The sequence below is a fragment of the Tractidigestivibacter sp. genome, from assembly GCF_050946515.1.
In the GTDB taxonomy this organism is placed as follows: Bacteria; Actinomycetota; Coriobacteriia; order Coriobacteriales; family Atopobiaceae; genus Tractidigestivibacter.
In genome coordinates, this window is the sequence record NZ_JBMNUX010000016.1 from 1 (window position 1) to 56,245 (window position 56,245).

Annotated in this window: 51 protein-coding genes, 1 tRNA gene and 1 pseudogene; 42 read left to right on the forward strand and 11 right to left on the reverse strand. The window is 59.2% G+C overall.

The window, feature by feature from the left end; all coding sequences use genetic code 11:
- Positions 1-179: 179 nt before the first annotated feature.
- Entirely contained in the window at positions 180-2,513 is a 2,334-nt protein-coding gene (locus ACOYJL_RS08995; RefSeq protein ID WP_433569894.1) for a formate C-acetyltransferase/glycerol dehydratase family glycyl radical enzyme, read from the reverse strand.
- A gap of 155 nt (positions 2,514-2,668) precedes the next feature.
- On the opposite strand from ACOYJL_RS08995, the gene ACOYJL_RS09000 reads away from it, so the two are divergent.
- Together ACOYJL_RS09000 and ACOYJL_RS09005 are read left to right on the forward strand one after the other, a co-directional pair.
- Positions 2,669-3,382, forward strand: a complete 714-nt coding sequence (locus tag ACOYJL_RS09000) for a ribulose phosphate epimerase (RefSeq protein ID WP_433569895.1) — start codon at positions 2,669-2,671, stop codon at positions 3,380-3,382.
- Positions 3,383-3,530: 148 nt separating this feature from the next.
- A complete protein-coding gene (locus ACOYJL_RS09005; protein WP_433569896.1) occupies positions 3,531-4,286 on the forward strand; it encodes a DeoR/GlpR family DNA-binding transcription regulator in 756 nt (251 codons plus the stop codon).
- A 103-nt stretch (positions 4,287-4,389) separates the two neighbouring features.
- Here the strand turns inward: ACOYJL_RS09005 and ACOYJL_RS09010 are convergent, their stop codons facing one another.
- Both ACOYJL_RS09010 and ACOYJL_RS09015 read right to left on the reverse strand, forming a co-directional pair.
- Positions 4,390-5,493: a PTS fructose transporter subunit IIC gene (locus ACOYJL_RS09010; RefSeq protein ID WP_433569897.1), complete on the reverse strand. Its 1,104-nt coding sequence runs from the start codon at positions 5,491-5,493 to the stop codon at positions 4,390-4,392.
- A gap of 14 nt (positions 5,494-5,507) precedes the next feature.
- Positions 5,508-5,816, reverse strand: a complete 309-nt coding sequence (locus tag ACOYJL_RS09015) for a PTS fructose-like transporter subunit IIB (RefSeq protein WP_433569898.1) — start codon at positions 5,814-5,816, stop codon at positions 5,508-5,510.
- A gap of 307 nt (positions 5,817-6,123) precedes the next feature.
- Between ACOYJL_RS09015 and ACOYJL_RS09020 the strand changes: the two genes are divergently transcribed.
- Positions 6,124-8,040 (forward strand): PASTA domain-containing protein, encoded by a 1,917-nt coding sequence (locus tag ACOYJL_RS09020; protein ID WP_433569899.1) that lies wholly within the window; start codon positions 6,124-6,126, stop codon positions 8,038-8,040.
- Positions 8,030-8,281: a hypothetical protein gene (locus tag ACOYJL_RS09025; protein ID WP_433569900.1), complete on the forward strand. Its 252-nt coding sequence runs from the start codon at positions 8,030-8,032 to the stop codon at positions 8,279-8,281. The genes ACOYJL_RS09020 and ACOYJL_RS09025 overlap by 11 nt, the downstream gene beginning before the upstream one ends.
- 30 nt (positions 8,282-8,311) lie before the next feature.
- On the opposite strand, the gene ACOYJL_RS09030 is transcribed toward ACOYJL_RS09025, so the two are convergent.
- The gene (locus ACOYJL_RS09030; protein ID WP_433569901.1) at positions 8,312-8,956 is read right to left on the reverse strand and encodes a hypothetical protein; all 645 of its coding nucleotides are present in this window, start codon (positions 8,954-8,956) and stop codon (positions 8,312-8,314) included.
- A 281-nt stretch (positions 8,957-9,237) separates the two neighbouring features.
- Here ACOYJL_RS09030 and ACOYJL_RS09035 point away from each other — a divergent pair, with 281 nt between their 5' ends.
- A complete protein-coding gene (locus ACOYJL_RS09035; protein WP_433569902.1) occupies positions 9,238-9,657 on the forward strand; it encodes an Hsp20/alpha crystallin family protein in 420 nt (139 codons plus the stop codon).
- Between the two features lie 97 nt (positions 9,658-9,754).
- On the opposite strand, the gene ACOYJL_RS09040 is transcribed toward ACOYJL_RS09035, so the two are convergent.
- The gene (locus ACOYJL_RS09040; RefSeq protein ID WP_433569903.1) at positions 9,755-10,579 is read right to left on the reverse strand and encodes an MBL fold metallo-hydrolase; all 825 of its coding nucleotides are present in this window, start codon (positions 10,577-10,579) and stop codon (positions 9,755-9,757) included.
- A 121-nt stretch (positions 10,580-10,700) separates the two neighbouring features.
- Between ACOYJL_RS09040 and tilS the strand changes: the two genes are divergently transcribed.
- From tilS to ACOYJL_RS09065, 5 genes are all read left to right on the forward strand, one after another.
- Positions 10,701-12,206, forward strand: a complete 1,506-nt coding sequence (tilS, locus tag ACOYJL_RS09045; protein ID WP_433569904.1) for a tRNA lysidine(34) synthetase TilS — start codon at positions 10,701-10,703, stop codon at positions 12,204-12,206.
- Between the two features lie 26 nt (positions 12,207-12,232).
- Entirely contained in the window at positions 12,233-12,784 is a 552-nt protein-coding gene (gene hpt / locus ACOYJL_RS09050) for a hypoxanthine phosphoribosyltransferase (protein ID WP_433569905.1), read from the forward strand.
- Positions 12,785-12,805: 21 nt separating this feature from the next.
- On the forward strand, positions 12,806-14,770 hold the full coding sequence (ftsH, locus tag ACOYJL_RS09055; protein WP_433569906.1) for an ATP-dependent zinc metalloprotease FtsH: 1,965 nt from the start codon (positions 12,806-12,808) through the stop codon (positions 14,768-14,770).
- A 157-nt stretch (positions 14,771-14,927) separates the two neighbouring features.
- The gene (locus ACOYJL_RS09060; protein ID WP_433569907.1) at positions 14,928-16,100 is read left to right on the forward strand and encodes a pyridoxal phosphate-dependent aminotransferase; all 1,173 of its coding nucleotides are present in this window, start codon (positions 14,928-14,930) and stop codon (positions 16,098-16,100) included.
- Between the two features lies 1 nt (position 16,101).
- Positions 16,102-16,923 carry a phosphatase gene (locus ACOYJL_RS09065; RefSeq protein ID WP_433569908.1) on the forward strand — a complete coding sequence of 274 codons (822 nt, stop codon included), beginning with the start codon at positions 16,102-16,104 and terminating at the stop codon, positions 16,921-16,923.
- Positions 16,924-17,018: 95 nt separating this feature from the next.
- On the opposite strand, the gene ACOYJL_RS09070 is transcribed toward ACOYJL_RS09065, so the two are convergent.
- Positions 17,019-17,819: a DeoR/GlpR family DNA-binding transcription regulator gene (locus ACOYJL_RS09070; protein WP_433569909.1), complete on the reverse strand. Its 801-nt coding sequence runs from the start codon at positions 17,817-17,819 to the stop codon at positions 17,019-17,021.
- Positions 17,820-18,032: 213 nt separating this feature from the next.
- Here ACOYJL_RS09070 and ACOYJL_RS09075 point away from each other — a divergent pair, with 213 nt between their 5' ends.
- The 6 genes from ACOYJL_RS09075 (at position 18,033) to feoB (ending at position 24,279) form a co-directional block, all read left to right on the forward strand.
- Positions 18,033-18,920, forward strand: a complete 888-nt coding sequence (locus tag ACOYJL_RS09075) for a class II fructose-bisphosphate aldolase (RefSeq protein WP_433569910.1) — start codon at positions 18,033-18,035, stop codon at positions 18,918-18,920.
- A gap of 12 nt (positions 18,921-18,932) precedes the next feature.
- A complete protein-coding gene (locus ACOYJL_RS09080) occupies positions 18,933-19,361 on the forward strand; it encodes a PTS sugar transporter subunit IIA (RefSeq protein ID WP_433569911.1) in 429 nt (142 codons plus the stop codon).
- 102 nt (positions 19,362-19,463) lie between these two features.
- Entirely contained in the window at positions 19,464-19,967 is a 504-nt protein-coding gene (locus ACOYJL_RS09085) for a PTS system mannose/fructose/N-acetylgalactosamine-transporter subunit IIB (protein ID WP_433569912.1), read from the forward strand.
- A gap of 66 nt (positions 19,968-20,033) precedes the next feature.
- Positions 20,034-20,861, forward strand: a complete 828-nt coding sequence (locus ACOYJL_RS09090; RefSeq protein WP_433569913.1) for a PTS mannose/fructose/sorbose/N-acetylgalactosamine transporter subunit IIC — start codon at positions 20,034-20,036, stop codon at positions 20,859-20,861.
- Positions 20,858-21,742 carry a PTS system mannose/fructose/sorbose family transporter subunit IID gene (locus ACOYJL_RS09095; protein WP_433569914.1) on the forward strand — a complete coding sequence of 295 codons (885 nt, stop codon included), beginning with the start codon at positions 20,858-20,860 and terminating at the stop codon, positions 21,740-21,742. Before ACOYJL_RS09090 ends, ACOYJL_RS09095 begins: the two co-directional genes overlap by 4 nt.
- A 167-nt stretch (positions 21,743-21,909) precedes the next feature.
- Positions 21,910-24,279, forward strand: coding sequence for a ferrous iron transport protein B (gene feoB / locus ACOYJL_RS09100; RefSeq protein ID WP_433569915.1), 2,370 nt, complete (start codon positions 21,910-21,912; stop codon positions 24,277-24,279).
- Positions 24,280-24,365: 86 nt separating this feature from the next.
- Here the strand turns inward: feoB and ACOYJL_RS09105 are convergent, their stop codons facing one another.
- Genes ACOYJL_RS09105 through ACOYJL_RS09115 form a run of 3 tightly spaced genes read right to left on the reverse strand, consistent with a single transcriptional unit; the run spans position 24,366 to position 27,025 of the window.
- Positions 24,366-25,133: an exodeoxyribonuclease III gene (locus ACOYJL_RS09105; RefSeq protein WP_433569916.1), complete on the reverse strand. Its 768-nt coding sequence runs from the start codon at positions 25,131-25,133 to the stop codon at positions 24,366-24,368.
- A 57-nt stretch (positions 25,134-25,190) separates the two neighbouring features.
- A complete protein-coding gene (locus tag ACOYJL_RS09110) occupies positions 25,191-26,093 on the reverse strand; it encodes a patatin-like phospholipase family protein (protein ID WP_433569917.1) in 903 nt (300 codons plus the stop codon).
- On the reverse strand, positions 26,093-27,025 hold the full coding sequence (locus ACOYJL_RS09115) for a patatin-like phospholipase family protein (RefSeq protein WP_433569918.1): 933 nt from the start codon (positions 27,023-27,025) through the stop codon (positions 26,093-26,095). The genes ACOYJL_RS09110 and ACOYJL_RS09115 overlap by 1 nt, the downstream gene beginning before the upstream one ends.
- 63 nt (positions 27,026-27,088) lie before the next feature.
- Between ACOYJL_RS09115 and ACOYJL_RS09120 the strand changes: the two genes are divergently transcribed.
- From ACOYJL_RS09120 to ACOYJL_RS09130, 3 genes are all read left to right on the forward strand, one after another.
- Positions 27,089-27,832: an NAD-dependent protein deacylase gene (locus ACOYJL_RS09120; protein WP_433569919.1), complete on the forward strand. Its 744-nt coding sequence runs from the start codon at positions 27,089-27,091 to the stop codon at positions 27,830-27,832.
- 87 nt (positions 27,833-27,919) lie between these two features.
- A complete protein-coding gene (gene folK, locus ACOYJL_RS09125) occupies positions 27,920-29,356 on the forward strand; it encodes a 2-amino-4-hydroxy-6-hydroxymethyldihydropteridine diphosphokinase (RefSeq protein ID WP_433569943.1) in 1,437 nt (478 codons plus the stop codon).
- The gene (locus ACOYJL_RS09130; protein WP_433569920.1) at positions 29,347-29,988 is read left to right on the forward strand and encodes a hypothetical protein; all 642 of its coding nucleotides are present in this window, start codon (positions 29,347-29,349) and stop codon (positions 29,986-29,988) included. The genes folK and ACOYJL_RS09130 overlap by 10 nt, the downstream gene beginning before the upstream one ends.
- On the opposite strand, the gene ACOYJL_RS09135 is transcribed toward ACOYJL_RS09130, so the two are convergent.
- The gene (locus tag ACOYJL_RS09135) at positions 29,985-30,770 is read right to left on the reverse strand and encodes a type III pantothenate kinase (RefSeq protein WP_433569921.1); all 786 of its coding nucleotides are present in this window, start codon (positions 30,768-30,770) and stop codon (positions 29,985-29,987) included. The genes ACOYJL_RS09130 and ACOYJL_RS09135 overlap by 4 nt on opposite strands.
- Before the next feature lie 197 nt (positions 30,771-30,967).
- On the opposite strand from ACOYJL_RS09135, the gene rpmE reads away from it, so the two are divergent.
- The gene (gene rpmE / locus ACOYJL_RS09140) at positions 30,968-31,432 is read left to right on the forward strand and encodes a 50S ribosomal protein L31 (RefSeq protein ID WP_433569922.1); all 465 of its coding nucleotides are present in this window, start codon (positions 30,968-30,970) and stop codon (positions 31,430-31,432) included.
- A gap of 89 nt (positions 31,433-31,521) precedes the next feature.
- On the opposite strand, the gene ACOYJL_RS09145 is transcribed toward rpmE, so the two are convergent.
- Complete coding sequence (locus tag ACOYJL_RS09145; protein ID WP_433569923.1) at positions 31,522-32,433, reverse strand: hypothetical protein; 912 nt, start codon at positions 32,431-32,433, stop codon at positions 31,522-31,524.
- Positions 32,434-32,747: 314 nt separating this feature from the next.
- On the opposite strand from ACOYJL_RS09145, the gene ACOYJL_RS09150 reads away from it, so the two are divergent.
- From ACOYJL_RS09150 to ACOYJL_RS09255, 22 genes and pseudogenes are all read left to right on the forward strand, one after another.
- Complete coding sequence (locus tag ACOYJL_RS09150; RefSeq protein ID WP_433569924.1) at positions 32,748-34,160, forward strand: NAD(P)/FAD-dependent oxidoreductase; 1,413 nt, start codon at positions 32,748-32,750, stop codon at positions 34,158-34,160.
- Between the two features lie 264 nt (positions 34,161-34,424).
- Positions 34,425-37,772: an RICIN domain-containing protein gene (locus ACOYJL_RS09155; RefSeq protein WP_433569925.1), complete on the forward strand. Its 3,348-nt coding sequence runs from the start codon at positions 34,425-34,427 to the stop codon at positions 37,770-37,772.
- 195 nt (positions 37,773-37,967) lie between these two features.
- Positions 37,968-39,035 carry a peptide chain release factor 1 gene (prfA, locus tag ACOYJL_RS09160; RefSeq protein WP_433569926.1) on the forward strand — a complete coding sequence of 356 codons (1,068 nt, stop codon included), beginning with the start codon at positions 37,968-37,970 and terminating at the stop codon, positions 39,033-39,035.
- Positions 39,036-39,041: 6 nt separating this feature from the next.
- A complete protein-coding gene (locus tag ACOYJL_RS09165; protein ID WP_433569927.1) occupies positions 39,042-40,106 on the forward strand; it encodes a N5-glutamine methyltransferase family protein in 1,065 nt (354 codons plus the stop codon).
- Positions 40,107-40,119: 13 nt separating this feature from the next.
- Positions 40,120-40,752: an L-threonylcarbamoyladenylate synthase gene (locus ACOYJL_RS09170; RefSeq protein ID WP_433569928.1), complete on the forward strand. Its 633-nt coding sequence runs from the start codon at positions 40,120-40,122 to the stop codon at positions 40,750-40,752.
- Between the two features lie 300 nt (positions 40,753-41,052).
- Positions 41,053-42,306: a serine hydroxymethyltransferase gene (glyA, locus tag ACOYJL_RS09175; RefSeq protein WP_433569929.1), complete on the forward strand. Its 1,254-nt coding sequence runs from the start codon at positions 41,053-41,055 to the stop codon at positions 42,304-42,306.
- Positions 42,307-42,359: 53 nt separating this feature from the next.
- Entirely contained in the window at positions 42,360-43,004 is a 645-nt protein-coding gene (gene upp / locus ACOYJL_RS09180; protein WP_433569930.1) for a uracil phosphoribosyltransferase, read from the forward strand.
- A 92-nt stretch (positions 43,005-43,096) separates the two neighbouring features.
- Positions 43,097-43,372, forward strand: coding sequence for a hypothetical protein (locus tag ACOYJL_RS09185; RefSeq protein WP_433569931.1), 276 nt, complete (start codon positions 43,097-43,099; stop codon positions 43,370-43,372).
- 305 nt (positions 43,373-43,677) lie between these two features.
- Positions 43,678-44,478, forward strand: a complete 801-nt coding sequence (gene atpB, locus ACOYJL_RS09190; RefSeq protein WP_433569932.1) for a F0F1 ATP synthase subunit A — start codon at positions 43,678-43,680, stop codon at positions 44,476-44,478.
- A gap of 102 nt (positions 44,479-44,580) precedes the next feature.
- Positions 44,581-44,772, forward strand: a complete 192-nt coding sequence (gene atpE / locus ACOYJL_RS09195) for an ATP synthase F0 subunit C (protein ID WP_433569933.1) — start codon at positions 44,581-44,583, stop codon at positions 44,770-44,772.
- Positions 44,773-44,814: 42 nt separating this feature from the next.
- On the forward strand, positions 44,815-45,423 hold the full coding sequence (atpF, locus tag ACOYJL_RS09200) for a F0F1 ATP synthase subunit B (RefSeq protein WP_433569934.1): 609 nt from the start codon (positions 44,815-44,817) through the stop codon (positions 45,421-45,423).
- The gene (locus ACOYJL_RS09205; RefSeq protein WP_433569935.1) at positions 45,413-45,883 is read left to right on the forward strand and encodes a F0F1 ATP synthase subunit delta; all 471 of its coding nucleotides are present in this window, start codon (positions 45,413-45,415) and stop codon (positions 45,881-45,883) included. Before atpF ends, ACOYJL_RS09205 begins: the two co-directional genes overlap by 11 nt.
- Positions 45,883-47,568: a F0F1 ATP synthase subunit alpha gene (atpA, locus tag ACOYJL_RS09210; protein ID WP_433569936.1), complete on the forward strand. Its 1,686-nt coding sequence runs from the start codon at positions 45,883-45,885 to the stop codon at positions 47,566-47,568. The genes ACOYJL_RS09205 and atpA overlap by 1 nt, the downstream gene beginning before the upstream one ends.
- Positions 47,569-47,571: 3 nt before the next feature.
- The gene (gene atpG / locus ACOYJL_RS09215; protein ID WP_433569937.1) at positions 47,572-48,483 is read left to right on the forward strand and encodes an ATP synthase F1 subunit gamma; all 912 of its coding nucleotides are present in this window, start codon (positions 47,572-47,574) and stop codon (positions 48,481-48,483) included.
- Positions 48,483-49,973, forward strand: coding sequence for a F0F1 ATP synthase subunit beta (atpD, locus tag ACOYJL_RS09220; RefSeq protein WP_433569938.1), 1,491 nt, complete (start codon positions 48,483-48,485; stop codon positions 49,971-49,973). Before atpG ends, atpD begins: the two co-directional genes overlap by 1 nt.
- A 10-nt stretch (positions 49,974-49,983) precedes the next feature.
- Positions 49,984-50,385, forward strand: a pseudogene (gene atpC, locus ACOYJL_RS09225) (ATP synthase F1 subunit epsilon); the annotation flags it as partial.
- Positions 50,349-50,426: transfer RNA gene (locus ACOYJL_RS09230), tRNA-OTHER, on the forward strand. The pseudogene atpC and the gene ACOYJL_RS09230, both read left to right, overlap by 37 nt.
- Positions 50,427-50,437: 11 nt before the next feature.
- On the forward strand, positions 50,438-51,727 hold the full coding sequence (gene murA / locus ACOYJL_RS09235; RefSeq protein ID WP_433569939.1) for a UDP-N-acetylglucosamine 1-carboxyvinyltransferase: 1,290 nt from the start codon (positions 50,438-50,440) through the stop codon (positions 51,725-51,727).
- 26 nt (positions 51,728-51,753) lie between these two features.
- Positions 51,754-53,118 carry an LCP family protein gene (locus ACOYJL_RS09240; protein ID WP_433569940.1) on the forward strand — a complete coding sequence of 455 codons (1,365 nt, stop codon included), beginning with the start codon at positions 51,754-51,756 and terminating at the stop codon, positions 53,116-53,118.
- A 105-nt stretch (positions 53,119-53,223) separates the two neighbouring features.
- Complete coding sequence (locus ACOYJL_RS09245) at positions 53,224-53,655, forward strand: metal-dependent transcriptional regulator (RefSeq protein WP_433569941.1); 432 nt, start codon at positions 53,224-53,226, stop codon at positions 53,653-53,655.
- A gap of 113 nt (positions 53,656-53,768) precedes the next feature.
- On the forward strand, positions 53,769-54,674 hold the full coding sequence (locus ACOYJL_RS09250; RefSeq protein WP_433569942.1) for a UTP--glucose-1-phosphate uridylyltransferase: 906 nt from the start codon (positions 53,769-53,771) through the stop codon (positions 54,672-54,674).
- Positions 54,589-56,070, forward strand: a complete 1,482-nt coding sequence (locus ACOYJL_RS09255) for a phosphoglucomutase (protein WP_433569944.1) — start codon at positions 54,589-54,591, stop codon at positions 56,068-56,070. Before ACOYJL_RS09250 ends, ACOYJL_RS09255 begins: the two co-directional genes overlap by 86 nt.
- The last annotated feature ends 175 nt before the right edge of the window (positions 56,071-56,245 follow it).

Consider the following 56,245-nt stretch of genomic DNA (forward strand, 5'->3'; position numbering starts at 1 on the left):
GGGGTTGCAGCACCACGGGCAGCGAAAGGGGCAGCCCTTGAGAAACGCCACCGTGCGGATGCCGCCCCCGTCATGGAGCGAGAAGCGCTGGATGTTGGCGACAAGCCCGGTGGGCTCGGCGCCGTCTGCGGCCCCCGTGAGCTGCCCTTCGTTTGCCATGTGACGCCTTTCTCGCCGCGTTAAAGCACGTGCTCCGTCCTGTTGATGATATCGTCCTGGATTGCCTTGGAGAGCTCGACGAACATGGCTGAGTAGCCCGCCACGCGCACGACGAGGTCTTGGTGCTTCTCGGGGTGCGCCTGCGCGTCGAGCAGCGTCGCGCGGTCAACGACGTTGAACTGGATGTGCTGAATCTTGAGGCGCGAGAAACTCCTGAGGTAGGCCATCAGCTTCTGCAGCCCCTCCTCGCCGGCGAGCGTCGAGGGCGAGAACTTGACGTTAAGCAGCGATCCGTTGGTGTCGAGGACGTTGTCGAGCTTGGAGACGGAAAGCAGGCTCGCCGTGGGGCCGTGCTTGTCGCGGCCGACCATGGGCGAAAGGCCACCATCGGCCAGCTGCTCTCCCGCGCGTCGTCCGTCCGGCGTGGCGCCCACCGCGGCGCCCAGCGGGATGTGCGCCGAAACGGTGTAGCTGCCGGGCTGGAACGTGCCGCCGCGCACGTTGCGGTACTTGGCGACCTCCTCGCCGTAGTGCTGCAGGAAGTGGCGGCCGAGCTCGTCGACCTCGTCCACGTCGTTTCCGTACTTCGCGTAGCCGTTGATGAAGCGCTGGCGAATGACCTCGTCGCCGTCGTCGGTCCAGTTGCGGTCGAGAATCTGCAGGAGATGGCCCCACGACATGGCCTTCTCCTCAAAGACCACCTTCTTGATAACGTAGAGCGAGTCGGCAAGGTTCGCGGTGCCGACGCCCTGCACGCCCGACGGGTTGTAGCGCGCGCCGCCTGACGTGATGTCGCGTCCGTTCTCGGTGCAGTCGTGCACGAGCACGGAGAGGAACGGCGTGGGCGAGGTCTCGCGGTGCGCCTCGTCGCAGACGTTGCAGCCGCGCACCATGAGCGCCACGTAGCGGTCGATGGTCTTCTCCAGCGCCGCCTCCAAAGCCTCAAAGCTCTCGAACCCCTCGCGGTGCTCGTGCATCGTGATCTCGAGGCAGCGCATCATGTTGAACATGCTGATGTCGTGCAGGCCGTACATGCGTCCAGGTATGGAGAGCTCCACGCAGCCCACGACGCCGTAGTCGCGCGCGTCGGCAAGCGAGACCCCGCGGCCGACGAACGAGTCGATGTTGACCTCGTCGTTGAAGCACTGCGGCATGCCGTCGCCCAGGCGGATGATCTCGGCGGCCTTGTGCAGCAGGTCGTCAGGGGTGTTCTTGTGAATGCGGATGCTCAGGTTGGGCTGCGGCAGGCGTGTGTCGCGCTGCACGTCCAGGAGCAGCTGCGAGAGCTCGTTGGACGCGTCGTTGCCGTTCTCGTCCACGCCACCCACGACGATGTTGTAGCCGATGGGGAAGCCGGCGAAGAAGCGAGCGCTGTCGGTGGAGCGCACCGCGATGATCGTGTTGACCTTGAGGTAGAAGCACTGGATGAGCTCGCGAATCTGGGCGTCGGTGGCGCCGGCAGCCTTGGAGGCGCGGTAGTAGGGGAGAAGGTACTGGTCCATGCGCCCCAGCGAGAGCGAGCTGGCGTTGGACTCGTGCTGCAGCGCGACGGAGAGGAGCCAGACGAGCTGCAGCGCGTCGTAGAGGTCGCGTGCGGGCTCGGTGGCCACGTGAGCGAGGATGTCCGCGATGCGGGCGAGCTCGGTGGCGCGCTCGGGCGTCTCGGCGGGGGCGACGGTTGCGTGCGCGTCTGAGATGGGTTTGCCCTCGGCTGCCTCGCGAACGATGCGCTCGTAGCGGTGCACGTACTCGATCATTGCCTCGTAGCAGATGACGCCTGCCTGGTAGAACTCGTTGTCGGGCTCGGCCGCCAGGTGCTCGCGGAGCTCGGCGAGAATCGAGCCTAGGCCGCGAGTGAGCACCTCGCCGAAGTCGGCGATGATGTGTCCCTGGCCCTTGTCGGTCTGGGCGACGGCGAAGACGCGGTCCTTCTCGGCGGCGGCAACCTCGGCGGGGCGGTGGGCCGTGTACCAGTCGTTCAGCGAACGGCCGGACCAGTAGGGATAAAGCACCTCACGGTACGTCGCCTTGTCCTTCTCGGACATCTCGAAGGTGTCCTGCGGGCGCGTGGGGAACTCGTCCAGCTCGTCCAAAATCCAGTAGGGCGACATCTCGGGCGAGACGACGCCGGCGCGGGGACGCTCGCTGCGGTTGCCGACCAAGAGGTCGTAGCCGTCGATCACGATCTGGTGGTTCTCAAGGAGGTGGCGGAAGGCCTTCGCGCGGCGGATGATGGGCCGCTCGCCCTCCGTCTTTTGGTAGCTCTCCATGTAGAGGAGGCCGCGCTCCAACGAGATGCGGCGCTTCTCGGCAAAGAGGCTCTCTTTGATGTGTTTGGTTCGCGCAGTGAGCATGATGCCTCCAACAAGACGAACGGGTAGGTTTCTTTTCACTCTCAGTATATCCGATTTTATCCTATTTACAATAGAGTTCCTATCTATTATTATTGTTTCGTTCAGATTTTGGTTGAAATGCCCTGCCGAATACTCGAGACAGCTTGGAGCGCGCTATGGATGTCAGAATTTCTCCTTCTCTCATGTGCATGGACCTCATGCACATCGCCGACGAGATTGGCAAGCTCGAGGTCATCGCGGATGAGTACCATGCCGACATCATTGACTGGCACTACTGCCGCAACATGTCGCTTGCCCCCTGCTTTATCGAGGGGATTCGGGGGATAACGAAAAAGCCCATCGAAGCGCATCTGTATGTCGACAATATCGACGCCGAGCTTGTCGAGCTCTGCATGGACTCGGGCGCCAGCATCGTGACGATGCCGCCCGAGGTCATTGAGCGGCAGGTGTATAGGCTCAAGCGGCTCACCGAGGGCCGAGGCGTCGGCTTTGGCGTCTTCATCAACCCTGCCGTCTCGCTCGACGTGGTCGAGCCGTACCTTGACCAGCTTAACCGCCTGCTCATCTTGACTGTGGACCCGGGGTTTGCGGGTCAGCCCTTTGTCGAGTCATCGCTGCGGAAGATCGAGGCAGCCGCCAAGCGGCGAGACCAGCTGGGCCTTTCTTTTGACATCGAGGTGGACGGTTGCTGCAACGAGCGCTACTACCGTCGGCTACGCGATGCGGGTGCCGATATCTTTGTGCTGGGCGGGAGCGGCCTGTTCAAGAAGGACCCAGACACGGCGCGCGCCATTCAGATTGCGCGTGGCCTGCTCGAGCGCGAGCTCGCGCCGACGGCCACAGCAGCTCAGGCCGCGGAGTGTGCCTAGGCGCCTCATCAAGAGCTTAACGGCGCGAGACCCTGGCCAGGCGGCTGGCCCGGGTCTCGCGCTATTTTATTCTGAGTTTGGGGAAGAATTGTTCTATCGTGTTTTGTAGTAGTTCGGACTTTTCAGGACAGTGCGTGACGGGAGTGCCATGTTTCTCAAAGAGCGCCAGGACAAGATCGTCGAGATAATCAATGCGGAAGGGCGTGTGACGGTGCCTGACCTGGCATCGAAGTTCGGCGTCACGGAGGACTGCATTCGAAAGGACCTGAAGCAGCTTGACGCGCGTGGCGCGCTCAAGAAGGTCTACGGCGGCGCCATCAGCGTCGCAACCACCCCCGAGCGCAACGTAAGCAAGCGCATCAGCGTCAACACCTCCGAGAAGCGCGTGATTGCGGAGAAGGCCTACGACCAGATTGCGCAGGGCGACACGATTTTTCTCGACGTGTCTACCACCAACCTGTCGCTCGCCGAGATCATCGCCAAGGGCACTAAGCAACTCTCGATAGTTTCGAACATGATGGAGATTCTCCGCGTCCTCTCGACCAATCCAGCGCTCAACGTTTTAGGAACAGGAGGAAGCGTCAACACCGAGCTCGACGGCTTCATGGGCTCGATGACCCTCAAGACGCTTGAGCCCATGCGTTTTGACAAGGCGTTTCTCGGCGCCTTGGCCGTCGATTTGGAGGAGGGTGACGTGTTCACCTACGTGTGGGACGATGCTCTCATCAAGCAGCTCGTGCTCCACAACTCAGCCCGTTCGTTTCTGGTTGCCGATGCGCACAAGTTTGAGGCCACGGGCAACTACGCCTACGCGAAGATTTCCGAGTTTGATGGCGTGATTACCGACAAACCGAGCGCCAAGCTACGCTCGAAAATCAAGGCGCTCGGCTCGATGGTGATGTAGCTCCAGGCAAGGCGTACGTGCGGCGCTCGTTTTGCCGGCTGCTGACTGGTCAAGAAAAAGAGGGCCCCTTTGCCGGGGCCCTCTCTCGTCTCTGCGAAGGAGACTACATCTCGATGCTGAGCTCGAGAATCTGATCGTCGTCAGCGCTCTCTTCGATGGACTGGTCCTCAGTGATGGGCTTGCGCGCGATGCCCATGAGGATGGCTCCCACGAAGCTCCCGACGACAATGGCGAGGCAGTAGGCGAGCGGGTTGGTGGTGATGGGTGCGACGATGAATCCGCCCCAGGGCGCGGGATCGCCGGCGCCGAGCAGCATCGAAATCGCTCCACCGAGCCCGCCGGCAATCATGAGCTGGGGAATGGTGCGCAGCGGTGACTCAGCGGCAAAGGGGATGGCACCTTCGGAGATTGAGACGCAGCCCATGACCAGGGCGGCCTTGCCGGCCTCGCGCTGCTCGCTGGAGTAGCGATTGCGGAACATGAGCGTGGAGATGCCGCAGGCGAGCGGCGGGATTGCGCAAGAGACGCCGACGGCGGCCATGACCTGCATTGCCTGAGTAGAGGGGAGACCGGTGGCGGCGTCGACCGTGCCAACCATGCTCACGCCAAACGTGTAGGCGACCTTGCCGATGGGGCCTCCCATGTCGGTGCAGTCCATGGCGCCAAGGATGATGCCAAGAATGACTGCATTGCCGGTAGACATCGTGTTGAGCCAGTTGGTCAGCGCGCTCATGATTGCGGCAATCGGCTGACCAACGAGGAAGAGCATGACGCAGCAGACGGCAAGGGTATCGACAAGCGGGACGATGAAGATTGAGACGACCGAGCTCATCGACTTTGGGACCTTGATCTTCTTGAGATAGAAAGCAAGGATGCCTGCAAGAAGACCAGAGAAAAGACCGCCGAGAAAGCCCGCGCCTATCGAATTGGCGATGTATCCCCCAATGAAGCCCGGTGCGATGCCGGCTCGGTCAGCCATGGAGTAGGCGATGTAGCCCGAGAGCACCGGGACCATCAGGCCAAGGCCGGCAGAGCCAATCTGCGCTATGAGCCCGAGCGCTCCTTCGGTGGGGACTGAGTTGGTGCCTCCGAGTGCAACGCAGACGGCGAGCGTCACGCCGCCCGCGACGGCAAAGGGAATCATGTAGGAAACGCCGGTCATCACGTGCTTTTTGGTGCCTTTGAGCAGCATCGCGAGGTCAGACATCTGTGCCCCTCTCCCTAGCCGAGCTTTGCGATCAAGGTCTTGATGATGGAGCCGCCCTTTGAGATGCAGGCCTCGGTGCCCACGCGCACGATGGGCTTGCCCGCGAAGCGCTCCTCGCCTTTGATTCCGATGTCGTTGGTCAAAATGACGGCGTCGGCCGCGGCGATTTCCTCTGGCGTGAGCTCGTTTTCAACGCCGAGCGACCCCTGGGTCTCAACATGAATCCCGCAGCCGTACTTCTTGGCGGCGTCCTTCAGGCCTTGCGCCGCCATGTAGGTATGCGCGACTCCAGACGGGCAGGCTGTAACTGCGACGAACTCCATCACATGCTCCAATCTCTCCGATTTAAACGACACTTACTATCATTTCCTATTGTTTTAACGCGGTTCGAATTGTAGAGGTCTTCTTCGATGAATTCAACGTTATCTCTATTGTTCTTTATTGTTTTGTCGCTAAACGGGCGAATTTGACGGGTAATCGTAGCCTCCAAACGCGCTGCCGACCGAATTCTTCTCTCGAGAAGGTGTATAGGCGGGTCTTAGTTCCGGTAAATGATTGGCAGCTCATGGCATTACTTGGGCCATTGGTTCAAAATGGGTGGCATCGTTAGGTCGCATGGGAGGACGTGCCATGGCAGATTCAGAACTCGAGAAAAACGGCGCAGCTGAGAAGGGCACCCCTGATGAAGGTGCCGATTCTGCGAAGCGGCAAGCTGAAAATACGAGCGAAGACCCCGAGGCCACAGTGCTGATGGAGCAATCGGATGCGGATGCTCCGGAAGGCAATCCCGCAGAAGAAGGCTCCGAGGCGGCCTCTTCCGCTTCGGAAGGACCCGCTGATTCCGATGCGACGGTGTTGATGCCGTCTGACTCTGATGCGACTACGACTGCTTCCGATGACGAGGAGACATCGCTCATCAATGACGAGGACCTGACGCACATCATTACTCCCGAGATGGCGGAGAGAGCTGGCGGCAAGCACATGTCGCCAATCCCCACCAGCGACGATGACGATATGCCCACCATTGTGGTTCCCGTTTCGTCTCCCTCCTCGTCGGAGGGTCCCGACGGCATCGACGCCCTTGATGACCCGTATGCGCCCGTCTACAACGAAGCTGACTTCACCAAGCCCGTTGCGCCGGTTGCGATTGGCTCGCCTGTTTCTGAGGAGGGGATGAACGGGGGGCGCGTGCACATCATTGGCATTGTGCTCGTTGCCGTCTTCATTGCCGCTGTGGCCGGCTTCTTTATTTACCAGGCCTATCAGAACGAATACTGGGGCGGAAAGACTGTTCCCAACGTAATTGGCAAGACGGAGACCGAGGCGCTCTCGACGCTCTCGCCGCTTGGCTTTGACGTTTCGACCGAAGAGGCAGAGTCCGACGAGGCGGTTGGCACAGTCATTGCGTCTGATCCGGAGCCAGGCGTGCGTACCGACATGTCGCTGCATGTGACGCTTACCATTGCAAAGGCCCGAACGATCCCCACTGTCACGGGGCTGTCCGTTGATGACGCGAAGCAGGCGCTCTACGATGCGGGTGCAAAAAACATCAGCATCAAGTATCAAAGCTCAGACGAGACGGAGGGCACCGTGTTGAGCGTTGACCCCGGAGAGGGGGAGACGTTTGTCTCGTCCGACCAGATTACCCTGACTGTGGCCGAGCCCTACACGGTTCCTGACGTAACCGGCATGACGCTTGAGGACGCCGAGCAAGAGATTGAAGACGCGGGGCTTACCTACACGATCGCCTATGACTCCGAGACTGTAGTTGCAAAGTCCAAGCGCAATCAGGTTCTCTCGACTGACCCCGAGGCCGGCACCGAAGTCAAGGGCGGCACCACAGTTACCATTACGATGCCCGAGGCCAAGCTAACCAACTACTATTACCTGACCGAGTACTTTGACATCTCACCTGCAGACCTCGACGCCTATCTAACCAAGCAGGGGTTCTCGCTTACTGCGGGAACGACCCTCTCCAGCGGAAATGCGGCTGCGGTTTACAGCAACGACTCGATCACCATCGCAATTACCGACAACCCCGAGTACGAGACAAGCTCGAGCATCACGGGCAGCGACAACCCTCTTGAGAACGGCTCGCAAGTCGGAGGCGTTCGCTTGGAGGCGGCTGCGTCTGATCTGAGCTCTTCTGTGACAATCAGCACCACAGGCCTGAACGCGGTCATGAGCCTATGCAATCTGTCCAACCTTCTCTCGTCGTGCACCGATGTATCGGTTCAAGGTGACGCGACGATTGACAGCTCAGCGGACTTCATCTGCGGCTATGGCACGGCAGACGGCTATACATGGGTGATCGTTATCGGAAAGACCAAGTCTGAGGCAACGCAGGTGGTCGTCAGCGTTGTGCCGGAAAGCTACTACGAAGAGCTCGACCTCAGCGAATTCAACGATGACATCGCAAGCTACGTTGCGTCCCTCTCGTATCCCGGCACCAGCAGCGATAATGACACGTCGTCAACGTCGTCGGACTCAACGACGTCGACGACGACGAGCGAGACTTCACAAGGGGAGAAAACGAGTGGCAACTAGCGATAAAGCGGACAAGGAAATGCGCGAGAGGGGCGTTTCCGGAGCGTCTGTCTCCGGTGGCTTGGGTGCCGGTGCCAAGTCGCAGCGAGCACCTCGGTCGATTCCGGCGCAAGAAGACGCCGAGGCTCGTGCAGAAGCCGAGTTCATTCGTGCGGAAAACGAAGACGATGACGGCTACGATCCCTATTCAGACAGAAGGCCTGCCGCCGAGCCGCTCTTTGAGCGCGACCCGTGGGACTAGGCCTCCTCTTCGCTTGGCTTTTCGACCGCTCTAACCGGTTGCGCCCCAATTAATCTGCATGTATTGCCATACAAAGTAGACGACAACCGCCAGAACCACAATGACCACGATGAGGGCAATTGTGGAGCGGATGCGCGACTTGCGCTCGCGCGACGCAAAGATGTCGCGGCGACCCTTGGGAATCTCGAGGTACTGCCCATAGTGAAGGTCGCGCCGCAGCTGCGTCATCTCTGAGCGCGAGCGACGATACGAGCGGCCAGACACAAGCCCGCCACGGTTCGAGTAGCTTGAATCATGGGTAAAGCGCTCGCTGTCCTCATCGTCAGCCAAGTCGTCGATTGGCGCTACGGTGCGGTGCGCGGGGCGGGCACGCGTGTAGCGGCGGGGCTGAGCCTCTTCTCCCCCAGCCGGCTGCTGGTTCTGCTCGCCTTGCTGGGGCCCTTGGCTCGGGTCCTGCTCGTAGCCCTGCCGCTCGTAGCCCTGCTCACGTTGATCGTATTCTGCAGGCGCCGGGCTCTCGCCACCGTACTCCGGCATTGCGGTCTCATCAGCCGGCGCGCCCGTTGGGGCGGCGCCAACAGACGGCGCCTGATTGGTGTCAGTCCACTCGTCGCGGGATGCGCCGCTCTCGGCAGTGCTCTCCCGCGGCGTATCAAAGTCATCAACCATGCTCATGCAACGTGCCTCCGATTGCGGTTTTTGCATGTAGTGCTACCCATCATAAGACACGATAAGCAAAGTCGTTCCCTCGCCGGCAGGATTGCTCGTCATCGTCACGTCCCCAAGGGATTCTTGGTAAATATCTAAGTCAATAACGCTTAGAAATATTGAGTCAAAAATACTAAGAAAATCTTTGTCTGAGTGTTTAAACCCATGCGAAGGGGGAACATATAACTACGAACACCAAGGGCACCGCAAGAAAGAAGGCGCCCACCAACCCAGAAGGAGTGGTTACTATGGCAAGCATGGTTCCGTACGAGCGTTACGCAAGGGCTCTTCGCAATTGGCCGTTCGATGCATTCGATGACTTCTTCGACCAGCCGCTGAGCATCCCTGACACCTTCAGGATGAACGTCGAGGACAAGGGCGATGGCTACGTCGTCACGGCCGAGCTCCCCGGTGTCAAGCGCGATGAGATTGACGTCGAGCTGAACGAGGGCAGGCTTTCCATCTCCGTCGACAAGAAGGAGTCCGACGAGGAGAAGAACAAGAACTACGTCCACAAGGAGACCGGCGAGTGGAGCGCTACGCGTGGCGTGTATCTGAAGGATGCAGCTACCAGCGGCCTTACCGCCAAGCTTGACGGCGGCGTCTTGACGGTCAACATCCCCAAGCAGCAGGAGAAGACCAACGTCACGAAGATCACGATTGACTAACTTCGTAGCGTAAAGCAGCAAAGCTGCAGCATCAGAAGGGCCCGGCGCTCACGCGCCGGGCCCTTTTTTGTGGAAATCTTGGCAACTGCCCCTGCGGCTAGAAGAGCGAGATGGGCGCGTCCTGCGATGCGACGCAGATGCTCAAGTGACCGTCCGGCGTACGCGCTTCGGTAAACGTGCTGTCGGCGGCCTCGGCGCCCACTGCCTTTGAAAGCGTGCGCACAGCTATGCTTGGTCGATTGTTTTCCTGTGAGAGGTGCATGCCTACCACCACCTCGGTATCGTCGGTTAGGAGCTCTTGCAAAGCGGCCGCCGCCTGATCGTTTGAGAGGTGCCCCTTGTTGCTGGCAATTCGGCGCTTGAGATAGCCGGGGTAGGGGCCGGTTGCAAGCATGTTCTCGTCGTGGTTTGATTCGAGTGCCAGAATGCGGCATCCAACAAGCTCCGTCATGGCTTGGTCAGTGAGCATTCCCGTATCGGTGCAATAGCCAACGGCGTCATCAGGTGCATGACCGCTTCCCTCGACCTCAAAGCGAAAGCCAATGGGGTCTGCAACATCATGGCTGGTGGGGAAGACTTTCACCTGCATGCCACAAAGCTCCAGGCAGTCTGAGTGGTCAATTACCGTCGCGGGGAGCTCCGTCAAGTACTTGCGCGCGCCGAGCGTCCCCGCAGTCGCAAAGATACCCCCATTGAAGTGGTTGCAGAACACGGAGAGCCCGCTCACGTGATCAGAGTGCTCGTGCGTCAGAAGAACTGCCTGGACGCGCTCCATGTCAACGCCCAGCTCGTCAGCGCGGCTCAAGAGCGAGCGCCTTGAGATGCCGCAATCGATAAGCACCGAGCCACAGGGTCCTTCTACCACGGCGGCATTGCCCTTTGAGCCCGATGCAAGAATGTGCAGGTGAATCCTTGGTGTCATGTGTCTCCTTGCTAGGTTGCCGAATTCCAAGAGTACCGTTTCTTGCACGCGCACGCGTGTTCTACCCTCCGCGAGTAGAATCATCATGTTGGCATGAGAACCGTGTGTGGGGAGGGCTGACATGACAAGTGTGGCGAGAAGGTATGGCAACGGGCAGGTTCCGTTTGCACATCCAAGCCGCCAGACCGACGACGCGTTGCGTGCGCCTGTCGTGCTCATGGTGTCGGGCGGCGCTGACTCCACGGCCCTTCTCGTGCTGGCTGCCACCTCGGAGCTGGACATCTGCGATGGCCGCGGCAAGGCGCGTATCGCCCGCGAGCGGCTGCATGTGCTGCACGTGAACCACGGGCTGCGTGGAATTGATGCCGACGAGGACGAGGAGTTTGTTCGTGACTTGGCGGCTACCTATGGCATCCCGTGCACGATTCGCCGCGTGGACGTTGCTGCGCTGGCCTCAAAAGTTGGCGACAATAACGTAGAAAATGCTGGTCGAGAAGTGCGCTACCAAGAGGCGGCTCGGCTAGCAAATGAGCTGTCCGCCCAGCTGGGGACGCCGCGCTCTGCCGCGCGAATCCTGACGGCGCATACGGCAGACGATCGAGCTGAGACATTTTTCATGAATGCGATTCGCGGGACGGGGGCGTCGGGGCTCTCGTCCATTCCGCGCCGTCGCAACAGGATCGTGCGTCCGCTGCTTGACAGGACGCATGAGGAGCTTTGCGAGTTCTTGCGTATGCGCGGCATCGTCTGGCGCGAAGACCAGACAAACAGCGACACCCACTATCTGCGCGCCTTTGTCCGCCACGAGGTGATGCCCATGGTGGAGGAGCGTAATCCTCGCGTGGTATCGAGCCTGGCCACTACCTGCGACATCCTCTCTGACGAGAACGCCTATCTTGCCGGAATCGCTGGTCGTACGATGCGCGAGCTCACGCTGCGCCGCGGCGAGGGTTTTGTGGCCCTTGACGCTGCTCGTTTGGCGGCCTGTGACGTGGCGATTGCCCGACGCGTGGTGCGCATGGCAATACTTGCCGTGTGCCCCGACGTTCGCTTGGAGGCGCGCCACGTGGCTGATGCGCTGCGGCTTGTTGCCGTGGGGGCGGGGTCCGTTACCATTCCCATGGGCCTTGACGTGCGCGTTGAGCACGGGCTTCTCATGATACGGTCTCGTGCGGCCTCTTCCGCGCTTGAGGAGGGCTGGCTTGAGGTTCCGGGCGTCATGGACCTCCATGACGGAAGGCACCTCGTGGCCCGCCTTGTCGAGAAGCCGGAGGGAGCCGACCCCGTTGCCCTTGCGCGCTCACATGGGAGCGAGTTTGCGGGCGAGTCGGTGCTCTTGGATGCCGAGGCTTGTGAAATTGACCCACAGGCGGGAGGTCGCCTTTGGGTGGGCTCCGCGCAGCCGGGCGACGTCATGTGCCCGCTTGGCATGCATGGCCAGTCAAAGAAGCTCTCCGATCTGTTGGGAGAAGCGCGCGTGCCAGTGGCGGAGCGTCCCGCCGTGCCCATTGTGCGCACATCTCCCACAGGATCGGTGATATGGGTTGCAGGAATTCGAGCCGACGAGCGGTCGTGCTGCACGCCAACAACGAGGCAATTGCTAGAATTGAGCCTCCAAGGGCAATAGGCGGTCTGTGGCGAAGGGAAGCGTCCATGGAAGAAATGCATCCGGATATTGAGAGCATCGTACTGAGCGAGGAAGACATCAAGAGCATCGTGACCAAGATGGGGGCGGATATTTCTCGCGATTACGAAGGCAAGAATCCGCTGATCGTGGCCGTGCTTCGCGGTGCCTTCATGTTTACAGCCGACCTTATGCGCGCCATCACCGTGCCGTGCTCCGTTGACTTCATGGCTGTCTCGAGCTATGGAAATGGCGTTAAGAGCTCGGGCGTCGTGCGCATCGTGAAGGACCTTGACACTAAGGTTGAAGACCGAGATGTCATCATCGCCGAGGACATCCTTGACTCTGGCCTGACTCTTTCGTACCTCGTGAGGCTTCTGAAGTCGAGGAAGCCCGCCTCTGTTGAAGTGGCGGCTTTCTCGGTGAAGGACATACCCGGTCATACGCCGGCCGTCAATCCTCGGTACGTGGGAACCCACGTGCCCGACGCCTTTATCGTGGGCTATGGCCTTGACTACGCCGAGCGCTATCGCAACCTTCCGTACGTCGGCGTGCTCAAGCGCTCCGTGTACGAAAAGTAACGTCTGCAAGGAGAAACATCTGTGTCTGACAAGAACCCCCTTGACAAGCTTTCGACTCCCCAGGGAGGCGGCCCGCAGCGTCAGCGCAGCACGCTTGTCTCGCTGTTGATCATCGTGCTGATAGCTACGTACCTGATTTACTCGGGCTCCGGATCGCTCGGATCGAGCAACGTCGTCGAGCTTGCAACTAACGAGTTTGTAACTGCCGTAAAGCAGGACCGCGTGAGCTCGGTCACGTATCGGACGTCCGATGCAAGCATAAGCGGCAGCTATTGGCCGAACTCCGAGGACGTCGGAGACGACAGCAAGCTTGTGCAGTTCAAGTCGACCTACGTGGGCACGGACTCGCTTGATGAGCTTCTGGCCGACCATCCCAATACAAGCTACCGGATCGACACCTTTGACATGGAGGGGATTCTGGTCTCGATCATTCCCACCTTGCTTGTGGTGGGCGTCTTCATCTACTTCCTCTATAGGACAGGCGAGCAGAACAACCGAACTATGGACTTTGGCAAGACCAAAGCGCAAACAACGGCCGAGCAGCGTCCCAAGGTGAAGTTCTCTGATGTCGCGGGTATTGATGAGGCAGTTGAGGAGCTCAAGGAGGTTCGCGACTTCCTGAAGGAGCCCGAACGCTATCAAAAGATGGGCGCTAAAATCCCCCATGGCGTGCTTCTGGTTGGGCCTCCAGGCACCGGCAAGACGCTTCTGGCAAAGGCCGTGGCCGGCGAGGCGGGGGTCCCATTCTTTTCTATCTCTGGCTCCGACTTCGTCGAAATGTTCGTGGGCGTCGGCGCAAGCCGCGTACGCGACCTCTTTAAGCAAGCGAAGGCTGCGGCCCCGTGCATCGTCTTCATCGACGAGATCGATGCCGTGGGCCGCCAGCGCGGCGCTGGCCTTGGCGGAGGCCATGACGAGCGTGAGCAGACCCTCAACCAGCTGCTTGTCGAGATGGACGGCTTTGAGGACAACTCTGCGGTAATCCTGATTGCCGCCACTAACCGCCCTGACATCCTTGACCCGGCGCTGCTTCGCCCCGGGCGATTTGACCGTCGCGTGACAGTTGACCGTCCCGATGTTGCCGGTCGCGAGAAGATCCTGCGCGTGCATGCCGCAAACAAGCCCTTTGAGGACAACGTCGACTTCAAGCGCATCGCCAAGATCACCCCAGGCTTTACTGGCGCAGACCTTGCAAACTTGATGAACGAGTCTGCGCTGCTCGCTGCACGTCGCGGTCGTGACAAGATTGGCCAGGACGAGGTAGAAGAGGCGATGGAACGCGTCATTGCCGGTCCCGAGCGCAAGAGCCGCGTCATTTCCGAGAAGGAGCGCCATGTCATTGCCTACCACGAGAGCGGTCACGCCCTGGTTGGCCACATCCTTGAGAACTCCGATCCTGTGCACAAGATTTCGATCGTGAGCCGTGGCCAGGCGCTGGGTTATACCATGCAGATGCCCGAGGAGGATCACTTCCTCGAGACGCGCGACGGCATGCTCGACCAGATTGCCGTGCTGCTTGGCGGCCGCACCGCCGAGGAGCTCTTCTGCGACGACATCACCACGGGCGCATCGAACGACCTCGAACGCGCGACCAAGCTTGCGCGCGAGATGGTGACGCGCTATGGCATGAGCGATGAGCTGGGCACGCAGGTCTTTGGCGAGGCGCAGCACGAGGTCTTCCTCGGTCGCGACTATGCGCAGCACAACGACTACTCCGCCGAGACGGCCAAGAGGATTGACGACGAGGTCGAGCGCATCATGCGCGAGGCGCACGAGCGCGCGCGTGGAGTGCTGGGCGACCGCCGCGAGCAGATGGACACGATGGCAAAGGTCCTTCTTGAGCGCGAGACTGTCGAGGGCGATGCCGTCGACGCCCTTCTCGACAACAAGTGGGACGAATACCTTGCCAGCCACGAGGGCTCACAATCCGGCGAGGCCTCCCAGTCTGATGAGCCTGCCCAAGCTGAGGCGGAAAGCGCGGAGTGAAGCTGCTGTTCTGGGCGGCCTTGGCATAGCGAATAGACGAGGGGCGGCCGGGCGGTCGCGGAGAAGTTTCGTGTAAGGCACTTCTCGAAGGCTGCCCGGCCGCCCTTTGCTTATGACGCTTACAATGATGCTGTTTGTCGAGCAGAGAGGAGCTTACATGGAGCTCAACCAAAAGATGTACGCCTACGGGGCGTCGAAGTCGTCCATCCGCGAGATTGCGGCCTATGGTTCTGCGCGCAAGGCTGAGATTGGTGCCGAGAACGTCTATGACTTCTCGCTGGGCAACCCCTCCATTCCCTCTCCCGACGCCGTTCGCCAGTCCATCGAGCGCACCATCCAGCTGCCGCCGGTCAAGGTTCACAGCTACACGCCTGCCAACGGCCTTCCGTTTGTGCGCGAGAAGCTTGCGTCATCGCTGTGCCGTCGGTTTGGCGAGAACGCGGCAAATGCGGGCGACCTCTATCTGACCTGCGGCGCAGCCGCATCCATCTCGATTTCGCTCCACGCCATCACCAATCCCGGCGACGAGGTCATCGTGATCGCCCCGTACTTCCCGGAGTATCGCGTATGGATTGAGACCTGCGGCTGCACTTGCGTTGAGGTGCTTGCCGATGCTGACACGTTCCAGATCGACACCAAGGCGCTTGCCGCGGCAATCACCCCGCGCACCAAGGCCGTTATCGTCAACTCGCCCAACAACCCGGTGGGCACGGTCTACTCCGCCGAGAATCTTGCCGCCACTGCAGAGGTGCTGCGTTCTTGCGACCATGACATTGCCCTTATCGCCGACGAGCCCTATCGCGAGATCACGTACGGCGCCGTCGTGCCTTGGATTCCGAGCATCTACGAACGCACGATCGTGTGCTACTCGTACTCAAAGAGCCTGTCGCTTCCTGGCGAGCGCATCGGCTGGGTGCTCGTTCCGCCCACCAACCCCGACCACGACCCGCTGATTCCTGCCGTTGCCGGCGCTGGTCGTGCGCTGGGCTTTGTCTGCGCGCCCGCGCTTTTCCAGTACGTGCTTGCCGACTGCGTGGACGAGCCCACCAATGTCGACGCGTACGCCAAGAACCGCGAGGCGCTCACGAAGGGGCTCTCCGAGCTTGGATACACCTACATTGAGCCGCAGGGTGCCTTCTACCTGTGGGTTAAGGCCCTCGAGCCCGATGCCAACGCCTTCTTTGAGCGCGCAAAGTCGCTCGAGCTGCTGCCCGTTCCCTCTGACAGCTTCGGCTGCCCCGGCTGGGTGCGCGTTGGCTACTGCGTCAGCTACGAGACCATCGTCAACTCCATGCCTGCCTGGAAGAAGCTGAAGGAGCTTTACGCGTAAGATGACCAGCTCAAACAGCCGTAAGATCGCCTGCGACGTCCATACCCACACCCTCTTCTCGCGCCATGCGTACTCGACGCTCGAGGAGGACGTGCGCGCCGCCTCCGAGCAGGGCATGGAGCTTCTTGGCGTGACCGACCACTTCTCCAGCATGCTGTTTTCTGAGCAGACGATCCAGAACTGGCAGTACTTCATGAACCTCTGGGCGTGGCCGCGTGAGTGGCATGGCGTGAAGCTGCTCCGCGGCTGTGAGGCTGACATCGTCGACCTCGATGGACAGCTTTTCGGGCATGACATCGTTTTCAGAGAGGCTACGACGGGAGGCAAGCTTGCCCGACCGATCACGCTCAAGGACATGGCTTTTCGGCAGTGCGACTACGTAATTGCGAGCGTCCACGACAAGAGGTTCACTCAGGGCGTCTCCCGCGCGAAGATCACTGAGATGTACCTCAAGGTTCTCGCCGATCCCAAGGTACTGATTTTGGGGCATGTGGGTCGCACTGGGCTCGACTTTGACCTTAACGAGGTGCTTCTCGCCGCAAAGGAGCGTGGGAAGCTCATCGAGATAAACGAGTCGAGCCTCATCGCGCAGAAGCGCGCTGGCTCGATTGATAACTGCCGCCGCATTGCAGAGCGCTGCGCAGAGCTCGGCGTTTCTATCTCGTTTGGCTCAGATTCTCATGTCGCCTCGCTTGTCGGCCATCACGAGGCGACAGACGAGCTTCTCGCAGAGGTCGATTTTCCTGCAGAGCTAATTGCCTGCCGTGACGCTCAGGCGTTTACGTCCTTTGTCGAAACGGCTATCGGTCCGATGCGTCCATAGCGTTGTGAATGCATGATACATCCGCCCCGTTGGCTTCCCCAAAAAGGTGGAAAGCTGGCGGGGCGGTTTTTTTGAGCTAGCCTCTTAAGGACTAATTACGCAAATATCAGCCGCACGTTAGGAGCCTCTTCTGCCAGGCGCAAACGAGTTGCCTCATCGAGGTTCGAGTCAGTGATGAAGACGTCCATGTCTTCGAGCTTTGCGTGCGTTGAGAGGGCATTGACGCCAATTTTTGTTGAGTCAAGCAGCATTACGTGACGTTCGGAGGCGTGATACACGGCCGTAAGCCAGCTGCTCTGCTCGATCCTGTGCGTTGAGAATCCACGCTCGAATGAATACGCATTGGTGCACATGTATGCTGTTGGCACGTAGTAATCAATAAGCTGCGAGAGGGCCTCAGACCCCTCGGTGTAGTGGAACCCGAAACGCATGTCCCCGCCTATCTGAATGACCGAGCTGTCGGGAAGCGTCTTTTCCACCTCTAGGCTAATGAGCAGGTCATTGGTGATGATTTTGAGGTCGTGCTTTCCCCTAAGAGCCCGTACGAACTCAATGTTTGTGGTGCCCGCCTGCACGATGAACGTATCGCCATCGTGCACCAGCTGCGCGGCCGCATGCCCAATGCGCACCTTCTCGTCATGAGCTGATACGGCTGCGCTCGCGGGCGTTACCTCAGTGTTGTTGATGTCAATCTTGATGGCCCCGCCATGCGTCCGCTTTAGCTTGCCAGCTTGCTCAAGCTTGCGAATGTCCTTTCGAATGGTTGCGGCCGAGGTGCCAAAGAGCTCGCTGAGCTCGCTCACTCGAACGGTCGAGTTCTTATCGAGAAGCTCAAGAATCTTCCCCTGTCTCTCCTCCTGGAAGCAGGGGGATTTCTCAGTTGAATCATTGCCCATCGGGTCATCTGCTCCTTCCGATATCGGGCTGCTGTTACAACGATACCTCAAAACGAAAACGAATAAACCGAAATACATTTTGGCGATAAAGTGAACATATTCGAAAATAAACGGAATGTAAGAATCGAAAGTGTCTATAATCGAAACAGAAACGAACGCAAAAAGAAGTTCGTTTTGTTTCTCTTATCAGCGCATTACGGAAGGGACGGAAGTATGCTTGTCAATCTGCGAGATATCTGTGCAATTGCTGAGCAGAACAATATGGCCATCGCGGCGGTAAACTCCGCGAGCCTTGAGGCTATTCGTGCCGCTATCGAGGTTTCTGAGGAGACTGGTTACCCCATCATCATTCAGCATGCCGAAGGTCATGAGCAGCTTGTGCCTCTGAAGTACGTCGGTCCTATCGTGAGAACGCTTGCGGAGCGTTCCAGTGCGCAGATTTGCCTGAACCTCGATCACTGCGAGCACCTTTCTTACGCGCAGCGCGCCCTAGACCTCGGTTTTACCGGCGTCATGTTTGACGGCTCGGCCCTTCCCTATGAGCAGAATGTCGAGTATTCACAGCGCGTTGCCGACATGTGCGCAGAATACGGCGCAGGTCTTGAGTGCGAGCTGGGATCTATGGGCTCGCGTGAGGGAGGAGAGCGCGATGAGGGCGGCACCGCAGAGGAGGCCGGTGCCATCTACACCAATCCCGACCAGGCGAAGGACTTTGTCGAGGCAACGGGTCTGGACATCCTTGCCTGCTCCTTCGGCACCGTGCACGGTATCTACAAGGGCGAGCCGCATCTCAACTTTGACGTGCGGACAGAGATCCGCAAGCGCGTGAAGGTGCCTCTGGTCATGCATGGCGGATCGGGCGTTTCTGACGAGGACTACGTCAAGGCCATCAATGCCGGCATTCGCAAAGTGAACTACTACACCTACGGCGCCAAATATGCCGGAGAGGCTGCCTGCCGCGAAATCGATTCGAAGCGAGCAAAAAGCGATAGCGCAATTATCTACTGGCACGATTTGACGCCCGTCGCGTATGAAAGCTTTAAGCGCACCTTTGAGCACGTAGTCAAGGTGTTTGCAAATGGCGCGAACCCGGTTGCGTAGGCGGTGGCAAGGATGCGCAAATTCCTAATTGCATCGCACGGTCGCGTCGCGAGTGGCATCAAGAGCGCTGTCAAGATTCTGACGCGAGACGATTCTGCTATCACTGCGGTCGACTGCTATATGGACGAGTCGGACTTCACGCCTCAGATCCAGGCGTTCATTGACTCGGTCCAGACGGGCGACGAGGCGGTCATCTTTACCGATCTTCTTGGAGGCAGCGTCTGCAACAAAGTCATGACGTTGCGGCCTGAGGACTACGGCATCATTCACGTAACAGGCGTGAACCTCATTTGCGTCTTGGGGTGTCTGCTGTCTGATGACTCGCTGACGCCAGCCGTCGTTGATCAAATCGTGTCAGATGCCTCCGGGCTTATCCGAAGGGTCGAGTCGCCTGCAGATGACTCTGCAGACCAGGACTCCGAGAGCGACTTCTTTGCTTGAGCGTGACCTGCCGCGTATGGCTGAGTCACAGCACCAATAGGGGATGGGAAATGACGGAGCGACGCCCGCCGCTCCGTGGGGGTCAAGTTTAAGGAGAGGACCATGATTGTCCAGATTCGCGTTGACGATCGCCTGATTCACGGGCAGGTGGCCTTGTTGTGGGGCAAGGAGCTCAACACCAAGGGAATCATCGTAGCCAACGACCATGCCGCCCAAGACGCTACGCAGGCGGCAACGCTCAAGATGGCGTGCCCACAAGGGCAGAGGCTGCTCATTAGAAGCGTCGATGACGCTATTAGAGTTGCGTCTGACTCTCGTGGAGCATCCATGCGCATCTTTATGCTCACCCAAACCGTCGAAGACGCGTATCGCGTTGCTTCCGAGGCGCCGTCTGGTGTGGTCCAGGCCGTCAACATAGCAAACGTCGGTCGCTTTGACCGCTCTGATGATGCCGCAAAGACGCTTCTGACTACTGGCGTAAACCTCAACCCGCAAGAACTCGAAGCGGCGCGCAAGCTTTGCCAGCTTGACATTCCCGTGATTCATCAGGTAGGCACCACTGACCCCAAGACAAAAGTCTCCGACCTTCTCGCCAAGCTCGGCTAGCAGTCAGAAATATCCCTCTCGGGGGTCTTCATTCGTCAAGTTGATAAGACGGGAAAGGAGTTTTGCATGCTGCAACTAGCATTATTGGCGTTTCTCGCCTCGTTCATTTGCTACTTTGTGCAGTGGACGTTCGGTCAGCCAATGATTGACCAGCCAATTTGCGTGGGACTTGTGGCTGGACTCATCTTTGGCGACGTTACGACGGGCATCATTATCGGTGCCGCCATGGAAGCCATCTTCATCGGCAACGTCAACGTGGGAGGCGCGACCTCTGCAGAGCCCGTTACGGGTACCGTTATGGCCGTCTGCTTCGTCACGCATATGGGCATGGACCAAGGGGCGGCCATTACGCTCGCAACGGCTGTTGCAATCTTCGCAAACATCATCTACTCGCTCATCTTTAACGTCCTCATGTCCTTCTGGGCGCCGCTGATCGATTGGGCGGCAGACACGGGCGAGACCAAGAACGTCTTCATTGTGCACTTCGGCGGCGCGCTCGTTATGAACGCCGCCATGGCCATCCCCACTTTCTTGGGTGTCTATTTTGGCGCTGAGCCGGTTGCCAACCTCGTGAACGTCATTCCTGCCGCAGTTACCAACGGATTCAATGCTGCCGCTGGCTTGCTTCCCGCTGTTGGTATGGCACTCCTGCTGCGCATGCTTTGGAATAACAAGACGGCCATTTACTTTCTGCTGGGCTTTGTTCTTGTCTCGTATCTTGGCATGCCGATGGTCGGCGTCGCGGCTATTGGAGCCGTCGTGGTTGTCGTGACCGCCTATCGCGAGATGGACCTCATGGATTTGCGCAACAAGATCAAGTCGCTTCGTGAGACCGGAGTTGCTGCTGGCACACTCTCGAAGGCCGAGGTTGAAGAGGAGGACTTCTTCGCATGAGCACTGAAGAGCTAAGCAACCAGACTGCGAACAATGCGGCTGAGGAGAAGATCTCCGTTTCAACGAAGGACCTCTCTCCTGAAGACCGTAAGATGCTCAGGGGCATCTTCCTGCACTCCTTTAATATTTTTGCTATGTACTGTGGTGGCGCAAAGGCCGGCGCGTCCGGATTCCTGTGGGCTTTGGCCCCCGCGTTCGAGCGCTTTTACCCTGATAAGGAGCGCCGTCGCGACGCAATGAAGCGTCACTCTTCGTGGTACAACATCACTTCTAACGTGGGTACGTTCTGCATGGGTCTTGTGGCGGCCATGGAGAAGGAGAATTCCGAGAAGCCGGACTTTGATACCCAGTCTATCGACGCCATCAAGGCCTCGCTGATGGGACCCATGTCGGGCATTGGCGACGCAATCTTCTGGGGCGTCCTGCGTGTCATTGCCGCCGCTGTTGGCATGGCTCTCTGCTCCGAGACAGGCTCAGCTCTTGGCCCCATCGTCTTCCTGCTGATTTACAACATCCCGTCTATCCTCTGTCGCTGGTATCTCACCGTCTTGGGTTATCGCGTGGGCTCGAACTTCATCACGAAGCTCTATGAGGGCGGCTTGATGGACCTCATTACCAAGCTGGCCGGAATTCTTGGCCTGATCATGATTGGAGCCATGACCGCTTCGTTCGTGAAGTTCAGCTGCATCATCGAGATTCCTGCTGGTAACGGTGACCCCGTTCTTGTTCAGACCTATCTCGACACCATCTTCAAGGGGCTTGTGCCCATTCTCTATACGCTCGGCTGCCTCAAGCTGCTGCGAAAGAATGTGAATGTGACCTGGCTGATTATTGGCACGATGGTCATCGGTCTGCTCCTTGGCTTCCTGGGCATTTGCTAGTTGCAGCAATCTTTTTTGACATTTGAGACCGGACCGTGGCAAACGTCGCGGTCCGGTCGCTGCTTTTCTGATGGTCTCTGCCAATGCGGGGCTATGCAATAGCGTAAAAGTTAGTGACGCGTTACACTCAAGCTTGGTGAAAGAGGTCCAATTGGACGGAGAAGCGAATGACGCAGAGCGCAACGCTCGATAAGCTTGAGATTGGCAAGGACGCAATCGTTAAGTCTGTTGACACGACGGAAAAGACGCTTAGGCAGCACATTTTTGATATGGGGCTTACGCCCGGCACCGAGGTCACCATGGTCAAGTACGCGCCCATGGGAGACCCGCTTGAAATCAGCCTTCGCGGCTACGAGCTCACCATTCGGGCGGCTGACGCCGCGCAAATCTCTCTCGAAGATATCCATAACGCACACGACAAGGTGCGCTTTCAGACTGCCTCTGGCGTTACCAGCCACCCGGCCCTTGGCGAGGACCGCTATCGGTGGAAGGCCTCTGGGTCGGTCGTCCCCGTGGGTCAGCCCCTCACGTTCGCCCTCGCGGGAAACCAAAACTGCGGAAAGACCACGCTCTTCAACCAGCTGACGGGCTCCAATCAGCACGTGGGTAACTTCCCTGGGGTGACGGTGGATCGCAAGGACGGTCAGTTCAAAAACCATCCTGAGTGCACGGTCACCGACCTGCCAGGGATCTATTCTCTCTCGCCCTATACCGGCGAGGAGGTCGTGAGCCGCCAGTTCATCATCAACAGCAAGCCCGACGCAATCATCAACATTCTCGACGCCACAAACATCGAGCGTAACCTGTATCTGACGCTGCAGCTCATGGAGCTGGACGTTCCCATGGTCGTTGCCCTCAACATGATGGACGAGGTCACCGAGAATGGCGGCTCCGTGGACGTAAACGGACTTGAGTCGTTCCTCGGCGTGCCCGTGGTGCCCATCTCGGCTGCCAAGGGGGAGGGCGTCGACGAGCTCGAGGAGCATGCCATCCACGTTGCGCGCCACCATGACCGACCCGGGCGCATCGACTTCTGCTCTGAGGACGGTCCCGACGGCGGCGCCGTGCACCGCTGCATCCATGCCGTCGCCCACCTTGTGGAAGACCACGCTCGGCGCGCTGGGCTACCCGTCCGCTACGCCGCAACCAAGCTCATCGAGGGCGACGAGCTGGTCATCAATGCGCTCGGCCTTGACCAAAACGAGCTTGACGCCGTTGAGCACATCATCCGCCAGATGGAGCACGAATCAGGCTCCGACCGCCTGGCCGCGCTTGCCGACATGCGCTTTGCGTTCATCGAGGGCGTCTGTGCGCGCTGCGTAAAGAAGCCGGTGGAGAGCGCAGAGCGCGTTCGCTCCGAGAAGATCGACCGCGTGCTGACTGGCCGCTACACCGCAATCCCGGCATTTCTCGGCATTATGCTGCTCGTGTTCTGGCTCACGTTTGACGTGATCGGGCAGCGCCTCTCGGACCTCATGGACCTTGGCGTCACGGCGTTCTCAGAATGGCTTGACGCGGCGCTTACCTCGGCGGCCGTGAACCCCGTGATTCACTCGCTCGTGGTTGACGGCATCGTGGCCGGCGTCGGCGCCGTCATCACCTTTCTGCCCATCATCGTGGTGCTCTTCATCCTGCTCTCCATCCTTGAGGACTCCGGTTACATGGCCCGCGTGGCGTTCGTGATGGACAAGCTATTGCGTCACATCGGCCTTTCCGGTCGAAGCTTTGTGCCCATGCTGATTGGCTTTGGCTGCTCGGTTCCGGCAATCATGGCCACGCGCACGCTGCCGTCGGAGCACGACCGCAAGATGACCATCATGCTCACACCGTTCATGAGCTGCTCGGCAAAGCTGCCCATCTATACGCTGCTGTGCGCGGCGTTCTTCCCGACGAACGCCCCGCTCGCCATGGTGTCGCTCTACGTGCTGGGCATGGTCGTGGGCGTGCTCGTCGCGCTCGTGCTGAAGCACACGACGTTCCAGGGCGAGCCCGTGCCGTTTGTCATGGAGCTTCCCAACTACCGCATGCCGAGCGTCAAGACCACGATGCGCCTTGCGTGGGAAAAGGCCAAGGACTTCATCACCAGGGCATTCACGATCATCTTCCTCGCGAGCGTCATCGTCTGGTTCCTACAGACCTTTGACGTGCGCCTCAACATGGTCGCTGATCAGGCGGACAGCCTGCTGGCACTGCTCGGCTCCTTCATTGCGCCGATTTTTGCGCCGCTGGGCTTTGGCGACTGGCGCGCGGCTTCTGCGCTCGTGACGGGCTTTGCCGCGAAGGAGTCGGTGGTCGCCACGCTTACCGTGCTTGTTGGCACGAGCGTCGAGGCGCTCTCCACGCTCTTTACGCCCTTCACGGCCTACGTGTTTCTGGTGTTCACGCTTCTCTACACGCCGTGCGTGGCGGCCATTACCGCCGTGCGCAACGAGCTGGGCGGAAAGTACGCGCTGACCGTTGTGATTATGCAGTGCGGCATCGCATGGGTTGTCGCGTTCCTGTTTAGGCTCGGTGGCTTGGCGCTGGGTCTGGCCTAGCTTTCGAGAAGGCGACAAGATAACGCTCCCTCTCGTGCGAGATTCCCTTGCATGAGAGGGGGCGTTTTTCTCGCTGCTCTTTGCGCCTAGAGCTCCAGCTCAAGCTCGACGGGGCAGTGGTCCGACCCGAATACGGTGTCAAGAATTGCTGTTGTGGTCACCTTGGGCATGAGCTGCTCGGAAACCAAGAAGTAGTCGATTCTCCAGCCGATGCCGCGCTCGCGGGCGCGCATGCGGTAGCTCCACCAGCTGTAGGCGCCGGCAAGGTCTGGATGCTGCGAGCGGAACGTGTCAACGAACCCTGCGTCCAGAAGCCTTCCAAAGCTTTCGCGCTCGGCGTCAGAGAATCCGGGGTTCTCGTGGTTGGTGTCGGGGTTGGCAAGGTCGATTTCCTCGTGTGCCACGTTGAAGTCTCCGCAGGTCACGACGGGCTTGTCCTTTGCCAGGTCAGATAAGAAGTCGCGGTAGCTCGCATCCCACGCTAGGCGCGTCTCCAGGCGCTTGAGCCCAGGCTGCGCATTGGGCGTGTAGACATCCACGAACCAGTACTTGTCAAACTCGAGAGCGCAGACGCGACCTTCGTTGTCTGCCTCGGGCGCGCCAATCTGATGAATCTCTTGGATGGGCTTCTTGCGCGAGAAGACTGCGGTGCCCGCATAGCCCTTGCGCTCGGCATAGCTCCACGTTTGGAAGTAGCCAGGCAGCTCAAGCTGGACCTGCCCTTCTTGGAGCTTTGTCTCTTGGATGGCAAAGACGTCCGCGTCGACGGTACGGAAGATTTCTTCAAAGCCTGGGTCCTTCTTGAGCACCGCGCGCAGTCCGTTTACGTTCCAGGAGATGAGCCTTTCAGCCATGCTATCTCGATTCTTCTTGTGGGCTTATGCATTTGACACCAAGAGGGTAGCGCTTTGCTAGCCGCGGAGCCACTCCATCATGGCGGGAAAGTCACGGCGCGCCTGCTCGTAGCCCATCTCGTACGCTTGCTCAAGCTTTGGCTTGTCTATGGTCGTCGACTTGACGGGCATAACGTCGGGTCGGAACACCCATGCGCGACCATCTCGCTCGAGCTTCTCCAGGTGTTCCATTGCCGCGTTGTAGCGATCAGCGCGCGTGGCGAGAAGCTCGTAGATTGCTGGGTACTTGCGCGTAATTGCCGAATAGACGCGCAGCTCGTGCGGGGTAGGGGCCTTCTTGCGGTAGCCACGCGGTCGCGTTGCCACAAATACGATTCGCTTGAATCCCGCGTCTTCTGCCATGTGGGTTGGGAGCCCCGCCCCCTCTCCCAAGCCACCGTCAAACATGACGTGGCCATCAACGACGGTTGGATTCATGATGCCAGGAAGCGTGGAGCTCGCGCGCACGTGCTCCATCATGGGGATTGCGGCGGGCATGGCCTCTCTTCCCCACACCACGCTTTCTCCCGTGTCGGCTCTTACGCTCTGGATGGCGACACGCGCAGGATTTGCCGAAAACGTCTCCCAGTCAAACGGCATGACGCCGTCGAGCGTGCATCCGACGTAGTCGTAGTCTGCGTTGAAGTATCCATGCCCCGTGAGCATCGACACGACGCCGCCGGCTTCGGGACGCTTGTCGGTCAGCTGCATAAACGATGCTCGGACGCGCCACTTGTCACGGCTGACATAGTCAACCGTGTGGCTGGCACCTGCCGAGATTCCGCATACAAAGTCGAAGTAGACGTGGTTTTCAAGCAGAACGTTCACAAACCCAGATGTGTATGACGCGCGGTACCCTCCGCCCTCAAAGCACAGGGCTGTATCAAAGACGTTGCTCTCGAGCTGCTCACTTTCGTCCATCAGTGCGTCTCGTCCTTCTCGCCAAACAAGAACTCACGCCAGCGCGGCAGCTCGTCCATAGCCTGTTCGTGGCCAAGCATGAACGCGTGCTCAAGCTCGGGCTTGTTAAGCGTCGTGCGGCCTACGGGCATCTCGCGCGGACGCACCACGTATGCCTTGCCCGCGGCCTCGAGCTCCTGCAGGTGGTCAAGCGCTTCGTTATAGCGCTGAGGGCGCGTGAACAGGGCATTCCTTGCGTAAGGCGAGTCGCTGAACAGCTTCACAATGGTCTTGCGGCGCGCATTTGTAACCTCTGGCTTTCGATAGCCAGCGGGTCTGGACGTGATTACGAAGAACTTCTCGTAGCCATCGTCTTCGGCGATGTGTGTAGGAAGCCCGGCACCCTCGCCAAGCGAGCCGTCCAGCATGACCTGGCCATCCACCTCAATGGGCTTCATGATGCCGGGCATCGTGGAGCTTGCCCGCACGCAGGCCATGAGGTCCTGCATTGTCTGCATGTGGTCGCGACCCCACACAACAGTGCGGCCCGTGTCCTTCTGAAATGCCTGGATGCGCACTTCGGCGGGGTTGGCCTGGAACGTCTCCCAGTCAAACGGCATGGACCCATCCTCAATGCAACCCAGATAGTCGTACTCGGCGTTAAAGAAGCCATGTCGCTGAAGGAACGACCGAACGCCGCCCATGTTGGGGTTGTCGACGAAATCTACAAACGAGCGCTTCGTGCGCTTGAGGTCGCGCGAGACGTAGTTTGTCGCGACGGTCGTGCCTGCCGAGATGCCGCACACGTAGTCGAAGTAAATGCCCTGCTCTAGGAGGACGCCCACGACGCCCGAGGTAAAACTTGCGCGCATCGCGCCTCCCTCGATAACGAGGGCGCAATCAGTGACGTTGTTTTTTAGTACGGTCGGTTCGCCTTGTGCCTGATCGGCCATGGCACTCACTCCTTTCGGTGATAGCATCGAGGGATACATACCCCGTTCGAACGGGAGGAAACCATGGGTGGCGGCAGAACGATTACAGATCCCCAGCAAGCGGCGCAGGAGCTTTCCCGGCGCATCGACCGCGCGAAGAGCGTCGTGTTCTTTGGTGGCGCGGGCGTTTCGACGGCGAGCGGCATCCCCGACTTTCGGAGCGAGGACGGTCTCTATCACCAAAAGTTCAAGTACCCTCCAGAGACCATGCTGGGGCACGACTTCTTCATGACCCATACCGAGGAGTTCTATGACTTCTATCGTAACCGCATGATTGCTCTGGACGCAAAACCAAACCAGGCTCATCTCAAGCTTGCCCAGCTTGAGGAACAGGGCAAGCTTACGGCCGTTGTTACCCAGAATATCGATGGCCTTCATCAAAAGGCCGGCTCCAAGCGGGTCTACGAGCTGCACGGGTCGGTGCACCGCAATATCTGCCAGAAGTGCGGCGCAGTCTATTCTGCCGAGTGGATCATGGGTACGGAGGGCGTTCCTCACTGCGAGAAGTGCGGCGGTCTTGTGAAGCCTGACGTGGTTCTTTATGGCGAGTCGCTTGACGAAGGCACGCTGATTGGCGCGGCGAAGGCAATCGCTTCTTGCGACATGCTAATCATCGGAGGCACGTCTCTTGTGGTGTATCCTGCGGCGGGGCTTGTCCAGTACTTCAATGGCTCAGACCTTGTGATCGTGAATAAGCAGCCCACCCCTCAAGACTCCGCTGCTGACCTTGTTTGTGCATGCGACATCGCCAAAGCTTTCGATTTCTAGCCCCAACGCCCCGGCGTCGTTAAAATAGATTGGATTGTTGTACTGCGGGCACCGACCGTGCTTGCAGAAGTCGGGAGGTCGATGAATTTGCTCAGAGAGAACTACGCAACCTGGCAGTGCGGTAAGCACGAGCTTTCGCTTGCGCGTCCGCGCATCATGGGCATTCTGGACGTGACCCCTGGCTCTGCCTTGGGCGGTGGCGAGACGTATGACCCCGACAAAGCGGTCAAGCGTGGTCTTGAGTTGCTCGACGAAGGCGCCGACATCATCGACGTCGATGGGGGAACGACGCCTTCGGGAGAAGATCCCCTCTCGCCTGACGCTGAAGCGGCGCGCGTGGTTCCTGTTGTGCGTGCGCTTGTGGCTGCGGGCGCCATCGTGTCAATCAACACGCGCCATGCCTCCGTCGCAAAGATGTGCGTGCGCCTGGGCGCCTCGATCATAAATGACGTGACGGGCTTTACCGACCCCGACATGGTGCAGGTCGTCTCGGAGACCGACTGTGGCTGCGTAATTATGCACTGGGAGCATAAGGGGCTTGGCACTCACGTTTCGCGTCGCGTTGTCCAGCTGGATGACTCTCGCCCAACGCGCAGTCAGCCGCAGCGCGCCCTTTCCTCGCAGCATCGCTTTACTCTTCCCGACGAGGCCTCGATCATGCGACAGGTCATGGGCTTTCTGGGCGACCAGGCGCGTACGCTCATGCGCGCTGGCGTCAATCATGACCGCATCTGCATCGATCCTGGTCCGGGTTTCGACAAGTTTCCCGACGAGGACGTTGTCATTCAGCGAGCCACTCGCTCAATGGTCTCGATGGGCTATCCGCTTCTGTGCTCCGTGTCACGCAAGGGCTTTGTTGGCGCGGTGTCTGGCGTACAAGACGATGCCGACCGCGATCCCGGCACGTACGGCATCTGCATATCCTCTGTCGCCAATGGCGCCCGCATCCTGCGCGTTCATGATGTGGCAGGAGCTGCGCAGGCCATCAACTCGTACTGGGCCGTCTCTCATAAGGACTCGCGCCAGGGCTTTGTCTCGCTTGGCTCGAATGTGGGCGACCGCATAAAGTACCTCACGCGAGCCGTGCAGCTTATCGACGACATCCCTCTGACCTGCGTAGTCTCGGTGAGCCATGCCTACGAGACCGAGCCTGCCTATGGCATCGCGACACCTGTTGCCAACGCCGTGGCCGAGATTCGCACCGAGCTCCACCCGCTTGTCCTGATGGACCACCTTCTTGCGGTAGAAGACGCGCTGGACCGTACGCGCAACCCTGAGGAAGCGGGCCATGGTCCTCGCACAATCGATTGCGACCTTGCCTACGTTGAGGGCGAGCAGCATGCGGGCTCTAAGCTGACGCTTCCGCACCCGCGCTTGGGCGAGCGCGACTACGTTCTTGTCCCTATGGAAGACCTCATGCATGACCCCGTGCGCTTTCTTAAGCACGCTGGCGTGGACGTTGTCGATTCCGAGCAGCGCGTCGGTCACGTGACGGCAGATTTGGGTGAGATTCTGTGGGAGTAGCTGCGGCAAAGGCCACGGACGCAGCCCGCTCTGGCGCGGCTCACGGAGATGCCTTCTCTCATAGCGAGGGCGGAGAGCTCGAGATAGCCGTCGTTCTGAAGCCGGGCATAGGCATGAAAGACGTGCCAGGAGTGCCGTACGTGGTTGCGCTGGGGGCATGCGAAGGGCTTGACAGCCTGGGTGTCTCTGGTGTGGGCATCGGCTGGCCGGCAGACTTGACGAGCGAGCGCGGGCTTGTTTCTAGCGTGCGCACCGCCGCGGGCTATGAGGATGGCATCTTTGTGGTGGCATCCCTTGCGTTCAACCTGTCTGACGCAAACGAGGGCATGCCCTCTGAACAGCAGCTAGCTAGTGGAGTGTGCAAGGGCATTCTAGCGCGAGTGGACGACTGGGCTGCCAACGCGGCTGCTGGGCGCACGGCTGCGGGCTTTCTCGCGCCGGTGCTCTCCGACTACTTCGATCGCGTGCTCCTGATGGGCAAGCCGGTCGACGTGGTGTATCCCAACGGACGCGTTGCCATGAAGGGAACGCTTGCGGGGATTGACATCTGGGGTAGGGCCACGATTAAAAACGAGCTCGGAGGCGAGCTCGAGATTTCTCCCGAGCAGGCCTCCATCCGCGCCTCTCGCTAGCGCGGGTTTCGCTCTTCTCTCATCTGGTAGATATCAACGATTCCACGAAGCGTGAGCTCGGGGTCCACGGTCGTAAAGAGCGTCGTTGCCTTGCTGACGGTGCGCGCAAGGCCGCCCGTGGCAATAACGGGAGCCTCGGGAATGTCCAGCTCTTCCTTGATGCGGCCGACAAGACCTTCCGCCATGGCCGCGGCGCCTACGACGATGCCTGACTGCACCGCGGTCTCGGTTGTGTCCCCGAGCGCGTGGGCAGGGGCCTCGATGGGCACGCTCGAGAGCTTGGCCGCGCGGGAGAAGAGAGCCGAAGCCGAGAGCATGAGCCCCGGCGAGATGGCGCCGCCGCGGTACTTGCCGTCCGCATCGACGACGTCGATGTTTGTTGCTGTGCCAAAGTCGACCACGATAACGGGGGCGCCATAGGTCCTCTTTGCTGCGACGGCATTGGCAATGCGGTCTGCGCCGACGGAGCGGGGGTTCGGCATGTCAACATCGATGCCGCACCACTCTCCGGGAGTCAGCACCATCGGCGGCTGCGCGAGGTGGTCGGTGAGGCATTTTGACCACGCGCGCGTAAGGACGGGCACAACGCAGGCAAGCCCTGCGCAGTCAACGGAACTCAGGTCAAGACCGTCTTTTGAGAAAAAGCCGTGCAGGCGCGAGTCTAGCATGTCCGAGGTGTCGGTCCTGCTTGTTGACATGCGCCAGCCATGAACCGAGGCGCCTTCCTCATCAAAAAGGCCAATGGTGGTCTGCGTGTTCCCGACGTCAATCGCGAGAAACATGATTGCCTCCGTGGGTATGGTTGAGTTCCTACGTTCCCGCCACAGTGTATTCCATGAAACGGATCTCGTTCCCAGCATTTCTCCACACATGAGGTGTTGGCGAAGTGCTATATTTTCAAAGCTTGAGCGTCTCGGGAGACTGAGACACACCACCCCTGCCCTGGTCGGAAACCAGGGCCAAGAAAAGGAGTCCTGCCATGAAGCAAGGAATTCACCCAAATTACGTGGAGTGCACCGTTCGTTGCACCTGCGGGAACACGTTCAAGACGCGTTCCACCAAGAAGGAGATCGTCGTCGATCTCTGCGACAAGTGCCACCCCTTCTATACCGGCCAGCAGAAGCTCGTTGACACCGGTGGTCGCGTCCAGCGCTTCTCCGAGAAGTTCGGTGGCGCTGCTGCTGCCCAGCTGAAGCGTGCCGAGGAGGCCAAGGCTGCCAAGGCCGCCAAGGCCGCCCAGGAGCAGGCCGCTCGCAAGGCTGCCAAGGAGGCCAAGGCTGCCGAGAAGGCCAAGCGTGCTGCTGAGTACGCCAAGAAGGCCGAGGCAGAGGCCGCCAAGGCTGCAAAGGAGGCCGAGAAGGCCGCAGCCGAGCAGGCTGCCGAGGCTCCCGCCGAGGCCACCCCTGCAGAGGCTGCTCCTTCCGAGGAGAAGGCCGCTGAGTAGGCGCCCTTCTCGCAGGGCTGCTGCAAGACAGAAGAAGGAGGCGACTCTGTGGAGCCGCCTCCTTTTTTCGATGCATCTAACTGGGCATGCTATACAAATTTCAGACCGCTGCCGCCCTCGGCGGGCTTGTCCTCGCGGTCCGCGGGGCTTGCTCCTCCGCCCGCGGAAGGCTGCGTGCCGCTTGCGTTGCGTGCCTCGGAAGCGGTAGCGGCTGCATTGGCTTGGGCCTGAAGCTGCGCAATCGTTGTCTGCAAGCGCTGCTTGGCCTCCTCTTCGGTCTCTTTGGAGCGCGTCACATGCGCCTCGCTGATGACGACGTTGAGCGCCTTGTTGCGCTTTGCGGAGTCGAGCAGCGCATCCATCTGACCAGCGGCCTTCGCTTTCTTGAGAATCGCCTCGGCATCGGCGGGGGAGAGGCCCATCAGGTGCGGAAGCTCCGTCTCGTCCACCTTGATTTTCTTCTCGCTGGCATATGCGTCGAGGGCGGCGGCGTGCTCGGCCTCGACTTTGGCCTGCTCCTTCACAAGAGCCTCGAACTGTGCGGATGAGATGCTCATGCTGCGCAGCGCGTCATTGAGCGTGACGCCGGCCTGGCCTCCCGTAAGGCTAGCCATGAGCTCGCGCGCTATGAGGTTCTCGTACTGCTCAACCTGGTTTTGGGGGACCGACTGGCAGAGACGCTCGGAAAGCTTTTCCAAGCACTGCTCGGTAATCTGGTTTTGGACGGTTGTTTCGTTCATAGCGTCAAGCTCTTTGCGAACTTGGTCCTTGAGCTCATCGATTGTGGACGATTCGCCAAGGTGCTTCTCGACCCAAGAGGGGTCCTCGAGGTCCTCGCGAGTTCCGCCAGCCTGCTCGGCAATGGCTGAAAGTGCCAGCTCAACTTCGTCGTCTGTTGTCAGAGGCTCAATAACCTGCACTTCGACGGGGTCGTACGACGTCAGCGTATAGAACGCCTTGTTGCCAATAACAAGCGGCTCCGGCTTCTGAATGATGGACATGTGACCTCCTGGTACTGCGACCTCTTCTGTTTGGTCGATACTCTCTGTCGTGTACCCCATTGTGGGTGCGATGCATGCCCAAGGCGAAAAAATTCGCCGTAATCTGGCAGGCCGTTAACGCGACAGACACGACATCCCAACGTACGCAGAGGGGTCCTAAGTCCTATTTCTTGGTTGCTGGACCTTGTCGTCCGCTTGTCCGTTGCCCGCCTGTGGACGCAGCAATAGGGAATGCCGCGTTACAGAGTGGTAGAAATCGGCAACAATAAAATGACTGGGCGCATTGTGTGTCTAGTTTGTAGGGGGGAACATATATGAGCGAAGATGGCAAGACCATTCAAACTGACGTCGTCATTGTTGGCGCAGGTCCTGCAGGAATTTTTACCGCGCTGGGTCTTCTGAGCAAGGGGGACTCCCGCTCTATCACTATCGTCGAGAAAGGCCTTTCAATCGAGAAGCGCAGCTGCCCCAAGCAAAAGCTTGGCTACTGCGTGCATTGCCAGCCCTGCCGCATCACGACGGGCTTCTCGGGAGCTGGCGCCTTCTCCGACGGAAAGCTCTCGCTTTCGCGCGAGGTCGGCGGCGACCTGCCTGAGCTCATCGGTCACCAGTTTGCCCAGGAGACCATCGACCGCGTTGACAAGATGTATCTCGACTTCGGAGCCGATCCGCACGTGGAGGGCGTAGGGCACCCCGATGCCGTTGCGGACATTCGCCGTCGCGCCATCAGCGCCGGCCTGAAGCTCGTCGACTGCCCAATCCGTCACCTTGGCACCGAGAAGGCGCGGGAGCTCTATGGGCGCATCGAGAAGCACCTGCTCGAAGTTGGCGTCAACATCATGTTTGAAACCGAGTGCCTCGAGGTCCTGATCGAGGACGAAGTTTGCAAGGGCGTCATCATCAAGAACAAGGACGGAGAGGCGCGCATCGACGCCAAGGAGACCATCATCGCAACTGGCAGACGTGGCGCCAGCTGGCTCGATGACATGTGCGAGGAGCATGGCATCGGCCACGTGGCCGGGCCAGTTGATATCGGCGTGCGCGTCGAGGTGAGAAACGAGATCATGGAGCACGTAAACGACGTGCTCTACGAGTCGAAGCTCATTGGCTATCCCAACCCCTACAAGAACAAGGTGCGTACCTTCTGCCAGAACCCTGGCGGCTTCGTGAGCCAGGAAAACTACGATGGCGGCCTCGCTGTCGTGAACGGGCACTCCTACAAGGAGCGCAAGAGCGACAACACCAACGTCGCCGTTCTCTGCACGCTCAACTTCAGGAGCCCCTTCGATAAGCCAATCCTGTACGCCCAGCGCGTGAGCGAGATCATCAACATGCTGGGTGCGGGCCACATCTTGGTGCAGCGCTTTGGTGACATCCTGGACGGCAAGCGCACCTGGCCGAAGGAGCTGTCGCAGTCCAACCTCGTGCCGACGCTGCCCGACGCAGAGGCCGGCGACATCACAGCCGCCATGCCCATGCGCCCGATGGTCGAGATTATCGAGTTCATCAAGGCGGTCGACCAGGTTGTTCCGGGGTTCGCCGCCTCCGAGACCCTGCTGTACGCGCCCGAGGTCAAGTTCTACAGCAACCGCGTTCAGATGGACGAGAACTTCGACACCAACGTGGCGCACCTGCACTGCCTGGGAGACTCGTCGGGCTGGACGCGCGGCTTGATGATGGCCTCCGTCATGGGGCTTCTCATGGGCGAGAAGCTAGCGGATCGCTAGACGTCTTACCGCGATACGAAGTTTGTAATCGGGGGCTCTCGTTGAGGGCTCTCGTTTTTTATGGAAGGCGAGGCCCCTCGTCCGTTGCGAGGTTATTGAGCCTCTCCGCACAACGGCCCGAGTGGACCCGTTAAACTTTTTTTGGGTACCGCTCGGACCGCGCGCAGCCTTTGCCGCATATACTCCAAATAGGCATGACCATGTGTCTGCTTTCACCCATGATTTCTGATGTCGGTTGCTTTCTTCCGACGAGATGGAGGAGACATGCAGGGAAACGGGCGTACTCTTCTCGCCTCCTTGGCACTTTCTGTTGCGTTTGCTCTTGCACTGGGACCCGCCCAGGCAATTGCGAGCGATGAGACGACTGCCCAGGCAAAAAGCGAAGAGGCCGTCATCGCAGAGCAGACGAGCGCTTCGGCCGAGTCAACGCTGGGCGATGATGCCGAATCCGTGACTGTCACAGAGAGCGGCGTCGCTTCGACGGCTACGGAGAGCGGCTCGACCTCCCCCTGCGCCACCGACTCTGCCACGATTGGCGAGGTCGCCACGACCACCGACGTTGTTGAATCGACCGGCGCTGCGACCACCGACGAAGCCGCAACGGTCGATGCCGCTGCAGCCACTGACGATGCCAGCGCGACCGATGCCGTCGCGAGCGCCGACGACGCCGCGGCGCCCACCGACGACGCCGAAGCGACCGACGCCGCCACGAGCTCCGACTCAATCGACGATGAAGCCTCGAGCACAGGTGCCACGCAGGCCGAGGCTCCCTCTCTCGCGACCGACGGGCAGTCGGAGGCTGACGCAAAGAGCACCGAGATCACCGACCAGTCCACCATCGCCACCGACAATGCCTCCTCAACCAGCGACGTCTCTTCTGATGCGACCTCCGCTGATGCGACCGCCGCCGTTGCTGTCCGCGCAAAGACTTACGCTGTCGCCGCCAAGGCCACCACCAGCACCAGCACGACTGAACAGGCCCCCGTAAGCGACGGCACCTATGTCATCAGAACCCACACGGGCGACGATATGGTTCTTGACGTCTCTGAGGGCAAGATGAAGAACGGCGAGAATGTCCAGCAGTATGAGTACAACGCAACGGCTGCCCAGCGCTGGACGCTGACGCGCGACGCCAAGACGGGGCTTTACTCAATTACCGCTGCCGGACATAGCAACCTTGCGCTCGCCGCCTCGGGAAACACGAAGGGCTCTAACGTAAGCTTGGGCAAAGCGACCGGCTCTGCAAGCACTCGACTTTGGCGAATCGTCCGCTCGGCTAGCGGATTTACGATTGGTCTCGCAAACGGCTTGGTTCTCGATGTCGATAGCTGCTCGTCTGACAACTCCGCAAACATTCAAGTCTACAAGGCAAATGGCTCTGCTGCCCAGCTCTTCGACCTGCTTCTGGATACCCCTGTTGGCAAGAGCGAGCAGACCATCCCCGATGGAGACTACGTTATCCACTTTGACGTTGACGAAAACAAGGTGCTTGATGCCGACTCTGGCAGCACCGAGCCGGGCACGAACGTCCAGTCCTACGAGAGCAACATGACGAGCGCGCAGCGCTGGCACGTGAGCTACGACACCAAGGCTGGCTACTACAAGATTTCGTCTACCAAAGACTCGTCCGCCGTTCTGACGGCTAACGCGCTTGACTCGACCGGAAACGTCAAGCTTGGCGATGCGACGGGCTCTTCTCGCCAGTATTGGTCCATCGTGAAGTCCGGGGATTGCTTCTCCGTCGTCTTGGCAGCAGACCCCGATCTTGCGCTTGACGTCCAGTGGGCTTCCGATGAAAACTGCGCAAACGTGGACGTTTACGCTCGCAACAACACCTCAGCCCAGCTGGTTGAGTTTCTTCAGAAGCCAAACGTCATTGGCTATCAAACCGTCAAGGACGGCACCTATCTTCTGAGAACGGCAATCAGCGGCAAGCGCCTTCTTGACGTCGACGGCGTCTCTCACAGCAGCGGGGCAAACGTCCATACTTGGGAGGCAACCAAGGCAAACAACCAGCGCTGGCATCTTGTGTATAACGGTGACGGCTTCTATAGGATCGTCTCGGTCAACTCCGGAGACGCCCTTGATGCCGAGAAAGGCAACCTCGTCTCTGGCACAAACGTCCAGCAGACGCGCCGTCCGTCATCAACCGACAGCTCCCTGTGGGCCATCAAGAAAAATAAGGATGGCACCTACACGCTTATCTGCAAGGCAAACGGTCTTGCGCTCGACGTTACTAGCGGCTTGGCCGCTAATGGCGCAAACGTCCAGTGCTGGAAGTCAAACGGTACCGCCGCGCAGCGCTGGACCCTCTCGAAGGTCGATACGCTTGCAGAAGGCCTGTATACCTTCGCCGCGTGGAGCAATGGCTCTCAACGCATCGATGTCGCAGGCGCATCCACGAAGTCCGGTGCCGTCATCCAGACCTATGACAACAACGGCACAAGGGCTCAGGTGTTCCAGGTTGTCAGCCTTGGCAATGACAGCTACCGCATAAGGACGGCTGCTTCTGGTGGCTGGATTACCGCCTCCGGCAGCTCCGTTGTTCAGAAGGGCAACCACGCCACCGCGACAAGCAAAGCGAATACGTGGAAGGTCGTCTGGAATGGCAACTACTTCGTCTTCGTAAACGCTGCGACGGGAAAGGCCCTTGCACCCTCTGGCGGAACCGCCTCTACTTCAAACTCGCTGACCACCTCTAAGGCAAGCTCCAAAGGCTCTCAATACTTCATTCCTTGGAGCACAAAGCTCAAGCTCCCTACCGGCGCGTTCGTTATCCACAGCGCGCTTGGCACCGTGCTGGACGTGGCGGGCGGTGCAACAAATAACGGTGCAAACGTCCAGACGTGGAAGTCAAACAATACGCTTGCGCAGAAGTTCACCATCGAGAAGGTCGGCGACCACTATCGCATCATCTCTGCTGTATCTGGCCGTGTCCTCGACGTTGACTCTGGGCTCAAGTATAGCGGCGCAAACGTGCAGACCTGGTCTTGGAACGGCACCAAGGCGCAGCTTTGGGACGTCGCGATTGCAGATGGCGGTCGCTATTCCCTCATAAACGTTGGGTCGGGCAAGGCGCTTGACGTTTCTAGCGGGTCTTCGGCCGCGGGCGCCAACGTGCAGCAGTATGAATACAACAGCACCAAGGCCCAGGCGTTCTGGTTTGAGAAGACGACGATTCAGCGCTACAGCGGCTACCAGCTTCGCGCATACAACAACGTCTGCTCGATGGGAAGCAGCACCAGCTACGCCATCATCTGCGATAAGACAAACAAGCGCGTCATGGTGTTCCATCGCTCCAACGGCGATTGGAACCTCGTTATGGACAGTATCTGCGACATCGGCAAGCCGAGCACCCCGAGCCCCGAAGGCACCTACAGCGTGGGCATCAAGGAGTACAGCTTCGGCCACGGCTACACTTGCTACTATGCGACGCAGATTACTGGCAACTACCTGTTCCACTCCGTCCTCTACTATCCGAATTCCTGGAACGTAATGGATGGCCGTCTGGGCATGGCAATCTCCCATGGCTGCGTTCGCATGCCGACGGACAATGCATACTGGATGTATAAGACGGTCCCTGGCGGATCGAGAATCCGACTGTATTGGTAGCTGCTGAATCTCTTGCCCGTTTATTTAGAGGGTTAGGCAGTTTTTGGCGTCTCGCTCAGCTAGCGCGTGTGCGCTGCGTGAGCGGGGCGCCGTCGCGTATATGGTGGTCTTTGCGGTGGTAGACTTTCAACGTTGACTAACTATGCTGCGTCACCGTCGCGCTGCGACGCCGCGGCCACCGTAAGGAGAATCACCATGCGCGACAAGCTTGAGAAGCTGATTGCCGCGTACGAGGAGCTGGAGAAGAAGATGGTCGACCCGGCCATCGTCTCTGACCCCAAGGAGTACGCGCGCATCGCAAAGGAACATGCAAACCAGGCGGACCTTGTGGCAAAGGCCCGCGAGTACCTGCAGGCGCTCGACGACATCGACGCGGCCAAGGAGATGCTGCGCGAGACCTCCGATTCAGACGAGAAGGAGATGCTCCAGGAGGACATCTCCGAAAACGAGGCAAAGCTTCCCGGTCTTGAGGACGAGATCAAGATCATGCTGATTCCTGGCGACCCCAACGACGAGAAGGACACCATCGTCGAGATTCGTGCAGGCGTTGGCGGCGACGAGGCGGCAATCTTTGCCGGCGACCTCTTCAATATGTACCAGCGCTTCGCCTCTTCTCGTGGCTGGAAGACCGAGGTCCTCGACGCAAGCCCCGGCGAGGCCGGCGGCTTCAAGACCATCGAGTTCAAGGTTACGGGCGACAAGGTCTACTCGGTCATGAAGTACGAGAGTGGCGTCCACCGCGTGCAGCGCGTCCCCAAGACCGAGAGCCAGGGTCGCATCCAGACATCCACGGCAACGGTGGCGGTGCTCCCCGAGGCCGACGAGATTGACATTCAGATCAATCCCGAGGACCTGCGCATCGACACGTACTGCTCCTCCGGCCCTGGCGGGCAGGGCGTCAACACGACCTATTCGGCCGTGCGAATCACGCACCTTCCTACCAATACGGTCGTGCAGTCGCAGGAGCAGCGCTCGCAGATTCAGAACCGTGAGGTCTGCATGCAGATGCTGCGCGCTCGCCTCTATCAGATGGAGCTCGAGAAGCAGCAGGCAGAGCAGGGCGCCGCGCGCCTTTCGCAGATTGGTCATGGCAGCCGCTCTGAGAAGATTCGCACCTATAACCAGCCGCAGGACCGCGTCACCGACCACCGCATTGGGTTCAATGCCACCTATAGCGGCGTTCTTATGGGCGACCAGCTCTCAAGCATCATCGAGGCGCTGGCTGCGGCGGATCGCGCAGAGAAGCTCGCCGAGGCGGTGTGAGCTCGCGTGCCCCAGCAAACCTCCGTACAACAGAAGACTGAGCCCTGGACCATTCGCCGCATACTCAACTGGACCGTGGGCTATCTTGAGCGCAAGGGCGACGAGCATCCGCGCCTCTCTGCGGAGTGGCTGCTCTCCAATGCCACCGGCCTCACGCGCGTGCAGCTGTACATGAACTTTGACCAGCCGCTTAACAAAGAAGAGCTCGCCCTCATGCACGACGGCGTTGCACGCCGCGGCAATGGCGAGCCATTGCAATACGTTACGGGCGAGATGCCCTTTCGTCACATCGTGCTTCGCTGCGAGAAAGGCGTCCTCATCCCGCGTCCCGAGACGGAAATCCTTGTGGATGCGGCTTTGGAGGGCGTCGACATGGCAACGCTGACGTTCCCCGCAGTCAAGGAGCAGGTTGCAGCCGAGCCGTCGCCAGAGTCCAATCAGGCGGTCACTTCTGAGGAGAAAGAACAGCCGTCCGAAGAGCACACCTCCTCTTTGGCAAGCGAAGAGGTCGATCAGCCCACAAAAACCGTCGTTGTCGTTCCCGAGGGATGCCGCGTGCTTGAGATTGGAACGGGAACAGGCTGCATCGCGCTGTCGCTGGCAAGTGAGCGACCGGGGACGCGCGTGGTGGCCACGGACCTGTCGCCCGATGCCATCAAGCTCGCTACCCGCAACCGCGATGCTCTGAACTTGCAGCACGCAGTTTCAATCGTCGAGTGCGACCTTGCTTCTGGCGTTGACCCAAAGCTTATGGGGACATTCTCGGTGCTCGTGTCCAATCCGCCCTACATCCCTACTGACGTGCTGAAAAACGAAGTCCCTGCGGAGGTCAAGGACCACGAGCCAGAGCTCGCGCTTGACGGAGGTCCCGACGGTCTCGACGTATTCCGTCGCATCCTCGAGCTTGCGCCCGCTGCTTTGGCGCCGGGCGGCATGCTCTGCTGCGAACTTTTTGAGGGCCACCTCGATGCAGCCGCCGGCTTGGTGCGCGAGCAGGGCGGCTGGAAGTCCGTCGAGGTCCGAGAAGACCTTACGCACCGTCCACGCGTCCTTGTCGCCATCCACGAGTGATGATGGGGGAGTTATGGGAGAGGTCCTAGCCGTCAGCCAGCAGCGCCCGAGCGCAGAAGCTGTTGCAAGAGGCGCTCAGGTACTGCGCACGGAAGGCGTGCTCGTTCTTCCCACCGACTCCGTTTATGGGCTTGCCTGCGCGGCGACGCCCCAGAACCCCGCCCATCGGCGCATTTTTCAAATAAAGAAGCGCGACTTCTCTCAGACGCTTCCGCTTTTTGTGGCAGATGTTGCCGATTTGATGGTCTACGCGACGGGCGTTCCCAAATGGGCCCAAGAGCTGGCGCGGCGCTTCTGGCCAGGAGCGCTCACGCTTGTCGTGAAGGCGTCGGACAAGATTCCCGCCGAGTATCGCGCGCCCTCCGGGACCGTCGCCCTGCGCTGTCCTGACTCTGTGCTCGCTCGCGAGCTTACGCGCGAGGTCGGTCCGCTTGCGCAGACGAGTGCCAACTCGCATGGCGCTCCTGCGGCAACCTCTGGCGCAATGCTAGAGCAAGGCATTGTAGACGCCGCGGACCTCGTGCTCGATGGGGGGCAAACCCCATGCGGCACGGCATCGACGATTGTGGACTGTACTTCTCGAGAGCCGAAAATCCTTCGCGAAGGAGCCCTTTCTGCCGGCGAAGTTTTCTCGTCGCTCGAATAGCAGCCAGCTCCTGACGTGACGGTTGCGCATATCCTGCAGGCACCCCACAAGCATGTCATACGCTTCTGAAAGATTGCCATTTTGCTGCGCGCCTGTTAGTTTTCATAGGGTCTCAAGGGGTGCGTGCTAACCTCTTGTCTGTAAGCTGCGTCGCTTCTTGCGGCGGCGCTCCTGCGTGTGCGTATAACCGTAGCTTTTCGGAGCCCGCGGGTTCCGACGTGTATGTACTGTGCCTATTGGCGGGTGGGGTCCCGCTGCGGCGGATCTCCCCCGAGGCTGCCCAACCATGAGGAGGACACCATGTACCTCGAGCACTTGAGCGCGTCTGATCCAGAAGTTGCCTCTGCAATCAAAGATGAGCTTGGTCGCCAACGCGGTTCCATCGAGCTTATCGCGTCCGAGAACTTTGTCTCGCTTGCCGTAATGGAGGCCGTGGGCTCGCCGCTTACCAATAAGTACGCCGAGGGTCTTCCCGGGAAGCGTTATTACGGTGGCTGCTGGGCAGTGGACGAGGTGGAGAACCTCGCGCGGGAGCGGGTGAAGAAGCTCTTCTCCGCAGGCTATGCAAACGTACAGCCTCACTCTGGCGCGCAGGCCAACTACGCTGCCATCGCCGCTTTCTGCAAGCCTGGCGACACCATCATGGGCATGTCGCTCGACAACGGTGGCCACCTTACGCATGGCTCGCCCGCCAACTTCTCAGGCAAGCTCTACAACGTGGTCTCTTACGGCCTTGACCCCCAGACCGAGCGCATCGACTTCGACGACGTGGCTGCCAAGGCCGAGAAGTACAAGCCCACGCTTATCATTGCTGGCGCCTCGGCATATCCTCGCGTCATCGATTTCGAGCGCTTTGCGCAGATTGCGCACGACAACGGCGCCGTTCTGATGGTCGACATGGCGCACATCGCCGGTCTTGTTGCCACGGGCCGTCATCCTTCTCCCGTTCCCTACGCCGACGTCGTCACCTCTACCACCCATAAGACCCTGCGCGGACCTCGCGGCGGCATCATTCTCTGCAATGACCCTGCCGTCTCGAAGAAGATCAATTCTTCGGTGTTCCCCGGCACCCAGGGCGGTCCCCTCGAGCATGTTATCGCTGGCAAGGCAGTTGCTTTTGGCGAGGCGCTGCAGCCTTCGTTCGCTACATACACAGACAACATCCTGGCCAACGCAAAGGCGCTCGGTCGCGGCATGCAGTCACGCGGTCTTCGCCTCGTTACTGGCGGCACCGATAACCATCTGCTGCTTGTTGACCTTACCCCCGCAGGCGACGTTACTGGTCGCGATGCCGAGCAGGCCCTTGAAAAGGTGGGCATTACGGTCAACAAGAACACGATTCCCGGCGAGACCCGCTCGCCGTTCGTGACAAGCGGCATCCGCGTTGGCTCCGCAGCGGCTACGACGCGTGGCTTCACCGAGCCTGAGTGCGAGCGGATTGGCCAGCTGATTGGCGACGTCGTCACCCATATCGACAGCAGCTCGACGCTCGACCTCGTTGCCGGTGAAGTAAAAGAGCTTCTTGACGCCCACCCGCTCTATCCTGAGCTGTAAAGTACTTGCGGCGGCATTGCCACAGAACGTCTTACGACAAGGAAGGGAAGCACATGGCCGATTACGACGAGAGCAGACTGACGGTTGTGGACCATCCTCTGGTCCAGCACAAGCTCAGCATTCTGCGAGACAAGAATACGGGAACAAAGCAGTTCCGTGAGCTTGTGACCGAGCTTGCCATCTTCGAAGGCTATGAGGCCATGCGTGACTTCCCGCTCGAGGACGTTCGGGTTGAGACTCCGCTCGAGGTCACGACCTGCAAGCGTATCGCCGGCAAGAAGGTTGCCATCATCCCGATTCTTCGCGCGGGTCTTGGTATGGTTGACGGCATCCTGACCCTTGTTCCTTCCGCCCGCGTCGGTCACGTTGGCATGTATCGCGACCCCGAGACTCACGTTCCTCACCAGTACTATTGCAAGTTCCCGCCCGACATCGAGAACCGTACCTGCCTCGTGGTTGACCCCATGCTCGCCACCGGCGGCTCCCTTACGGCGGCCATCCAGTTTCTGCGCGAGGCGGGCGTGAAGGACATTCGCTGCCTCACGATCGTCTCTTGCCCCGAGGGCGTTAAGGCGGTTCTCGACTACGACAAGGACGTGCGCCTCTATACCTGCTCGGTTGACCGTTGCCTGAACGAGGATGCCTATATCCTGCCTGGTCTGGGAGATGCCGGCGACCGCATCTACGGTACGAAATAGCGCAGCATGTTTTTTTCGGGCCCGCGGCCGACTGACTGGCCGCGGGCTCTCTTTTTTTGTCGCTCGACGGAAGAGAGGGGGCGTCACGGCACATGGATCTTTGGGTTGTCATAGGCGCGTGCTTTGGCCTTGCGGCGTCGGTCCCCTTCTTTATTGTTCTTGCGCGCGCGAGCAGAAAAAACGAGGCACCCATGGCGGCGGGGGCGGGATGCGTTCTGGTGTCGTTTCTCGTCCTTACCCTTGCCATCGCTGCGGTTTCGAGAAAGGACCCCTCTGCGGTTCTTGCTTTTGGGACGTCCTCGTCAATTACGCTTCTCGTGAGCGTTTCGGTGAGCGGTTTTTTAGCGTGGAAGAAGTCTCGCACCTAACAAATACGCTGATAATTGATGGAGTTTTCTTTTGAGGTCTGGTCAGTTTTTGAACAAGGTTCATATTTTTGGAACGTTTTCGTAGAGCCCACAATCTAACGTGCTACTATGCGTTCTGCCTTATTGGGTTTGCGGAGAGCGCCAGTTACAATAATTGGACAACGCTTTGCCAATCTGATAGAGGTTCGTGGAAAGTGGGTAACACTTTCCCGATGGTAGAATGAGGCCCGCTGCTGCGGCTCCGAGCGCACTCTCCAAGCGTTTGAGGCCGTGCAAGACTGTGTTGCGGGAAAGGAAGGACAAAATTGGACGCGCTTTCCAAGCTACCTGACGCGATGGATGAGCTGCTTAACAGCTTTCTATCCCACGCCATTGTTGGCGACACCAATGTTGGTCTCACCCAATACATCTTCTGGATGCTTGTCGCCATCGCGCTTCTTCTTATCGTGATGTTCGTCTTTAAGAAGAAGCAGTCCGAAAGCCTTGTTCCGAAGGGGTTCTTTGTCAATGGCGTCGAGTCGCTCGTTGAGTTTGCGCGCGACGACATGTGCAAGTCGATTCTCGGCGATACGTGGAAGAAGCACTTCCCGTTCATTGCCACGCTGTTCTTCTTCATTCTCTTTAACAACATCGTGGGCATCATCCCCGGCTGCCATCCGGGCACCGGCACTATTGGCGTAACCGCGGCGCTTGCCCTCTGCTCGTTCGTCTACTTCATTGCCGTTGGCATCAAGAGAAAGGGTCTGGGCGGCTACCTCGCAAGCCTCGCGCCCGCCGGTCTCGCGATGCCGATGCGCGTCATGGTCTGGATCATCGAGCTCTTCTCTACGTTCCTTCGCCTGATTACGCTGGCCGTCCGACTCTTCTGCAACATGTTCGCCGGCCACGTCGTCATGGGCACCTTCGCCATCCTCGCCTCGCTCTTCTTTGAGCCGCTGCTGCAGGGCTTCTCTGCCGCGGCGCTTGGTAGCGCGGCTGGCTCGATCTTCTGGGTGCTTATCCTGATTGTCATCTATCTGGTCGAGATCCTGGTTGCTGTCATCCAGGCCTACGTCTTCACGCTGCTCTCGGCCGTCTACATCCAGCTCGTCGAGCAGGACGAGTAACAAGGGGCAACCCGGCGGGCATCCCATCCCGCCTCTTGCATAGCACGGATATAAAAATCGCCCAAGCAAACAGATGAAAGGGCGAGCGACAAAGGAGGAATTGTGGGAGTCATCGGTTATGGTCTCGGTGTTATCGGCGCTGCTATTGGCATCGGCCTTGCCGCATACGGCGCTACCACGTCTATGGCACGTCAGCCCGAGGTTCAGGGTCGTCTGTTCACGGTCTTCATTCTGGCGTCCGCATTCGTCGAGGCTCTTGCCCTGATCGGCTTCGTCGTCACGCTGATCGCTTAACGCAGCGATTGATAACGACGGAACCGCAAGGTAGGAGGAAGTATGAACAGGAACACTAAAGGGCGCACACATAGCGCAGCGGTTGCGGGGCTCGCCATCGTCGGCGCGTTCGCAACGCCCGCTGTTGCCCTCGCCGACTCTCCGAGTGGCGCTGACCTCCTGATTCCAAAGCCTGCGGAGTTCATCCCCGCGCTTATCGCGTTCCTCGTCATCTGGTTCATCATGGCCAAGTTCGCGTGGCCTCAGGTGCTCGGAATGATGGAGAAGCGTCAGCAGAAGATCCAGGATGATCTCGACTCTGCCGAGAAGTCCAAGATGAAGGCTGCTGAGGAAGAGTCTGCCTACGAGCAGAAGATTGTCGACGCCAACCGCCAGGCCGAGGAGATTATCTCTAAGGCAAAGAAGGAGGCCGAGGAGGAGCGCTCGCAGATTCTTGCAAAGGCCCAGTCTGAGGCTTCTGACATCATCACCAAGGCACATGGGGCTGTCGACTCCGAGCGCAAGAAGGCAATGATCGAGCTCTCCAGCTCTGTCGTTGACCTCTCGGTTGAGATTGCCAGCAAGATCATCGGCAATGACCTTACCGTTGAGCAGCAGCGCAAGCTTGCCGAGAAGTACCTCGCGGAAGTGAGCTCTACAGATGACAAGTAAGATGGACCACGAGGACAAGGTTGAGGCCTACGCCCGTGCGCTCATCGAGGCGGCTCGAAGCGAGGGCAGGGCCAATGCCGACCTCGTTCAGTGGCAGCATGCCAAGAAGTTCTCTCCGGAGGTTCTCGAGACGCTTGCAACCATGCAGGCGGAGGAGGACACCGACCTTATCAACGACGTCGCACGTCGTTACAAGGCCATCCTCGACTCCGAAGACACCACCATCTCGGTAACGGTTACAACCGCCGTTCCCATGGACGATGAACTTCGAAACGAAGTCCGCACCGCTATGACCGAGCAGCTTGATGCGCCCATCTACCTTGTCGAACGCATCGATCCCAAGATTATTGGTGGCATTGTGATTGAAGCCCGAGGCCGTCGCTACGACGCTTCGGTTCGCGCGCAACTTGCCAACATTCGTAAGACCCTCTCGGCTAGTTTCATCGGAGGTGATGACTAATGGCAGATAGCACTACGCCTCAGATTGACGGCACCCCTATTAGCTCTGAGCGCATTATGAAAACGCTGCGCAAGGAGCTCGCTGCAATCAACGCAACGGTTGACCAGCAGGAGGCGTCCGTAGTCACGCAGGTCGGCGACGGCATTGCGTATGTTTCCGGCCTGAAGTCCGCTATGTCCGGCGAGCTGCTTCAGTTTACGAGCTCTGCTACGGGCAGAAGCGTCTACGGTCTTGCCCAGAACCTTGAGGAGGACCGCGTCGGCGCAGTTCTGTTTGGCGACGTCGACTCCATCAGCGAGGGTGACGAATGCCGTACCACCGGTCACGTTATGGATATCCCCACCGGTCATGCCATGCTCGGTCGTGTGGTGAACCCCTTGGGACAGCCCATTGACGGCCTTGGTCCCATCAATACCACGCATCGCCGGCCCATCGAGTTCAAGGCCCCTGGCATTATGGAGCGCCAGCCTGTTTGCGAGCCGGTTCTTACCGGTCTTCTCGCCATTGATGCAATGGTGCCAATTGGCCGTGGCCAGCGTGAGCTCATCATTGGCGACCGCAAGACCGGCAAGACGGCCATTGCAATCGACACCATCATCAACCAGCGCGATACCGACATGATCTGCATCTACGTGGCCATTGGACAGAAGGCCTCCACGGTTGCAGCCATCAAGGAGTCGCTTGCACGCCACGGCGTCTTGGACAAGACCGTCATCGTTGCTGCTACGGCTGCCGATTCTGCTCCTATGCAGTACATCGCTCCTATGGCTGGCGCGGCAATTGGCGAGTACTTCATGTACAACGACGCAAACGGCAACCCTGCCGACAAGGATCACCCCGGCGGTCACGTGCTTGTCGTTTACGACGACCTGTCCAAGCAGGCAGTTGCCTATCGTCAGATGTCGCTTACGCTTCACCGTCCGCCTGGACGCGAAGCCTATCCTGGCGACATCTTCTACCTGCACTCTCGCCTTCTCGAGCGTGCCTGCAAGCTTTCCGACGAGAACGGCGCCGGTTCGTTGACGGCTCTCCCCATCATCGAGACGCAGGAAGGCGACGTTTCCGCCTACATTCCGACGAACGTCATTTCCATCACCGACGGTCAGATTTACCTGCAGACTAGCCTCTTCTTCCAGGGTCAGCGCCCTGCAGTCGACGTGGGCATCTCTGTTTCCCGCGTTGGCGGCGACGCGCAGTACAAGGCCATGAAGCAGGTCGCTGGCACGCTGCGCCTTGACTTGGCAAGCTACCGCGACAAGCAGGCGTTTGCTCAGTTTGGCTCTGACCTTGACGCCACGACTCAGTATCAGCTGAATCACGGCGCGCACATGATGGAGCTTCTGAAGCAGGGTCGTTACTCCGCCATCGCGGCTCCCGACGAGATCATCGCAATCTTCGCGGGCAAGGAGGGCTTCCTCGACGACGTCGACATCGACCACGTGGCTCTGTTCCGCGATGGTCTGTCGAAGTACATGTCGAATAACCATCCGCAGCTTCGAGCGTCTGTGCTGAACGGCAAGATTGACGACGATCAGTCAACTCGCCTGCGCACGCATATCGCTCACTTCAAGGAGCAGTTCCTCCTTGAGCATCCTAACAAGGCTAAGGCCACCGACGTGACCAAGGCCTCCGAGAATGTCACGAGCGATGACGCCGAAACGACGAACAAGGGCCAGGAGAAGTAATAGATGGCCAATCTTCGTGAGATACAGCGGCGCATGAGCTCCATCAAGAGCACCATGCAGATAACTCGAACCATGGAGATGATCTCCACGGCGAGGATTCGCAGGGCGCTACGTAGAGCCGAAGAGGCAACGCCATACAAGGATGCAATCACGCACATGCTCGCAAACGTTGCTTCCGCCGGCTTTGATGACAGCCAGCCGCTGCTTCAAAAGCATTTGACCGAGAAGAACGTCCTGTTCATTCTCATCGCCTCTGACCGCGGTCTTGCCGGCGGCTTCAATCTGACGCCTGAGCGCGAGGTTGAGCGCCAAGCTGCTGAGCTCGAGAAGAAGGGCATTGCGTCCGAGGTTATTACCTGCGGACGAAAGCCTACGGAGTACTTCAGCTATCGCAAGCACCGTCCGGCGATGTCGTTTGTGGGCATTTCCTCTGAGCCCACGCAGGATGAGGCTGAGCGCATCGCATCTTACGTGATGGATGGCTACTCCCAGCACCGCTTTGATCGCGTTGAGATTCTTTACTGGCATGCGAAGAACCGTGTTGATCAAACGATGGTCGCCGAGCAGCTCCTTCCGCTCACGCAAGACCTTATGATGCCTAACCAGCCTCGCACCCCAGAGGCTCTGTCGGCAGTCGGACACACGCTTTACCCCGACTATACGTTTGAGCCCTCTGCGCAGGAGGTCCTTGGTTATCTGATCCCGGCCTACATCAGGACGGTCATCTTCCACGCGCTGCTGGATTCAGCCGCTGCAGAGCATGGCGCCAGGCGTCGCGCAATGCAGTCGGCCACTGACAACGCGAAGGAGGTTCTGTCGTCTCTCAGCCGCACCTACAACCGAGAGCGCCAGGGCGCCATCACCACCGAGCTGACCGAGATTATCGGCGGTGCATCCGCATTGGAGGAGAACTAATGGCAGAAACCACCGAAGAGAATCGCTCCGCCCTCGAGGAGGCAGCGTTCAACAAGCTCAACAAGAGCGTCGGCATCGGTCATATCACCCGTATTGTCGGTCCTGTCGTCGACGTCAAGTTTGATGATCAGGTGCCAGGCATCTATACGGCATTGATTGTCGACGATGACACTCCCATCGGGCACGTGAATACGGTACTTGAGGTTGAGGCTCAGCTTCCGGGCGACGTTGTCCGTACCGTGGCCATGTCTTCTACTGACGGTCTGCAGCGCGGTTTGCGCGTCAAGGACACGGGCAAGCCCATGATGATGCCCGTCGGTCCCTCCACGCTTGGTCGCGTGTGGAACGTTATGGGTCAGCCCGTAGACGGCAAGCCCATTCCTGACGACGTGCTCTACTACCCAATCCACCATCCCGCTCCGGCGTTCGACGAGCTCACCACTAAGACCGAGATCTTCGAGACGGGCATCAAGGCCATCGATCTTCTCGAGCCCTATGTTCGTGGTGGCAAGACTGGTCTGTTTGGCGGAGCAGGCGTCGGCAAGACCGTTCTGATTCAGGAGCTCATCAACAACTTGGCTCAGGAACATGGCGGTACCTCGGTGTTCACGGGCGTTGGCGAGCGTACCCGTGAGGGAACCGACCTCTATCTTGAGATGACCGAGTCTGGCGTCATCAACAAGACCTGCTTGGTCTACGGCCAGATGAACGAGCCGCCTGGAGCACGTATGCGTGTCGCCCTTGCGGGCCTGACGACCGCGGAGTACTTCCGCGATCAGGGTCAGGACGTCCTGCTGTTCATCGACAACATCTTCCGCTTCTCCCAGGCCGGCTCCGAGGTTTCCGCATTGCTTGGTCGTATGCCATCTGCCGTTGGTTACCAGCCTACGCTGGCTACTGAGATGGGCGAGCTGCAGGAGCGCATTACCTCCACCAAGGAGGGCTCCATCACCTCGGTGCAGGCCGTCTACGTCCCCGCCGACGACCTTACCGACCCTGCTCCTGCGACTACGTTCACGCACCTGGACGCAATGACGGTACTGTCCCGTTCCATCACCGAGCTGGGAATCTACCCGGCCGTGGACCCTCTGGCGAGCTCCAGCTCCGCCCTTGACCCCGAGGTCGTTGGCGAGGAGCACTACCGCGTGGCCGTGGCCGTGCAGGAGATCCTGCAGGAATACTCCGACCTTCAGGACATCATTGCCATTCTTGGTATGGACGAGCTTTCCGAGGAGCAGCAGCTCACGGTCTCTCGTGCGCGTAAGATTCAGCAGTTCTTGTCCCAAAACTTCCACGTTGCCCAGAAGTTCACGGGCAACCCCGGTGTTTACTGCACCGTCGAGGAGACGGTTCGCTCGTTTGGCGAGATTATCGACGGTAAGTGCGATGACCTGCCCGAGCAGGCGTTCCGCTTTGCTGCTGGCATCGACGACGTTCGCCGTCGCGCTGCCCAGATGAAGAAGGACACGGACGAGAAGTTCGAGAGCTAGGAAGAAACGCATGGCAGAGCTTAACTGTCAGTTCGTACGCCCGGACAGGCTCCTTTATGAGGGGCCTGTCGCGAGCCTCGTTCTTGTAACCCATACCGGTGAGCTGGGCGTTTACCCTGGTCACGCATCCGAGATCTGCTCTCTTGGCGACGGCGTTGTCCGTCTGAATCTTCGCGAAGAAGATGGCGGAGGTGTCGCGGGTGTTGTGATTTCGGGTGGATATGCTGAGATTAACCCAAGTGGCGTTATTATCTTGGCTGACCACGCGCGCAGGGTCGATGATATCGAGCCTGATGTCGTGCGCGAGACTCGCGACAAGGCCCTCGACAAGCTCAATGAGCTTTCCGAGAAGGATGGCCGCCGCAAGTATTGGGAGGACAAGGTCAAGTGGTGTAATCTGCTTTTGAAGCAGGTTAATCAAAGCTAAAGGCGGGTTCAAGCCCGCCTTGGCCTAGCGGAGGAACATGGACGTCATAAAGGTCGAAGGTGGGCACCCTATCACAGGCGAAGTAACGGTTGAGGGTGCAAAGAACTCTGCGCTCAAACTTATGGCAGCCACAATCATGGCGCCTGGGGTAACCACGCTGAAAAACGTCCCCAATATCTCCGACGTCCACGTCATGGGCAAGGTGCTCAAGCGCCTTGGCGCTACGGTTGAGGTAGTCGACAAGCATACGCTTAGGATCGATACTTCAAATGTCGATAAGTGGGAGACTCCCTACGAGCTTGTTGTCCAGATGCGCGCCTCTACTGCCGTGATGGGCCCTCTCATCTCGCGCTTTGGCAAGGCCGTTGTGGCCATGCCCGGTGGCTGCGATATCGGAGCCCGTAAGATCGATATGCATATCCAAGGTCTTGAGGCCCTAGGTGTTGAGTTTGAAATCAATCACGGCAATATTCACGCAAGTACACCGCATGGCATTATTGGCGATACGGTAACGCTTGCCTTTGCAAGCGTAGGCGCCACCGAGAACCTCATGATGGCCTCTGTGTATGCCAAGGGGACTACGATTATCGATAACGCCGCTCGCGAGCCAGAGATTGTTGACCTGGCGAACATGCTCAACGAGATGGGCGCAAAAATTCGCGGAGCCGGATCCCCTGTCATTGAAATTGAGGGCGTAAAAGAGAGCCTTCATCCAGTTACCTATTCCGTTGTCGGTGACCGTATCGAGGCCGGCACGTTCCTCGCCATCGGCGGTCTTGTGGGCAACCCCGTTACCGTGCATGGTTTTGAGCCGATTCATCTCGGTCTTGTCCTCAAGAAGTTCGAGAAGATGGGCCTTTCGGTAGAGCGCGGAAATCACGAATGCACAGTGTGGCGCGAGGGCCCCATTATTCCGACCGACATTCAGACGCTGCCCTTCCCGGGCTTTCCAACAGACATGCAGGCGCAAACCATGTGCCTTCTCGCCCTTGCAAAGGGTTCGTGCGTCATAACGGAGAACATCTTTGAGAACCGCTTTATGTTCGCCAGCGAACTCCAGCGCATGGGAGCAGACATCTCGATTGAAGGGCACCATGCAATTGTCCATGGCGTTCCGTCCTTCTCGAGCGCGCAGGTAAAGTCGCCTGACCTCAGGGGCGGTGCGGCCCTTGTGATGGCTGGTCTTGTTGCCGACGGAATCACTACCGTTTCGGCCATTCATCACATTGATCGCGGCTACGAGAACTTTGTCGAAAAGCTCGTCTCCCTGGGGGCTCACGCTGAGCGCGATATCGTGCCCGATGAGGAGGCCGCGCTCGCGGATTAAGTCCGCGTCTGGTGAACGGAGTCCCAATGAGCAAGCACATGAGGCAATCTGATTTGCCTGAGGAGGAACCTGCCGAGGACGAGTCGTCAGCGGACGAGTTCAGCCGCTCAAGCGCAGGCCTCTACAGCAAAAAGCGCCGCCGACGGAGCCGTCGCTCTGCAATTATCCGGACCGTCATCATCGTCTTGGCGCTCGTGCTCGTTGGGGGCGGGGCTGCATTTGCCTATTGGGTCAACAACGTTCAGACGCGAATGAACAACTCTCAGGTAATCACAGAGGACCTCGAAAATAGCCTCGCCGATACTACGGAGCCGAGCGACCCCTATTACGTGCTGCTCCTCGGCACCGATGGTCGCCCCGGAGAAACCAATTATCGAGCCGACACCATCATCCTCGCCCGCATCGACCCTCCCAACAAGCGCGTGACGCTTCTATCCATTCCCCGAGACACAATGGTGGAATGGAAAGGTACCACGATGAAGATTAACGGCGTGCATACCTATGATGGTGCCGCCGGCATGGTCCAAATCGTGAGCGAGAAGTGCGGAGTAGAAATTTCTCACTACGCAGAGATTTCTTTCGATGGCTTGGCAACGCTCACTGACGCCCTGGGCGGCGTCACCGTTGACGTTGACACCTACATGTACGATGACGAGAACTTTGACGATGTCACCGAGCTGCAGCCTGGCGTTCAAACGCTGAACGGGGCCCAGGCTCTCTTCTATTGCCGCTGCCGTCATTTTGAGGACGGGGACTACACGCGCATGCGGCATCAGCGCACATTTATCAAGGCCATGCTCAACCAGATACTTGCGACTGATGACCCCGCGACTATTGTGAGCTTGGTCGATGCGACGGCCGACGTTATCACGACCGACCTCTCGGTGTCCGAGATCGTCTCCCTTGCCTCCGAGATGGAGGGCATGGACACGGAGAACGATATCTACACTGCCTATGTGCCCTCTAGCCCCCAAACGGTTGATGGGGTTGCCTACGTTGTCGCCGATTGGGACGCCCTTTCTGAAATGATGAAAGTGATTGACGAGGGCGGAGATCCCTCTACCTTCAACGTCGATACCTATGGCTATACCGACGAGAGCACTACGTCTTCGACAGACGAAAGCTCGACGGATAGCCAAACAAGCACGACCGAGAGCACGTCTGACGATACGTCGGCATCATCCAGCGGCAGCTCGACTACCACGGACGCTACCGGAACGTCTAGCTCGGACCAAGCTGGCACGCCGCCCAGCTCAAGCCAGCAGAATGTCTCCGTGCCCGTATCCCAGACACAGACGACTGCGCCGAGCTCCTCGGGATCTGGCTCCCAATCTGGGGGAGGGACAAGTGTCTCCTCGCCTGCGGATGGGTCAGGCTCTTCTAACGAATAGACTGTTCTCGATGTAAGACCATTGGGAATAATGAAGCAGCGGTTAGTTGCCGCTTGTGACGAGCGGCTGATGCTGCGTGGCAGTTTTGTACAGGGGGATATAAGTATGGCTTCTTCAACGAGCTCAGTGATGCCGGAGGGGCATGCGCTTACGCGCGCAGGTGAGGATTACCTCGAATCCATATATCGCCTCTCTCTTGCTCAGGGCGACGGCGAGGGGGTCAGGTCCGTTGACGTTGCTGAGCAGCTTAATGTGTCGAAGGCGAGCGTCAACAAGGCCATTTCCCTTCTGAAGGAAGAGGGGATGGTCAACCAGAGTCGCTATGGGCGAGTGACGCTTACGGAGAGTGGTCGTGCCTATGCGCGTACGGTCTGGCGTTCGCACCGTGCGCTTAGGGCTTTTCTCGAGACGACGCTTGGGGTTGAGGACGAGCGCGCCGATGCCGAGGCATGCCTTATGGAGCACGTCCTTTCCGAGGACACGCTTAATCGCCTGATCAGGTATCTCAGCAATCAAGGCATTGAGATTCCTGAATAAGTGCCTCTGGGATCTCTGAGCGTATTATTTGTTCGTACCTCTACGCAATTAGAGCGTATTGTTGGAAAAATGGGTTAGCCCTACGGGGCCTGAACGAAGGGAACAAGAGGAAAATGAAGGCAATCATCCCTGCTGCAGGACTTGGAACACGATTTCTTCCCGCCACTAGGTGTATGCCCAAGGAGCTTCTCCCCGTTCTGAACAAGCCTATCCTTCAGTACGTCGTTGAGGAGGCGCTGGAGCCCGAGGGCGTCGATGGGGTCGTTATTGTGAACTCGCATGACAAGCCAGAGATCGAGCGCTATTTCTCCGTTGACGAGAACTTCGAGAACATGCTTCGCAGCCGTGGCAAGGACTCTGCGGCTGACGAGGTTCATGCGGCTGCATCGCTGCCCGTCTCATTTGTGTACCAAGACGAGCCACGCGGACTTGGCCATGCCGTGCATTGCGCCGCCGAGGCAGTGGGGGACGAGCCGTTCTTTGTGCTGCTTGGTGACTACTTCGTGCCGGATCGTCAGATGTGCGTTCGAATGGAGCAGGTTTCCCGCGAGCACAATGGCGCTTCGGTAATTGCGGTCGCGCCCGTGCCTGCCGACCAGGTAAGCCGCTACGGCATCATCGCTGGAGAATGCGTGGGGTCGCTTCCTGGCACTGATGCGACCGGTGAAAACGAGGGCGCGGTCTGGAAGATTTCCGGTCTCGTCGAAAAGCCCAAGCCTGAGGACGCCCCGTCGCACCTTTTCATCGTTGGTCGCTACCTTCTTTCCCACCGAGTTATGGATCTTCTCGCAACGCAGACCCCGGGTGCCGGCAATGAGATCCAGCTGACCGACTCGATGGAGCGCCTGCTTGCTGAGGAGGATATGTACGCGCTGGTTGTTGACCCCGATGAGGGATGCGACACCGGTACCCCCGTGGCTTGGGCGGCAACGAATGCGCGCATGGCGCTTTCCGACCCTGAGCTTGCCGTTGCATTCCGCGAGGAGCTTGGCGAGAGGGGTGCCGCACTCCTTGGCTAATCGTGCCGAGATAATCCGCTTTGGCAGCGATGGCTGGCACTCCCGTTTCGATGCCGGCTTCTCCGAGGAAAACGTTTCTCGCGTGGCAGCGGCGCTTGGGACTTTGTGGGAGCATGAGCGTCCGTCTGGAGTTGTGTTTGTTGGCTATGACACGCGGCACAACTCCGCAAAGTTTGCGCGTACGGCTGCGGAGGTCATGGCCTCAAAGGGGCTTACCGCGATTCTTTCAGACCGACCTTGCCCTACGCCCGTTGCCGCGTGGACCTGCTCAAAACGTGAAAACGCCATCGGCGTTGTTATGGTTACGGCAAGCGAGCTTTCGTGCGAATATGGCGGAATCATTGTTCGCGGGGCCGACGGAGGTCCGGTGTCCCGGATTTTCCTCGACGCCGTTGAGCAGGAGATATCCTCCGAGCCATGCTTCGAGCGCGGGGAGATTGCTGTCGAGAATTTTGTCTCGCCTTACATCGAGAACCTAGTAAGTCTCGTTGACGTGAAGACCATAAGGGACGCGCGGCTTTCCGTTGTTGTTGACCCCATGTACGGCGCGGGGACGGGGATCCTTTCGCAAGCTCTTGAGGCGCTCGGGTGCTCTGTCACCGAGATTCACGCGGATCAGAAGGAGGATTTCGGGGGCATTCATCCAGAGCCCGCAGACCCTTGGGCGGATGATTGCGAACAAGAGGTACTAGATACGGCTTCAGATCTTGGCATTCTTCTTGACTGCGATGGTGACAGAGCCGCAATTGTCGACGCGCAGGGCAACATACTGCTTCCACACGAGCTCTCTCCGCTTGTTCTTGGGCACGTCGTCGAAGATCGCGGCATGCAGGGGCGAGTGGTCACAACGCTCACCTGCTCTGCAAGGATCCAGAGGCAGGCCGAGAGGCTTGATTGCGGGTACACAACCGTTCCTGTTGGGTTCTCCCGGATTTATCGAGAGATGCTCGATGGCGACGTAGTCATGGGCGTCGAGGAGTACGGGGGCATGTCGTTCCCCGGGCATCTTCATGAGAGAGACGGACTCTTGGTAGCACTCCTCGTGGTGGAACTTGTCGCCCAGAAGGGGGAGGGCGTACGCGAGCTTGTGACCGCTATGGGGGACAAAATCGGCCACATGCGCTATACGAGGAGAGATATACGCCTAGATTCGGCGGCAACCCAGGCGTTCAGGAACATTCTTCCGGGATTGAACCCTGCGAGCGTTGCTGGCAGGGAGCCTGTAGAAGTGAGCCATGCCGATGGTTTGAGGCTCACGTTCTCAGACGGTTCCTGGGTTCTCATGAGGCCGTCACGAGCGGACTCGGTTGTGAGGGTTTACTCCGAGGCGCCCGACGAGGGGGAGCGCGATAGGCTTCTCGAGGCGTCGTGCGGAATAGTTCGAGCTGGCGCATAGAAAAGATGGGACCGTGCGGGGGCCCGGCCGGGGACAGCCCGGCCGGGCCCCCTTCCCTCCCGCGCCCCCCGTTTGTGGAGGTCCCGTGGAGGCGCGCTTCCCCGCCCCCTCGGGGCGCCGAGGGGCGTATAGTTCTTCCTCGCGCACTTGCGACGCGCCCTGCGCGGCGGTGCGC

Excerpts from the sequence above, each read along its gene's own strand:
- ACOYJL_RS09150 (WP_433569924.1), top strand. The coding sequence starts at position 32,748 with ATGAGCGAAGATGGCAAGACCATTCAAACTGACGTCGTCATTGTTGGC.
- ACOYJL_RS08995 (WP_433569894.1), bottom strand. The coding sequence starts at position 2,513 with ATGCTCACTGCGCGAACCAAACACATCAAAGAGAGCCTCTTTGCCGAG.
- ACOYJL_RS09000 (WP_433569895.1), top strand. The coding sequence starts at position 2,669 with ATGGATGTCAGAATTTCTCCTTCTCTCATGTGCATGGACCTCATGCAC.
- ACOYJL_RS09010 (WP_433569897.1), bottom strand. The coding sequence starts at position 5,493 with ATGTCTGACCTCGCGATGCTGCTCAAAGGCACCAAAAAGCACGTGATG.
- ACOYJL_RS09245 (WP_433569941.1), top strand. The coding sequence starts at position 53,224 with ATGGCTTCTTCAACGAGCTCAGTGATGCCGGAGGGGCATGCGCTTACG.
- atpA (WP_433569936.1), top strand. The coding sequence starts at position 45,883 with ATGGCAGATAGCACTACGCCTCAGATTGACGGCACCCCTATTAGCTCT.
- ACOYJL_RS09170 (WP_433569928.1), top strand. The coding sequence starts at position 40,120 with ATGGGAGAGGTCCTAGCCGTCAGCCAGCAGCGCCCGAGCGCAGAAGCT.
- ACOYJL_RS09075 (WP_433569910.1), top strand. The coding sequence starts at position 18,033 with ATGCTTGTCAATCTGCGAGATATCTGTGCAATTGCTGAGCAGAACAAT.
- glyA (WP_433569929.1), top strand. The coding sequence starts at position 41,053 with ATGTACCTCGAGCACTTGAGCGCGTCTGATCCAGAAGTTGCCTCTGCA.
- murA (WP_433569939.1), top strand. The coding sequence starts at position 50,438 with ATGGACGTCATAAAGGTCGAAGGTGGGCACCCTATCACAGGCGAAGTA.
- ACOYJL_RS09070 (WP_433569909.1), bottom strand. The coding sequence starts at position 17,819 with ATGGGCAATGATTCAACTGAGAAATCCCCCTGCTTCCAGGAGGAGAGA.
- ACOYJL_RS09065 (WP_433569908.1), top strand. The coding sequence starts at position 16,102 with ATGACCAGCTCAAACAGCCGTAAGATCGCCTGCGACGTCCATACCCAC.
- ACOYJL_RS09095 (WP_433569914.1), top strand. The coding sequence starts at position 20,858 with ATGAGCACTGAAGAGCTAAGCAACCAGACTGCGAACAATGCGGCTGAG.
- ACOYJL_RS09090 (WP_433569913.1), top strand. The coding sequence starts at position 20,034 with ATGCTGCAACTAGCATTATTGGCGTTTCTCGCCTCGTTCATTTGCTAC.
- upp (WP_433569930.1), top strand. The coding sequence starts at position 42,360 with ATGGCCGATTACGACGAGAGCAGACTGACGGTTGTGGACCATCCTCTG.
- ACOYJL_RS09085 (WP_433569912.1), top strand. The coding sequence starts at position 19,464 with ATGATTGTCCAGATTCGCGTTGACGATCGCCTGATTCACGGGCAGGTG.
- ACOYJL_RS09135 (WP_433569921.1), bottom strand. The coding sequence starts at position 30,770 with ATGTTTCTCGCGATTGACGTCGGGAACACGCAGACCACCATTGGCCTT.
- ACOYJL_RS09030 (WP_433569901.1), bottom strand. The coding sequence starts at position 8,956 with ATGAGCATGGTTGATGACTTTGATACGCCGCGGGAGAGCACTGCCGAG.
- ACOYJL_RS09115 (WP_433569918.1), bottom strand. The coding sequence starts at position 27,025 with ATGGCCGATCAGGCACAAGGCGAACCGACCGTACTAAAAAACAACGTC.
- ACOYJL_RS09040 (WP_433569903.1), bottom strand. The coding sequence starts at position 10,579 with ATGACACCAAGGATTCACCTGCACATTCTTGCATCGGGCTCAAAGGGC.
- ACOYJL_RS09255 (WP_433569944.1), top strand. The coding sequence starts at position 54,589 with ATGCGCGCATGGCGCTTTCCGACCCTGAGCTTGCCGTTGCATTCCGCG.
- atpD (WP_433569938.1), top strand. The coding sequence starts at position 48,483 with ATGGCAGAAACCACCGAAGAGAATCGCTCCGCCCTCGAGGAGGCAGCG.
- ACOYJL_RS09240 (WP_433569940.1), top strand. The coding sequence starts at position 51,754 with ATGAGCAAGCACATGAGGCAATCTGATTTGCCTGAGGAGGAACCTGCC.
- hpt (WP_433569905.1), top strand. The coding sequence starts at position 12,233 with ATGGAAGAAATGCATCCGGATATTGAGAGCATCGTACTGAGCGAGGAA.
- ACOYJL_RS09120 (WP_433569919.1), top strand. The coding sequence starts at position 27,089 with ATGGGTGGCGGCAGAACGATTACAGATCCCCAGCAAGCGGCGCAGGAG.
- rpmE (WP_433569922.1), top strand. The coding sequence starts at position 30,968 with ATGAAGCAAGGAATTCACCCAAATTACGTGGAGTGCACCGTTCGTTGC.
- ACOYJL_RS09080 (WP_433569911.1), top strand. The coding sequence starts at position 18,933 with ATGCGCAAATTCCTAATTGCATCGCACGGTCGCGTCGCGAGTGGCATC.
- atpG (WP_433569937.1), top strand. The coding sequence starts at position 47,572 with ATGGCCAATCTTCGTGAGATACAGCGGCGCATGAGCTCCATCAAGAGC.
- ACOYJL_RS09185 (WP_433569931.1), top strand. The coding sequence starts at position 43,097 with ATGGATCTTTGGGTTGTCATAGGCGCGTGCTTTGGCCTTGCGGCGTCG.
- ACOYJL_RS09015 (WP_433569898.1), bottom strand. The coding sequence starts at position 5,816 with ATGGAGTTCGTCGCAGTTACAGCCTGCCCGTCTGGAGTCGCGCATACC.
- tilS (WP_433569904.1), top strand. The coding sequence starts at position 10,701 with ATGACAAGTGTGGCGAGAAGGTATGGCAACGGGCAGGTTCCGTTTGCA.
- ACOYJL_RS09060 (WP_433569907.1), top strand. The coding sequence starts at position 14,928 with ATGGAGCTCAACCAAAAGATGTACGCCTACGGGGCGTCGAAGTCGTCC.
- atpF (WP_433569934.1), top strand. The coding sequence starts at position 44,815 with ATGAACAGGAACACTAAAGGGCGCACACATAGCGCAGCGGTTGCGGGG.
- ACOYJL_RS09020 (WP_433569899.1), top strand. The coding sequence starts at position 6,124 with ATGGCAGATTCAGAACTCGAGAAAAACGGCGCAGCTGAGAAGGGCACC.
- ACOYJL_RS09205 (WP_433569935.1), top strand. The coding sequence starts at position 45,413 with ATGACAAGTAAGATGGACCACGAGGACAAGGTTGAGGCCTACGCCCGT.
- ACOYJL_RS09250 (WP_433569942.1), top strand. The coding sequence starts at position 53,769 with ATGAAGGCAATCATCCCTGCTGCAGGACTTGGAACACGATTTCTTCCC.
- ACOYJL_RS09035 (WP_433569902.1), top strand. The coding sequence starts at position 9,238 with ATGGCAAGCATGGTTCCGTACGAGCGTTACGCAAGGGCTCTTCGCAAT.
- ACOYJL_RS09005 (WP_433569896.1), top strand. The coding sequence starts at position 3,531 with ATGTTTCTCAAAGAGCGCCAGGACAAGATCGTCGAGATAATCAATGCG.
- ACOYJL_RS09155 (WP_433569925.1), top strand. The coding sequence starts at position 34,425 with ATGCAGGGAAACGGGCGTACTCTTCTCGCCTCCTTGGCACTTTCTGTT.
- ACOYJL_RS09105 (WP_433569916.1), bottom strand. The coding sequence starts at position 25,133 with ATGGCTGAAAGGCTCATCTCCTGGAACGTAAACGGACTGCGCGCGGTG.
- ACOYJL_RS09145 (WP_433569923.1), bottom strand. The coding sequence starts at position 32,433 with ATGTCCATCATTCAGAAGCCGGAGCCGCTTGTTATTGGCAACAAGGCG.
- prfA (WP_433569926.1), top strand. The coding sequence starts at position 37,968 with ATGCGCGACAAGCTTGAGAAGCTGATTGCCGCGTACGAGGAGCTGGAG.
- ACOYJL_RS09110 (WP_433569917.1), bottom strand. The coding sequence starts at position 26,093 with ATGGACGAAAGTGAGCAGCTCGAGAGCAACGTCTTTGATACAGCCCTG.
- feoB (WP_433569915.1), top strand. The coding sequence starts at position 21,910 with ATGACGCAGAGCGCAACGCTCGATAAGCTTGAGATTGGCAAGGACGCA.